At 68.8% G+C, this 57,054-nt stretch carries 48 protein-coding genes (1 of these 48 only partly in view); 30 read left to right on the plus strand and 18 right to left on the minus strand.

Features of this window, described 5'->3' with window-relative positions:
- The first annotated feature begins 351 nt into the window (after positions 1-351).
- Positions 352-1,419, plus strand: coding sequence for an NAD(P)-dependent alcohol dehydrogenase (locus tag SLW56_RS15645; RefSeq protein ID WP_320695117.1), 1,068 nt, complete (start codon positions 352-354; stop codon positions 1,417-1,419).
- Positions 1,420-1,736: 317 nt separating this feature from the next.
- Here SLW56_RS15645 and SLW56_RS15650 read toward each other — a convergent pair whose 3' ends face one another.
- Positions 1,737-3,479 (minus strand): M28 family metallopeptidase, encoded by a 1,743-nt coding sequence (locus SLW56_RS15650; RefSeq protein ID WP_320695118.1) that lies wholly within the window; start codon positions 3,477-3,479, stop codon positions 1,737-1,739.
- Positions 3,480-3,560: 81 nt separating this feature from the next.
- Entirely contained in the window at positions 3,561-4,223 is a 663-nt protein-coding gene (locus tag SLW56_RS15655) for a hypothetical protein (protein ID WP_017908044.1), read from the minus strand.
- A gap of 187 nt (positions 4,224-4,410) precedes the next feature.
- Between SLW56_RS15655 and SLW56_RS15660 the strand changes: the two genes are divergently transcribed.
- Both SLW56_RS15660 and SLW56_RS15665 read left to right on the plus strand, forming a co-directional pair.
- Positions 4,411-5,637, plus strand: coding sequence for a peptidoglycan DD-metalloendopeptidase family protein (locus SLW56_RS15660; protein WP_267082662.1), 1,227 nt, complete (start codon positions 4,411-4,413; stop codon positions 5,635-5,637).
- 104 nt (positions 5,638-5,741) lie between these two features.
- Entirely contained in the window at positions 5,742-7,256 is a 1,515-nt protein-coding gene (locus SLW56_RS15665) for a S41 family peptidase (RefSeq protein ID WP_152180585.1), read from the plus strand.
- 66 nt (positions 7,257-7,322) lie between these two features.
- On the opposite strand, the gene SLW56_RS15670 is transcribed toward SLW56_RS15665, so the two are convergent.
- The 3 genes from SLW56_RS15670 to SLW56_RS15680 are packed head-to-tail and all read right to left on the minus strand — an operon-like array spanning position 7,323 to position 9,362.
- Complete coding sequence (locus SLW56_RS15670; RefSeq protein WP_267105241.1) at positions 7,323-8,309, minus strand: D-2-hydroxyacid dehydrogenase family protein; 987 nt, start codon at positions 8,307-8,309, stop codon at positions 7,323-7,325.
- Positions 8,310-8,313: 4 nt separating this feature from the next.
- Positions 8,314-8,634, minus strand: coding sequence for a DUF1820 family protein (locus SLW56_RS15675; RefSeq protein WP_017908048.1), 321 nt, complete (start codon positions 8,632-8,634; stop codon positions 8,314-8,316).
- 35 nt (positions 8,635-8,669) lie between these two features.
- Positions 8,670-9,362, minus strand: a complete 693-nt coding sequence (locus tag SLW56_RS15680) for a rhomboid family intramembrane serine protease (protein ID WP_043094361.1) — start codon at positions 9,360-9,362, stop codon at positions 8,670-8,672.
- Between the two features lie 245 nt (positions 9,363-9,607).
- On the opposite strand from SLW56_RS15680, the gene SLW56_RS15685 reads away from it, so the two are divergent.
- Positions 9,608-10,948, plus strand: a complete 1,341-nt coding sequence (locus SLW56_RS15685) for an outer membrane protein transport protein (protein ID WP_043094362.1) — start codon at positions 9,608-9,610, stop codon at positions 10,946-10,948.
- Between the two features lie 140 nt (positions 10,949-11,088).
- Here the strand turns inward: SLW56_RS15685 and putA are convergent, their stop codons facing one another.
- Positions 11,089-14,283 carry a bifunctional proline dehydrogenase/L-glutamate gamma-semialdehyde dehydrogenase PutA gene (gene putA, locus SLW56_RS15690; protein ID WP_320695159.1) on the minus strand — a complete coding sequence of 1,065 codons (3,195 nt, stop codon included), beginning with the start codon at positions 14,281-14,283 and terminating at the stop codon, positions 11,089-11,091.
- A 263-nt stretch (positions 14,284-14,546) separates the two neighbouring features.
- On the opposite strand from putA, the gene SLW56_RS15695 reads away from it, so the two are divergent.
- From SLW56_RS15695 to SLW56_RS15720, 6 genes are read left to right on the plus strand one after another with little or no spacing between them, the layout of a single operon-like run.
- The gene (locus SLW56_RS15695) at positions 14,547-15,023 is read left to right on the plus strand and encodes a DUF2244 domain-containing protein (protein WP_019796200.1); all 477 of its coding nucleotides are present in this window, start codon (positions 14,547-14,549) and stop codon (positions 15,021-15,023) included.
- A 20-nt stretch (positions 15,024-15,043) separates the two neighbouring features.
- Positions 15,044-16,036 carry a cytochrome c oxidase subunit II gene (gene coxB / locus SLW56_RS15700; protein ID WP_152246956.1) on the plus strand — a complete coding sequence of 331 codons (993 nt, stop codon included), beginning with the start codon at positions 15,044-15,046 and terminating at the stop codon, positions 16,034-16,036.
- Between the two features lie 31 nt (positions 16,037-16,067).
- Entirely contained in the window at positions 16,068-17,678 is a 1,611-nt protein-coding gene (gene ctaD / locus SLW56_RS15705) for a cytochrome c oxidase subunit I (RefSeq protein ID WP_267105240.1), read from the plus strand.
- A complete protein-coding gene (locus SLW56_RS15710; protein WP_017914172.1) occupies positions 17,678-17,809 on the plus strand; it encodes a hypothetical protein in 132 nt (43 codons plus the stop codon). Before ctaD ends, SLW56_RS15710 begins: the two co-directional genes overlap by 1 nt.
- Positions 17,806-18,396: a cytochrome c oxidase assembly protein gene (locus SLW56_RS15715; RefSeq protein WP_017914171.1), complete on the plus strand. Its 591-nt coding sequence runs from the start codon at positions 17,806-17,808 to the stop codon at positions 18,394-18,396. The genes SLW56_RS15710 and SLW56_RS15715 overlap by 4 nt, the downstream gene beginning before the upstream one ends.
- A gap of 19 nt (positions 18,397-18,415) precedes the next feature.
- Positions 18,416-19,297, plus strand: a complete 882-nt coding sequence (locus SLW56_RS15720; protein WP_010341611.1) for a cytochrome c oxidase subunit 3 — start codon at positions 18,416-18,418, stop codon at positions 19,295-19,297.
- A 102-nt stretch (positions 19,298-19,399) separates the two neighbouring features.
- On the opposite strand, the gene SLW56_RS15725 is transcribed toward SLW56_RS15720, so the two are convergent.
- A complete protein-coding gene (locus SLW56_RS15725; RefSeq protein WP_010341612.1) occupies positions 19,400-19,618 on the minus strand; it encodes a twin transmembrane helix small protein in 219 nt (72 codons plus the stop codon).
- Positions 19,619-19,648: 30 nt separating this feature from the next.
- Here SLW56_RS15725 and SLW56_RS15730 point away from each other — a divergent pair, with 30 nt between their 5' ends.
- From SLW56_RS15730 to SLW56_RS15750, 5 genes are all read left to right on the plus strand, one after another.
- Positions 19,649-20,407, plus strand: a complete 759-nt coding sequence (locus tag SLW56_RS15730) for an SURF1 family protein (RefSeq protein ID WP_320695119.1) — start codon at positions 19,649-19,651, stop codon at positions 20,405-20,407.
- A 27-nt stretch (positions 20,408-20,434) separates the two neighbouring features.
- On the plus strand, positions 20,435-21,010 hold the full coding sequence (locus SLW56_RS15735; RefSeq protein WP_148829646.1) for a hypothetical protein: 576 nt from the start codon (positions 20,435-20,437) through the stop codon (positions 21,008-21,010).
- Between the two features lie 10 nt (positions 21,011-21,020).
- Entirely contained in the window at positions 21,021-22,184 is a 1,164-nt protein-coding gene (locus tag SLW56_RS15740) for a COX15/CtaA family protein (protein WP_267100244.1), read from the plus strand.
- Positions 22,181-23,074 (plus strand): heme o synthase, encoded by an 894-nt coding sequence (cyoE, locus tag SLW56_RS15745; RefSeq protein ID WP_017914706.1) that lies wholly within the window; start codon positions 22,181-22,183, stop codon positions 23,072-23,074. Before SLW56_RS15740 ends, cyoE begins: the two co-directional genes overlap by 4 nt.
- Before the next feature lie 88 nt (positions 23,075-23,162).
- Complete coding sequence (locus SLW56_RS15750) at positions 23,163-24,887, plus strand: PAS domain-containing methyl-accepting chemotaxis protein (RefSeq protein ID WP_152238252.1); 1,725 nt, start codon at positions 23,163-23,165, stop codon at positions 24,885-24,887.
- 168 nt (positions 24,888-25,055) lie between these two features.
- Here SLW56_RS15750 and SLW56_RS15755 read toward each other — a convergent pair whose 3' ends face one another.
- The gene (locus SLW56_RS15755) at positions 25,056-26,642 is read right to left on the minus strand and encodes a thioredoxin family protein (protein ID WP_043094369.1); all 1,587 of its coding nucleotides are present in this window, start codon (positions 26,640-26,642) and stop codon (positions 25,056-25,058) included.
- 202 nt (positions 26,643-26,844) lie between these two features.
- Positions 26,845-27,834: a bile acid:sodium symporter family protein gene (locus SLW56_RS15760; protein WP_267100241.1), complete on the minus strand. Its 990-nt coding sequence runs from the start codon at positions 27,832-27,834 to the stop codon at positions 26,845-26,847.
- 558 nt (positions 27,835-28,392) lie between these two features.
- Between SLW56_RS15760 and SLW56_RS15765 the strand changes: the two genes are divergently transcribed.
- On the plus strand, positions 28,393-29,271 hold the full coding sequence (locus tag SLW56_RS15765; protein ID WP_267124805.1) for a hypothetical protein: 879 nt from the start codon (positions 28,393-28,395) through the stop codon (positions 29,269-29,271).
- Positions 29,272-29,346: 75 nt separating this feature from the next.
- Here the strand turns inward: SLW56_RS15765 and dnaG are convergent, their stop codons facing one another.
- The 4 genes from dnaG to rpsU form a co-directional block, all read right to left on the minus strand.
- On the minus strand, positions 29,347-31,089 hold the full coding sequence (gene dnaG, locus SLW56_RS15770) for a DNA primase (protein WP_320695120.1): 1,743 nt from the start codon (positions 31,087-31,089) through the stop codon (positions 29,347-29,349).
- A 71-nt stretch (positions 31,090-31,160) separates the two neighbouring features.
- Complete coding sequence (locus SLW56_RS15775) at positions 31,161-32,075, minus strand: YihY/virulence factor BrkB family protein (protein ID WP_026143465.1); 915 nt, start codon at positions 32,073-32,075, stop codon at positions 31,161-31,163.
- A 141-nt stretch (positions 32,076-32,216) separates the two neighbouring features.
- Positions 32,217-32,663, minus strand: a complete 447-nt coding sequence (locus tag SLW56_RS15780) for a GatB/YqeY domain-containing protein (protein WP_017912044.1) — start codon at positions 32,661-32,663, stop codon at positions 32,217-32,219.
- Positions 32,664-32,907: 244 nt separating this feature from the next.
- Complete coding sequence (gene rpsU, locus SLW56_RS15785; RefSeq protein ID WP_003465342.1) at positions 32,908-33,123, minus strand: 30S ribosomal protein S21; 216 nt, start codon at positions 33,121-33,123, stop codon at positions 32,908-32,910.
- 122 nt (positions 33,124-33,245) lie between these two features.
- Between rpsU and tsaD the strand changes: the two genes are divergently transcribed.
- From tsaD to SLW56_RS15825, 8 genes are all read left to right on the plus strand, one after another.
- Positions 33,246-34,328 carry a tRNA (adenosine(37)-N6)-threonylcarbamoyltransferase complex transferase subunit TsaD gene (tsaD, locus tag SLW56_RS15790; RefSeq protein ID WP_267121829.1) on the plus strand — a complete coding sequence of 361 codons (1,083 nt, stop codon included), beginning with the start codon at positions 33,246-33,248 and terminating at the stop codon, positions 34,326-34,328.
- Between the two features lie 70 nt (positions 34,329-34,398).
- A complete protein-coding gene (gene folB / locus SLW56_RS15795) occupies positions 34,399-34,752 on the plus strand; it encodes a dihydroneopterin aldolase (RefSeq protein ID WP_017912042.1) in 354 nt (117 codons plus the stop codon).
- On the plus strand, positions 34,749-36,068 hold the full coding sequence (locus SLW56_RS15800) for a mechanosensitive ion channel domain-containing protein (protein ID WP_043094374.1): 1,320 nt from the start codon (positions 34,749-34,751) through the stop codon (positions 36,066-36,068). Before folB ends, SLW56_RS15800 begins: the two co-directional genes overlap by 4 nt.
- A 79-nt stretch (positions 36,069-36,147) precedes the next feature.
- Positions 36,148-37,596 carry a circularly permuted type 2 ATP-grasp protein gene (locus SLW56_RS15805; RefSeq protein WP_010341631.1) on the plus strand — a complete coding sequence of 483 codons (1,449 nt, stop codon included), beginning with the start codon at positions 36,148-36,150 and terminating at the stop codon, positions 37,594-37,596.
- The gene (locus SLW56_RS15810; RefSeq protein ID WP_320695121.1) at positions 37,596-38,537 is read left to right on the plus strand and encodes an alpha-E domain-containing protein; all 942 of its coding nucleotides are present in this window, start codon (positions 37,596-37,598) and stop codon (positions 38,535-38,537) included. The genes SLW56_RS15805 and SLW56_RS15810 overlap by 1 nt, the downstream gene beginning before the upstream one ends.
- 258 nt (positions 38,538-38,795) lie before the next feature.
- Positions 38,796-40,970, plus strand: coding sequence for a glycoside hydrolase family 3 N-terminal domain-containing protein (locus SLW56_RS15815; RefSeq protein ID WP_320695122.1), 2,175 nt, complete (start codon positions 38,796-38,798; stop codon positions 40,968-40,970).
- A 458-nt stretch (positions 40,971-41,428) separates the two neighbouring features.
- Positions 41,429-41,872 carry an inner membrane protein YiaA gene (gene yiaA, locus SLW56_RS15820; RefSeq protein WP_043094380.1) on the plus strand — a complete coding sequence of 148 codons (444 nt, stop codon included), beginning with the start codon at positions 41,429-41,431 and terminating at the stop codon, positions 41,870-41,872.
- A 135-nt stretch (positions 41,873-42,007) separates the two neighbouring features.
- Positions 42,008-43,150, plus strand: coding sequence for a PQQ-dependent sugar dehydrogenase (locus SLW56_RS15825; RefSeq protein WP_267124530.1), 1,143 nt, complete (start codon positions 42,008-42,010; stop codon positions 43,148-43,150).
- Positions 43,151-43,319: 169 nt separating this feature from the next.
- Here SLW56_RS15825 and SLW56_RS15830 read toward each other — a convergent pair whose 3' ends face one another.
- Positions 43,320-43,628 (minus strand): hypothetical protein, encoded by a 309-nt coding sequence (locus SLW56_RS15830; RefSeq protein ID WP_267124531.1) that lies wholly within the window; start codon positions 43,626-43,628, stop codon positions 43,320-43,322.
- 170 nt (positions 43,629-43,798) lie between these two features.
- Between SLW56_RS15830 and SLW56_RS15835 the strand changes: the two genes are divergently transcribed.
- The gene (locus SLW56_RS15835; protein WP_267124532.1) at positions 43,799-44,305 is read left to right on the plus strand and encodes a hypothetical protein; all 507 of its coding nucleotides are present in this window, start codon (positions 43,799-43,801) and stop codon (positions 44,303-44,305) included.
- A gap of 120 nt (positions 44,306-44,425) precedes the next feature.
- Here the strand turns inward: SLW56_RS15835 and SLW56_RS15840 are convergent, their stop codons facing one another.
- The 4 genes from SLW56_RS15840 to SLW56_RS15855 all read right to left on the minus strand — a co-directional run bounded on the left by SLW56_RS15840 (position 44,426) and on the right by SLW56_RS15855 (position 49,170).
- The gene (locus SLW56_RS15840; protein ID WP_267085033.1) at positions 44,426-44,923 is read right to left on the minus strand and encodes a hypothetical protein; all 498 of its coding nucleotides are present in this window, start codon (positions 44,921-44,923) and stop codon (positions 44,426-44,428) included.
- Positions 44,924-45,010: 87 nt separating this feature from the next.
- On the minus strand, positions 45,011-46,306 hold the full coding sequence (locus SLW56_RS15845) for an APC family permease (RefSeq protein ID WP_017908671.1): 1,296 nt from the start codon (positions 46,304-46,306) through the stop codon (positions 45,011-45,013).
- A complete protein-coding gene (locus tag SLW56_RS15850) occupies positions 46,303-47,013 on the minus strand; it encodes a L,D-transpeptidase family protein (RefSeq protein ID WP_320695160.1) in 711 nt (236 codons plus the stop codon). Before SLW56_RS15850 ends, SLW56_RS15845 begins: the two co-directional genes overlap by 4 nt.
- A 1,179-nt stretch (positions 47,014-48,192) precedes the next feature.
- On the minus strand, positions 48,193-49,170 hold the full coding sequence (locus tag SLW56_RS15855) for a LacI family DNA-binding transcriptional regulator (RefSeq protein ID WP_320695161.1): 978 nt from the start codon (positions 49,168-49,170) through the stop codon (positions 48,193-48,195).
- Between the two features lie 403 nt (positions 49,171-49,573).
- Between SLW56_RS15855 and SLW56_RS15860 the strand changes: the two genes are divergently transcribed.
- From SLW56_RS15860 to xylB, 5 genes are all read left to right on the plus strand, one after another.
- Positions 49,574-52,705 carry a TonB-dependent receptor gene (locus SLW56_RS15860; protein WP_320695123.1) on the plus strand — a complete coding sequence of 1,044 codons (3,132 nt, stop codon included), beginning with the start codon at positions 49,574-49,576 and terminating at the stop codon, positions 52,703-52,705.
- A gap of 95 nt (positions 52,706-52,800) precedes the next feature.
- The gene (locus SLW56_RS15865) at positions 52,801-53,559 is read left to right on the plus strand and encodes a SapC family protein (protein ID WP_320695124.1); all 759 of its coding nucleotides are present in this window, start codon (positions 52,801-52,803) and stop codon (positions 53,557-53,559) included.
- A 20-nt stretch (positions 53,560-53,579) separates the two neighbouring features.
- Positions 53,580-54,581 carry a cupin-like domain-containing protein gene (locus SLW56_RS15870; RefSeq protein ID WP_320695125.1) on the plus strand — a complete coding sequence of 334 codons (1,002 nt, stop codon included), beginning with the start codon at positions 53,580-53,582 and terminating at the stop codon, positions 54,579-54,581.
- Between the two features lie 13 nt (positions 54,582-54,594).
- Positions 54,595-56,124, plus strand: a complete 1,530-nt coding sequence (locus SLW56_RS15875) for a tryptophan halogenase family protein (protein WP_320695126.1) — start codon at positions 54,595-54,597, stop codon at positions 56,122-56,124.
- A 24-nt stretch (positions 56,125-56,148) separates the two neighbouring features.
- On the plus strand, positions 56,149-57,054 hold the 5' portion of the coding sequence (xylB, locus tag SLW56_RS15880) for a xylulokinase (RefSeq protein ID WP_320695127.1). Its footprint extends 627 nt past the window's final position; 906 of the gene's 1,533 nt are visible here — the first part of the coding sequence; the start codon lies at positions 56,149-56,151; its stop codon lies beyond the right edge, outside the window.

Below are 57,054 nucleotides of genomic sequence, written 5' to 3' on the forward strand. Positions count from 1 at the left end.
AGTGGACAGAGCATGTAGGCGATCCTGTGACTGGTCATTGGATGCATTACGCGCACTTCCTGGTGCGCGTTTCTCATCGATTGCAGATCCGCTCACGTGCAATCTGCCGATGAATGCCGATCAGCGCGTCCACATGTCACCGTCAAGTGCATTGGCGTTCAGCCGAACATGTGCGCCAGTCCGCACTCGGTGAGGCGTTTTGACGAGGCGCATCGCACCGTTCCATGTGGCGATGCGTCTCTTTCATGCCCCGCCGCTTAGACTTTTCCACCTCAGGCGACCGCGTAGGCATCGATTGCTCTACATGCGCACCGCCCTTCGGCCCCTTTCACCCACCACGAGGCCTTCCCCATGAGCCAAGCCAATGGATACGCCGCCAAGGCGTCCGATCAGCCGCTGACCCCGTTCACCTTCGAGCGCCGTGCGCTCGGTGCGCACGACGTCAGTATCGAGATCCTCTACTGTGGCGTTTGCCACTCGGATCTGCATACCGCCCGCAACGAGTGGCACAACACCCAGTACCCGTCGGTGCCGGGCCATGAAATCGTCGGTCGCATCACCGCGGTGGGCGACCAGGTCAGTGCCTTCAAGGTCGGCGATCTTGCCGGTGTCGGCTGCATGGTCGACAGCTGTCGGCATTGCGCTTCCTGTGCCGATGGCGAGGAGCAGTACTGCGAGAACGGCTTCGTCGGCACCTACAACGGTCCGATGTTCGGGGGCGAGAACACGTATGGCGGTTACTCCGATCACATCGTGGTCGACGAGAAGTACACGCTGCATATTCGCCATGATGCCGAGCAACTGGCGGCGGTGGCGCCGCTGCTGTGCGCCGGCATCACCACCTATTCGCCGCTGAATCACTGGAAGGTCGGCCCGGGCAAGAAGGTCGGCATCGTTGGGCTGGGCGGCCTCGGGCACATGGGCGTGAAGATTGCCCATGCGATGGGCGCGCACGTGGTGCTGTTCACCACCTCGGCCGGCAAGCGCGACGACGCGCTGCGCCTGGGCGCGAACGAGGTGGTGGTGTCGAAGAACGCCGAGGAGATGGCGGCGCACACCAACAGCTTCGATTTCATCCTCAACACGGTCGCGGCCCCGCACGATCTGGATGCGTTCCTGACCCTGCTCAAGCGCGACGGCACCATGACCCTGGTCGGCGCGCCGGCCGAGCCGCATCCGTCGCCGACGGTGTTCAACCTGATCATGAAGCGGCGCCAGTTGGCCGGTTCGCTGATCGGCGGCATCCGTGAGACCCAGGAGATGCTGGATTTCTGCGCCAAGCACGGCATCGTGTCCGACATCGAGACGATCGAGATGGCGCAGATCAACGAGGCCTACGAGCGCATGCTCAAGGGCGACGTGAAGTATCGCTTCGTCATCGACATGGCCAGCCTGGGGCAGGCCAAGCAAGCGGCCTGAGACGACGGCGACCGTGGCGGTCAGCCGCCGCGGTCACGTCATGCGTCATCGTCATGCCATGAAAGCCCGGGCAGCGCATGCCCGGGCGTTTCTGTAGCGGTAGCTCTCGTCGCGGCCGAAGTGCTCTACGCGTGGGCTTCCGATCGGCATTCGAGGCGCTCGGAAGACGTCCGGCAACCGCGCACCGCTGCATGCGGTAAGCGATCTGCACGAGGTGGTGGCAGCGACGATGCCCGGTGCGCCACGCGACCGATGGGGGCAGAGACGACAACGGCGCCGAAGCGCCGTTGCCATGAAGCTTGGGGAGAAGCCGCCGCCTACTTGCCGGCGGCAGGCTCGGCCGCGGGCAGCGACGTCGGCCTGCCCATCATCTTGTCGCGTGCGGCCTTGAACGGATTGTCCGCGTACCAGTTCGGCCAGCTGTCGCCGGCGGCCAGTTCCTTGCCAACGCCGTACACCGCCTGCAGGTCGTCCATCACTCCATCGAGCTTCCAGGTCGCCGGGTCGTACTCGTCGGCTGGCGTGTGGTAGCGCTTGGCGTACTCGGTTGCCGCACGGCGTCCTGCTTCGATGCCACCGTCGACAAGGTCTTCGCCGCCGTCGATGTACAGCGCGGGCACGCCGGCCTTGGCGAAGTTGAAGTGATCCGAACGGAAGTAGAACCCGCTCTGCGGCGCGTCTTCGGCGTGCAGCACGCGGCCTTGCGCGGCCGCGATCGGCTTGAGCAGGTCTTCCAGCTGTGAGCTGCCGAACCCGTTGACCACCAGGTCCTTGGCGCGCCCGGCCACCGGCATCGCATCCAGGTTGATGACGCCGGCGATCTTGTTCAGCGGGAAGGTCGGATGCGCCACGTAGTACTTGGAACCGAGCAGCCCCGATTCCTCCAGCGTCACCGCCAGGAACACCACCGAACGCTCGGGCTTGGGCTGCTGGTGCGCGAACGCCTCGGCGATTTCGAGGATGCCGGCCACGCCGGTGGCGTTGTCGACCGCACCGTTGTAGATGTTGTCGCCGGGCTCGCCCTCGTGCTTGCCCAGGTGATCCCAGTGCGCCATGTACAGCACCGCTTCGTCGGCGCGGCTGCTGCCGGGCAGCACGCCGACCACGTTGCGCGAGGTCTTCTCGGCGATGGTGCTCTTCAGGTCCACCGAGAGCTTGGCCTTCAGCGGGATCGGCTTGAAGCCGCGCTTGCTGGCGTCCTTGTAGGCCTGCGCCAGATCCAGGCCGGCATCGGCGAACAGCTGCTTGGCCGCCTCGGCGGTGAGCCAGCCCTGCACCGGAATGCGCGGCTCCGGATCGTCCTTTGCCGGCAGGTCGTACTGCGCGCCGGACCAGGAGTTCTTGACCACGTCCCAGCCGTAGCTGGCGCCGGGCGTGTCGTGCACGATCAACGCGGCGGCGGCGCCCTTGCGCGCGGCTTCCTCGAACTTGTAGGTCCAGCGCCCGTAGTAGGTCATGCGCTTGCCTTCGAACAGGCTGCCATCGCCGGTGTGGAAGCCGGGGTCGTTGACGAACATCACCACGGTCTTGCCCTTCCAGTCCTGGCCGGCATAGTCGTTCCACTTCTGCTCCGGCGCGTCCACGCCGTAGCCGACGAAGACCATGTCGCTGCCATCGAGCTTGACCTCGGGCTGGCCGGTGCGCGTGCCCACCACCGTGTCGCTGCCGAAGGCCAGCTGCCGTGCTGCGCCGTCGTGGGCGATGGTGAGCGTGGTGCCCGGCGCCGCGGTGGTCTCGGTCATCGCCACGTCCTGGAACCAGCTGTCGCCGTTGCCCGGTTGCAGGCCGATGCGCTGCATCTGGTCGCGGATGTAGCTGACCGTCTTGTCTTCGCCCGGCGTACCCGGACCGCGGCCTTCGAAGGCATCGGAGGACAGCATCTTGACCAGTTCCGCGAAGTCCGCCGGTGCGATCCCGGTGGAGAACGCGTGCGTGGGCGCCGCAGCGGGTGCGGGCGCCGCGGCCGGTGGCGCGGTGTCGGCGGCCGGGGCGGGCGCTTCGCGTTTGCACGCGGTCAGCGCCGCGGCTGCGGCCAGGCACAGCACGAGCTTGCGGGACATGGGGGCTCCTGATGGCGAGGGAACCCTGGATTCTATAGGCAAGCCGCGCGCGTCCGGGCGCGCACGGCACTACGGCACGGCTCAGTTGTTCGGCGCGGTGTCGCCGTCGAAGGGCAGCGCGGTGGCGCCGGTGATCGGCCCGGTCTTGGCGCTGCGGTGCACGTACAGGGTCACTTCGCGCTCGAAGCGCAGCGGGCCGTCCACCACCGCACGCGGGCCGACGATGACCCGCGGCTTGCGCGTCGGCTTGAACGACATGCTGAAACTGGGCTTGTTGATCGAAATGCCACCACCGACATGCGAATCGTGGCCGACGGTGATGTCGCCGTTGACCGTCTCGATGCCCTTGTCCAACTGCGTGGCGACCAGGCCGATGCTGCCGTTGACGCTCTCGATGCCGCCGCCGACGCGGCCGCCGCGGTCGACGAAGATGCCGCCGTTGACGGTTTCGATGGAACCGGCGACCTGCGCGCGCTCACCGAGGGTGATGCCGCCGTTGACTGTGGACAGCCCCTTGGTCTGCGCGCCGTCGGCGACCTTGACGCTGCCGTTGACCGTTTCCACGCTGCCCACCTGGGCGCCGGACTGGACGGTGATGCTGCCGTTGACCGTTTCCAGATCGCCGTACTGCTTGCCGGCGTCGGCAGTGATGCTGCCGTTGACCTTGCTGATGCCTTCGCCCGCGAACGCCGGGCCGGCCGTCAGGGCCAGCGCCAGCACAACCGCCAGATGCATGCGTTTCATCCTTCACCTCCCGGGCGCCGGCGATGCGGCCGCAATCAATCGTGGGGCGATCACAACACGCTTCGCTACAATCCACACCTGCCTGAAGTCACTGGACCCTCGCTTGCCCGCAGCCGCGCCTGTCCCATCGCATTCCGCCGCGCCCCGCGCGGCCGAGCGGCGTGCGCCCGTGCACTGGCGCGGCCTTGTGCGCCGCCTGCTGGCGCTGACGTGGCTGCTGGCCGCCGGCGTAGCCGCGGCGCAGAACCCGCGCGAGGCCGAGAAGCGCCTGGAAAAGGTGCGCAGCGAGCTGAAGAGCGTGGCCGAGGAGCGCCGGCAACTGGAAGGCAAGCGCGGCGACGCCGCACGCCAGTTGCGCGAGGCCGACGAGAAGGTCGCCGTCACCGGCCGCAGCCTGGCGCAGACGCAACAGGCGCTGCAGCGGCACCAGCAGACCCTGGCCGAGCTCGAGCGCAAGCGCGATGGCCTGCGCAGTGGCTTGACGCGCCAGCGCGCCGAACTAGCGCAGTTGCTGCGCGCCGCCTATGCCATCGGCGGCAATGCGCCGCTGAAGCTGTTGCTGGCGCAGGACCGCGTGGCCGATGCCAACCGCCTGCTGGCCTATCACCGTTATCTGCAGCGCGAGCGCGCGCAGCGCATCGCCACGCTCACCCACGAGCTGCAGGCGCTGGAACAGGTGCAGCGCGAGGTCGTCGAACAGAAGCAGCAACTGAGCGAGGCCCAGCGCCGCCAGCAGGAACAGGCCCAGGCGCTGCAGCGCGACCGCAAGCAGCGCGCCAGCGTGGTCTCGGAACTGGACCAGCGCTACCAGGACCGCAGCGAACGCGAGAAGGCGCTGGGCCAGGACGCCAAGGCGCTGGAAACCCTGCTCGCCAACCTGCGTGCCGCCGCCGCCCGCGCCGAGGCCGAGCGCCGCGCCGCGGCCAGACGCGAGGCGGCCGAACAGGCGGCGCAGGCCAAGGCCGCGGCGAAGGCCGGGCGTGGCGGCGGCAAGATACCGCCCAAGGTGGTCGCCTCGGCACCGCCGCTGAAGGTCGGTGGCCTGGGCTGGCCGCTGTCGGGCGACCTGATCGCGCGCTACGGCGGCAGGCTGCCCGATGGGCGCACCAGCAGCGGCGTGCTGATCGCCGCGCCCGCCGGCAGCACCGTCACCGCGGTCGCCGACGGCACGGTGGTGTTCTCCGACTGGATGACCGGCTACGGCATGATCCTGATCGTGGACCACGGCAATGGCTACATGAGCCTGTACGCGCACAACGACACCCTGCTGCGCGACGCGGGCGCCAAGGTCAAGCGCGGCGATGCGGTAGCCAAGGTCGGCAATTCCGGCGGGCAGGGCCGTCCGGCGCTGTACTTCGAACTGCGTCGCAATGGTCAGCCGGTGGATCCATCGTCGTGGCTGCAGCGCCGCTGAGCCACGCGGCTGCGGCGCGTTCAACGCGAATTTAGCTCGGCTTCGCGCATAATCCGGACAACCGCGCCGTGCACGGTGCGGGTCTTCCCCAATCGGAGTGCTTCATGCGCGTAGTCCTGTCCGCAGCCCTGTTGCTCGCTCTGGCGCCGCTGCCGTCGATGGCGCAACGCGCCGAGGCGCAGACGCCCACGGCCCCGGCGGCCAGCGCCGACGATCCGGATTCCACCGAATCGGCCAGTGCCAAGGTGCCGCTGGACGAGATCCGCCGCTACGTGGCGGTCTACAACGCAGTGAAGGAAGCCTACGTCGATCCGGTCGACGACAAGAAGCTGATGCAGTCCGCCATCCGCGGCCTGCTGCTGGACCTGGATCCGCACAGCACGTATTTCAGCAAGGAAGACGCCGAAGCCTTCGACGAGCAGACCAGCGGCGCCTACGACGGCATCGGCGTGGAGTTGCTGCAGCTGCCGGACAACACGCTCAAGGTGGTCTCGCCGATCGACGACACGCCTGCCGCGCGCGCCGGCCTGCGCTCGGGCGACATCATCATCGCCATCGACGGCAAGCCGATCAGCGCGGTCAAGGCGATGGAGCCGCTGCGCGGCGAGCCGGGCAGCAAGGTCGTACTGACCATCGCCCGCGACAAGGTCGCCAAGCCGTTCGACGTGACCCTGACCCGGCAGACCATCCGCGTGGCCAGCGTGCGCAGCCGCATGCTCGAACCGGGCTACGGCTATATCCGCATCAGCACCTTCCAGGCCGACACCGGCGCCGATTTCCACAAGCAGTTGCAGCAGCTGCAGGCGCAGGCCGGCGGCAAGCTGCGCGGCCTGGTGCTGGACCTGCGCAGCAATCCGGGCGGCCTGCTGACCGCGGCGGTGCAGGTGGCCGACGACGTGCTCGACAAGGGCACCATCGTCAGCACCCGCGGGCGCATCTCGGTCAGCGATTCCAAGTTCGACGCCACCCCCGGCGACCTGCTCAACGGCGCGCCGATGGTGGTGCTGGTGGATGCCGGTTCGGCCAGCGCCTCGGAAGTGCTGGCCGGCGCGCTGCGCGACAACAAGCGCGCGCGCATCGTCGGCAGCCGCACCTTCGGCAAGGGCTCGGTGCAGACCGTGCTGCCGCTGGACAACGGCGACTCGGTCAAGCTGACCACGGCGCGGTACTACACCCCCAGCGGCAAGTCGATCCAGGCCAGCGGCATCGTGCCCGACGTGGTGCTGCATCCGGAGGCCAGCGCGGACGATGCCGACAAGCCGGCGGCGATCGCCGACTACAGCGAAGCGACCCTGCCGGGCCACCTGCATGGCGACGACGAGGGCGCCGAGGGCTACACCGCCGGCGACGTGCTGCCGGGCGACGGCCCGATCGCGCAGGCGCTGGCCGAACTGAAGCAGCCCGGCGCGGTGGCGCGGGCGGCCGCGGCGGCACCGGCCGGCAAGGGCAAGGCCAAGCCGGCGCACAAGCCGGCGGGCGCGGCGCCGAAGGCAGCCCCGGCGAAGCAGCCGGCGGCGGAACCGACCAAGCCCGAGCCCACCAAGTCCGAACCTGCCAAGACCGAGTCCGACAAGACCGGCTCCGACAAGACCGGGCCTGCGCCGGCCTCCGGCACCTGAGCCGACGGCGGCCCGCCTCGCCATCGCGCGCGGCGTGGCCGCTGCGCGGTGGCGGTGGCCAGCCGCTCAGTCGGCGATGCTGAGGACCTCTGGATTGGCCAGCCGCTGCGGCGCATCGGCGGCGAAGGCGAGCACGTTGTCGAAGGCGGCGCCGAAATACAGGTCGTAGCTGCCCTGTTCGACGTAGCCCAGGTGCGGCGTCGCCAGCACTCGCGGATGCCGCAGCAGCGGATGCTGCGGATCCAGCACCGGTTCCTGCTCGAACACGTCCAGTGCCGCCTGTCCGGGACGGCCGGCGTCCAGCGCGGCCAGCAGTGCGCCGGGGACGAGCAGTTCGGCACGGCTGGTATTGACCAGCAGCGCATCGGGTTTCATCCGTAGCAGATCGTCCAGTCCGATCTGGTGGCGGGTGGCCGCGACCAGGCGGCGATGCAGCGTCAGCACGTCGCTCTCGGCGAACAACGCCTCGCGGCTGGCGGCGACCGCGAAGCCGTCGGCGCGCGCCTGCGCACAACTGTCCTCGCTCCCCCATACCTGCACGCGCATGCCGAAGGCGCGGCCGTAGGCGGCGACGCGGCGGCCGATCTTGCCGTAACTCCAGATGCCCAGGGTCAGCCCGTCCAGGCTGCGGCCCAGCTGCGCATCGCCGGTGGCCTGCCAGTGCCCGGCCCGCAGCGCATCGCGGTAAGCGGGCAGGTGCCGGCTAGCGGCCATCAGCAGCGCCCAGGTCAGTTCCGCCGGTGCCACGGGCGCGCCGACGCCTTCGGCCACGGCCACACCGCGCGCGGTGCAGGCGGCCAGGTCGATGTGCTCGCCGATCCGCCCGGTCTGGCTGATCAGGCGCAGCTTCGGCAGTCGCGCCAGCAGGGCGGCGTCGATGCGGGTGCGCTCGCGGATCAGCACCAGCGCCTCGGCCTCGGCGGCGTGGCGAACGAAGGTCTCGCGGTCGGGCGCCAGCGCGGTCAGCACCTGCACGTTGTGCGCCTGCAGCCGCGCGAAGCAGGGCAGGTGGCGCACCGCATCCTGATAGTCGTCGGCGATCAGGATGCGCATCGGCTCAGCGTGGCTTGCCGGGCATCGGGAACGGCGTGACCACCTTCTCGCCGGTGGCCGCGTCGCGGATCGTCGATTGGCCCTTCTTCTCCACTTCCTCGATGCGCACGATGCTCTGCATCGGCAGATGCAGCGTCTTGGTGTCGCCGAACTCCTCGCGCAGGCGTTCCTCGGTGGGGTCGATCACCAGCCCGTCGTGCACGTCGAACACCAGCGTGCCGATCTCGGTGAAGCCCCACAGGTGGCTGCTGCCGACGTGCTGGCAATACAGCTCGTAGACCTTGCCGTGGTTGAGGAAGGTCACTTTGTACAGATGCTTGAACATGCGCGCAGTATACGGGCGCCGTTGCCGCAGGCGGCTCAGAAGCCCTTGCGCTTGCGCAGCCGCCGCGCGATCGCCGCGCGCACGTACAGCCCGTAGATCATGCCGAAGGCGAAGCCGGCCAGGTGCGCCGACCACGCCACCATGCCGAACGCCGGGCCGATGTAGGCGAACACCACCTGCAGCGCCGCCCAGGTGCCGATCAGCAGCGAGGCCGGGGCGCGCACGAATTCCAGGAAAAGCCCCAGCGGCAGCACCACGCCGAGCTTGGCTCGCGGGAACAGCGCCAGGTAGGTGCCGATCAGCGCCGAGACCGCGCCGCTGGCGCCGATGATCACCCGGTCCGGGGTGCCGACCGCGAACACCGCGGCCAGGTTGGAAATCGCCCCGCCGCCCAGGAACAGCAGCAGGAACCGCCACGGCCCCAGCACGCGTTCGGCGGGCAGGCCGAAGATCAGCAGGAACACCAGGTTGCCGAGCAGGTGCGACCAGTCGGCGTGCAGGAACAGCGCGGTGAACAGGCGCAGCACGCTGCCGTCCTGCACCGTGGCCAGCCAGTCGCGCGGGCTGCCCACCCCGGCCGAGAGCGCGCCCCAGTCCAGCCACAGGGTCGCGCGGGCCTCGTCGGGGCGGCTGATCGACCACAGGAAGGCCAGCCACATCGCCGCGAACAACAACGGCGTGGCCCAGCGCAGCGTGGTGCGTTCGCGGGAGGGGATGGAAACGAACATGCGAGGGAACGGGGGAGCCGGAGACCGCCAGGGACGCCACGATAACGACTTCATCCGGCTGAACGCACGCCGACTCCACACGAAGCTGAACGCATCATGTCGTTATTGTTTAGTTAACGGTGCGGGGTATACTCGCATACGGCGTCGTATGTCGGGAGGGGACTCCGGCGCGCATTCCTGGACCATTCCGGCCCGGGAATGCGCAGGCGCGAACACAGACACTCGTCTTCCGGAGAAAGCTAGCCATGCAAAACGCAACCCAGTTCGTCCGTTTCACCGCTCTGGCCGTCGGCATCGTCGGCGCGCTGGCCATGGGCCAGGCGCACGGCGCCGCGTTCCAGCTCAAGGAGAACAGCGCCAAGGGTCTGGGCCGCGCCTTCGCCGGCTCCGGTAGCGCCCCCGGCGATGCCTCGATCATCGCCGTGAACCCGGCCGGCATGCGCCAGCTCGACGGCAAGGTGTTCCAGGCCGACGTCAGCGCCATCCAGTTCTCGGCCAAGTACCAGGGCAACGGCGGCACCTACGCCAATGGCCAGCCGATCTCCGGCGGCCGTGGCGGCGACGCCGGCATGATCGCGCCGGTTCCGGCCGCGTACTTCCACATGCCGTTCGGCGAAAACAACAACATGCACTTCGGCACCTCGCTGACCGTGCCGTTCGGCTTCAAGACCGAATACGACCGCGACTGGGTCGGCCGCTACAACGGCGTGAAGACCGAGCTGCAGGCGATCGACCTGAACTTCGCCTTCTCCTACGACGTCAACCCGTACGTGTCCTTCGGCGCGTCCGTGTTCGCCGAGCGCCTGGACATCGAACTGACCAACGCCATCGACTTCGGCACCGTCCTGGCCTCGCGCCGCGTGCCGGGCTTCGCGCCGGGCAGCGCCGACGGTTTCTCGCGCATCAAGGGCGACAACACCGCGGTCGGCTTCACCCTGGGCGGCCTGTTCAGCGTCGACGAGCACACCCACATCGGCTTCAGCTACCGCTCGCAGGTCGAGCACAAGATCACCGACGGCGACGCCGACTTCACCGTGCCGGGCAATGCCGCCACCGTGCTGGCCTTCGCCGCGCCGGGCACCTTCGTCGACACCAAGGGCCGCGCCACCGTCAAGCTGCCGGCCAGCGCCACCGCCAGCTTCACCCACGACATCAACGAGCAGTGGACGGTGATGGCCGACGTCACCCGCACCGCCTGGAGCAAGTTCGACAAGGTCACCGTCGACTTCGCCTCCAACCAGCCCGACAGCGTGCTGGACTTCTCGTACCGCGACACCACCTTCGTGTCGCTGGGCGCCGACTACCGCATGAGCGACACGCTGACCCTGCGTGGCGGCCTGGCCTACGACCAGACCCCGACCACCGACCAGCACCGCGACGTGCGCGTGCCGGACGCGAGCCGCAAGTGGGTCTCGCTGGGTCTGACCTGGAAGCCGTCCGAGCAGACCGAGTACAGCTTCGGCTACACCCACCTGTTCACCAACGATCCGAGCATCGCCACCACCAGCGCCACCGGCAACCGTCTGGTCGGCGACTACGACGTGAGCGGCAACGTGCTGGCGGCCTCGGTCAACTACAAGTTCTGATCGCAGGCGCTTCGCAGTTCCACGAAAAAGCCCCGCTTCGGCGGGGCTTTTTTTATGCCTGTCCGCAGCGTGCGCTGCGCGCTGCGGCAGGCTGCGCTCGGCGCAGGTTCCGGGCGGAACGCTGCGCCGAAGCGGGCCGGTCAGTCGCCCAGGGTCAGCAGCGAGGCGTTGCCGCCGGCGGCGGTGGTGTTGACCGTCACCACCTTCTCGGTGGCGAAGCGCAGCAGGTAGTGCGGGCCGCCGGCCTTGGGGCCGGTGCCGGACAGGCCCTGGCCGCCGAACGGCTGCACGCCGACCACCGCGCCGATCTGGTTGCGGTTGACGTAGACGTTGCCCACCGCCACGCGCGAGGCGATGCGCTCGATGGTCTCGTCGATGCGCGAATGCACGCCCAGGGTCAGGCCGTAGCCGGTGGCGTTGATCTGGTCGATCACCGCGTCGAGCTGGTCGGCCTTCCAGCGGATCACGTGCAGCACCGGGCCGAAGATCTCGCGCTGCAGCTGCGTCAGCGACTGCAGCTCGTAGGCGCGCGGGGCGAAGAAGCTACCGTGCGCGGTGGCGTCGTCGGTGGCGGCCACGGCGATCGCGCGCGCTTCGCGGTCCATGCGCGCGGCGTGGTCGGTGAGGATCTGCAGCGCATCGGCATCGATCACCGGGCCGACGTCGGTGGACAGCAGGCCGGGGTCGCCGACCTTCAGCTCGGCCATGGCGCCGGCCAGCATGGTCATCACCTTGTCGGCGATGTCGTCCTGCACGAACAGCACGCGTGCGGCCGAGCAGCGCTGGCCGGCGGAGATGAAGGCGCTGGAGATCGCGTCCTTGACCACCGCTTCCGGCAGCGACGAGGAGTCGGCGATGAAGGCGTTCTGGCCGCCGGTCTCGGCGATCAGCACGCCGATGGCGGCATCGCGCGCGGCCAGCGCACGGTTGATCGCGCGCGCGGTCTCGGTGGAGCCGGTGAAGGCGACGCCGGCCACGCGCGGATCGCGGGTCAGCGCGGCGCCGACGGTGGCGCCGTCGCCGGGCAGGAACTGCACCACCGCCTCCGGCACGCCGGCTTCGTGCAGCAGCTTCACCGCGGCATGGCCGACCAGGTTGGTCTGCTCGGCCGGCTTGGCGATGACGCTGTTGCCGGCGGCCAGCGCCGCGGCGACCTGGCCGAGGAAGATGGCCAGCGGGAAATTCCACGGGCTGATGCACACGAACACGCCGCGGCCGTGCAGCTGCAGTTCGTTGGATTCGCCGGTCGGCCCGGGCAGGCGCTCGGGCGCACCGAACTGCGCGCGCGCCTGGCCGGCGTAGTAGCGCAGGAAATCCACCGCCTCGCGCACTTCGGCGACGCCGTCGGGCAGGGTCTTGCCGGCTTCCTTGACGCACAGCGCCATGAACTCGGGCATGCGCGCTTCCAGCAGGTCGGCGGCATGTTCGAGAATGGTGGCGCGGCTGGCGGCCGGGGTGCGGTTCCAGGCCGGGTAGGCGGCCGCGGCGTTGCTCAGCGCCTTCTCCACGGTGGAGGCATCGGCCGGCTTCCAGTGGCCGACGATCTGGCGATGGTCGGCCGGGTTGGCGACCGCCAGGGCGTCGCCGGCGATCACCGCGCCGGGCACCAGCGGCGCGGCCTGCCAGGGCTTGAGCGCGGTGTTGAGCTGGTCGGCCAGCGCGCGCAGATCGTTGTCGTTGGCGAGATTGGCGCCCATGGAGTTCTTCCTGTTGTGGTTCTGGCTGCGCAGCAGATCGACCGGCAGCGGAATCTTCGGATGCGGGATGGAGGCGAATGCGGACACGGCCTCGACCGGGTCGCGGATCAGGTCTTCGATGGCCACGTCTTCGTCGGTGATGCGGTTGACGAAGCTGGAGTTGGCGCCGTTCTCCAGCAGGCGCCGCACCAGGTACGGCAGCAGGTCCTCGTGCGAGCCCACCGGCGCGTACACGCGGCAGGGCACACCGAGGCGGTCGGCGGGGATCACCTCGGCGTAGAGGTCGTCGCCCATGCCGTGCAGCTTCTGGTGCTCGTAGTCGCGGCCGCCGGCGATGGCGCGCACCGCGGCGATGGTCTGCGCGTTGTGGGTGGCGAACATCGGATACAGCGCATCGCTATGCGCGAACAGGCGCTTGGCGCAGGCCAGGTAGGACACGTCGGTGTTCTGCTTGCGGGTGAACACCGGATAGCCCGGGTGGCCCTCGACCTGCGCGCGCTTGATCTCCGCGTCCCAGTAGGCGCCCTTGACCAGGCGCACCGGGATGCGGCGGCCGACGCGGCGCGCCAGGTCGGCGAGGAAATCGATCGTGTACGGGGTGCGCTTCTGGTATGCCTGCACCGCCAGGCCGTAGCCCTCCCAACCGTCCAGCGAGGGATCGGAGAAGGTGGCCTCGATGATGTCCAGCGACAGTTCCAGGCGGTCGGCTTCTTCGGCGTCGACCGTGTAGCCGATGCCATAGGACTTGGCCAGTTGCGCCAGTTCCAGCACGCCGGGCACCAGTTCGGCCATCACCCGCGCACGCTTGGCGTGCTCGTAGCGCGGATACAGCGCCGAGAGCTTGATCGAGATGCTGGGCGCGGCGAACACCGCGTCCTTGCCGCCGCCCTGCTGGCGCTGGGCCGCGAAATGCTTGCCGATGGCGTGGATCGCCTGGCGGTAGGCATCGAGGTAGCGCTGCGCGTCCTTCATGGTCAGCGCGCCTTCGCCGAGCATGTCGAACGAATAGCGGTAGTGGGCGTTGTCGCCCTTCCTGGAGCGGGTCAGCGCCTCGCCGATGGTCCGGCCCATCACGAACTGGTGGCCCATGATCTTCATCGCCTGGCGCACCGCCAGACGGATCACCGGCTCGCCGACGCGGCCGATCAGGCGCTTGAACGCGCCGGACACGTCGGCACGGGTGAGATCGTTGATCTGCACCAGCTTGCCGGTGAGCATCAGGCCCCAGGTCGAGGCGTTGACCAGGATCGAGTCGCTCTCGCCCATGTGCTTCTTCCAGTCCGCATCGCCGAGCTTGTCGCGGATCAGCTTGTCGGCGGTGTCCTGGTCGGGGATGCGCAGCAGCGCTTCGGCCACGCACATCAGCAGCACGCCTTCCTCGCTGCCGAGGTCGTACTGGCGCATGAAGGCCTCGATCGCGCCCTGGTCCTGGGCGCGGGCGCGCACCCGGGTGACCAGGTCGGCGGCCAGCGCCTGCACCCTGGCCTGGTCGGCCGCGGGCAGGCGCGCCTGCTCGAGCAGTTCGCGTACGTGTTCGGCTTCGTCCTTGAGCCAGGCGGCGGTGATCGCCGCGCGCAGGGCATGGGGCGCGGGCGGGAGTTCGGGGGACAGCAAGGGCGAAGGAGACGCGGACGGCATCGCCGGGACAGAGCCGGCGCCAGGCAGAGCGTTCATGCGGGAAAGGCCAGGGACAGAGCCCGCTATTTTATGTCAGCGCCTGCACGCGCAGGGGGTTGCCGGCATCGCCACGGCGATGGCGGGCGCGTCCAGGCTGAACGCACATCTTGTTGCGCTACAGCATTTTTTGTGGTGAACGCGCGCTTGCCGCCGCGCAGGCCGGGGGCTACCATCCAGGCGTGCTCGCGGCTCGGGCACGAGCGGTTCGGAAGCGGCGGTTCGACATGATCGAAATGTTTCCGTTTTCTCCGGAGGGGTCGGGTACGCAGCTGCGGCTGCGACCGCCGCGGGCGTTGAATGCCCGGCAATTCGTTCTGTTGTTCGTCGCACTGGCCGGGGCGATGTGGGCCGTGGCTGGGCTGGGGTGGCTCGCCGGCAATGTGTTCGCGCCTGCGTTCGCCCTGTTGCACAGCATCGTGGTGGCGCTCGCGCTGCATTGGTCGTGGCGTGGCGGCGAGCGCGAAGAGGATATCCGGGTGGGTCCGGCCTGCGTGGAAGTGACCCGTCCGAATGCAGGAACGCCGGCGTTCCGCGCCCACCCGCATTGGGTGCGGTTGCGGATCGAAGGCGACGACAGGGTGGTGCTGGCATCCAGCGGCAAGCAGGTCCGGGTCGGCGAATTCCTCGGCCCCGACGAACGCCGGCAACTGGCGCAGACCCTGGAAGGCTTGCTCGCGGCCGTGACCGGCCGCAACCGATGACGCTCCAAGGGGTCTAGGCAATGAAGCAACGCGGCGGGTGGGTGCAACAGGCGGTCAGGGGCGGGATGGCGTTGGCGGCGGCGATGGCTGCACCGTTGGCGTGGGCGCAATCGGCCGATCCCAAGCCGTGGCAGCTCAACATGGGCAGGGGCGTCACCCAGAGCGCGCGCAACGCCTACGACGCGCACATGGTCGCGTTGTGGGTGTGCGTGGTCATCGGCGTGCTGGTGTTCGGCGCGATGGCCTATGCGATCTTCAAGTTCCGCAAGTCCAAGGGCGCGGTGCCGGCGCAGTTCAGCCACAACACCAAGGCCGAGATCGTGTGGACGGTGATCCCGGTGCTGATCCTGATCGTGATGGCATGGCCGGCCACCGCCAAGCTGATCGCGATGTACGACACCCGCGATGCCGAGATGACGGTGAAGGTCACCGGCTACCAGTGGATGTGGCGCTACGAATACCTGGGCGAGAACGTCTCGTTCACCAGCCGCCTGGCGCGCAGTTCCGACCGCCTGCGGCAGAGCGGCGCGGTGCCGACGGCCGAGCACGACCCGCACTACCTGCTCGACGTGGACAACCGGCTGGTGTTGCCGGTGAACACCAAGGTGCGCTTCGTCATCACCGCCGACGACGTCATCCACGCCTGGTGGGTGCCGGCGCTGGGCTGGAAGCAGGATGCCATCCCCGGGATCATCAACGAGGCATGGACCAGCATCGACACGCCCGGGGTGTACCGCGGCCAGTGCGCCGAACTGTGCGGCAAGGACCACGGCTTCATGCCGATCGTGGTCGAGGCGGTGAGCAAGCAGGACTTCCAGAAGTGGCTGGCATCGCGCAAGCCGGCGCCCGCCGCTGCGCCCGCGCCGGCCACGCCGGCGGCGGCCCCGGATGCTGCGCCGGCCTCCACCGAACCCGCTGCCGCGCCCGCCGACGCCCAGGCGCCGGCACCGCCGCCGCAGGCGCGGCTGTCGCGTCCTCGTTCCGACTCGCACCTGATCGTGCAAGCCGCCTGATCTCCAGCATTCCTTTTCTGAGGTAGCCGCCATGGCCCATTCGGCAGTCGATCACCACGACGAGCACGGGCATCAGCAGAGCTTCGTCGAGCGTTGGTTGTTCTCCACCAACCACAAGGACATCGGCACGCTGTACCTGCTCTTCAGCTTCACCATGTTCGTCATCGGTGCGGCGATGAGCGTGGTGATCCGCGCCGAACTGGCGCAGCCGGGCCTGCAGTTCGTCAAGCCCGAGTTCTTCAACCAGATGACCACCGTGCACGCGCTGGTGATGATCTTCGGCGGGGTGATGCCGGCCTTCGTCGGCCTGGCCAACTGGATGATCCCGCTGCAGATCGGCGCGCCGGACATGGCGCTGCCGCGCATGAACAACTGGTCGTTCTGGCTGCTGCCGGTGGCCTTCACCCTGCTCCTGCTGACCCTGTTCCTACCCGGCGGCGCGCCGGCCGGCGGCTGGACCATGTATCCGCCGCTGATGCTGCAGGGCGGCTACAACGTCGCCTTCTCGGTGTTCGCCATCCACGTCGCCGGCATCAGCTCGATCATGGGCGCGATCAACATCATCGCCACCGTGCTCAACATGCGCGCGCCGGGCATCGACCTGCTGAAGATGCCGATCTTCTGCTGGGCCTGGCTGATCACCGCGTTCCTGCTGATCGCGGTGATGCCGGTGCTGGCCGGCGCGGTGACCATGCTGCTCACCGACAAGTTCTTCGGCACCTCGTTCTTCAACGCCGCCGGCGGCGGCGACCCGGTGATGTACCAGCACATCTTCTGGTTCTTCGGGCATCCCGAGGTCTACATCATGATCCTGCCGGCGTTCGGCGTGATCAGCGAAATCATCCCGACCTTCAGCCGCAAGCCGCTGTTCGGCTACCAGGCGATGGTCTACGCGATCGCGGCGATCGCGTTCCTGAGCTTCATCGTCTGGGCGCACCACATGTTCACCGTGGGCATGCCGTTGGGCGGCGAGATCTACTTCATGTTCGCCACCATGCTGATCTCCATCCCCACCGGGGTGAAGGTGTTCAACTGGGTCAGCACCATGTGGCAGGGCTCGATGACCTTCGAGTCGCCGATGCTGTGGGCCATCGCCTTCGTCATCCTGTTCACCATCGGCGGCTTCTCCGGGCTGATGCTGGCGATCGTGCCGGCCGACTTCCAGTACCACGACACCTACTTCGTGGTCGCGCACTTCCACTACGTGCTGGTCACCGGCGCGGTGTTCGCGCTGATCGCGGCGGTGTACTACTGGTGGCCGAAGTGGACCGGGCGCATGTACAACGAGACCTGGGCCAAGTTCCACTTCTGGTGGACGATGCTGTTCGTCAACCTGCTGTTCTTCCCGCAGCACTTCCTCGGCCTGGCCGGCATGCCGCGGCGCATCCCCGACTACAACGTGGTGTTCGCCGACTGGAACCTGGTCAGCTCGATCGGCGCGTTCGGCATGTTCGTCACTCCGTTCCTGATGGCCGGCATCCTGCTGGCGTCGCTGCGCAATGGCGCGCGCGCCGAAGCGCGTTCGTGGGAAGGCGCGCGCGGCCTGGAGTGGACGGTGCCGTCGCCGGCGCCGGCGCACACCTTCACCCTGCCGCCGGTGCTCAAGCCCGGCGACCTGGCCCACGACGACATCAGCCACTGATGACCGCGCAACCGCCGCTCGACGACCTGGTCCTGCGCCGCAAACGTGCGGTGCGCACCGCGCTGGTGGTCGGCGCGGTGGCGCTGGCGATCTACGTCGCCTTCGTCCTTTCGGGGGTGCTGGGCCGATGAACGCGCCGGCGCCGCGGGTGCACAGCAGCGCCGGGCTGTTCAAGCTGGTCGGCGTGGCGCTGGCGGTGTTCGTGCTGACCTTCTCGCTGGTGCCGCTGTACCGCATCGCCTGCGAGAAGGTGTTCGGCGTGCGTCTGGAACGCGGCCCCGGCGAAGGGCCGCAGGCCGGCAAGCCGCTGGCGGGCAAGCGCACGGTCACCGTGCAGTTCGATGGCGGGGTGAACTCCAAGCTGCCCTGGTCGTTCCATCCGGAGCAGCTGACCATGCAGGTGGTGCCGGGCGAACTCAACGAGGCGCTGTACTACGCGCACAACGATGGCGCGCACGCCATCGTCGGCAGTGCGGTGCCGTCGGTGGCGCCGGCACGCGCGTCCGGCTACTTCACCAAGACCGAGTGCTTCTGCTTCACCGCGCAGACCCTGCAGGCCGGCGAGAAGCGCGACATGCCGGTGCGCTTCATCGTCGATCCCAACCTGCCCAGCGACATCAGCACCATCACCCTGTCCTACACCTTCTACAAGAACGATGCGCTGAGCGCGGAATTGGGATCGCCGAAACTGGCCGGTTCCGCGCGCGCGGCTCCCTGACCCGACCGGAATGCCTGCCATGGCCCAGCCCAGCACCGACGCCACCGCCAACGCCTACTACGTGCCCAGCCAGAGCCGCTGGCCGTTCATCGGCTCGATCGCGATGTTCGTGACCATGATCGGCGTGGCCAGTTGGCTCAACGACGCGTCCTGGGGCAAGTGGACCTTCTTCACCGGCATCGCGATGCTGGTGGCGACGCTGTTCATGTGGTTCGGCGATGTGATCCGCGAATCGATCGCCGGGCACTACAACCGCCAAGTCGACGTGTCGTTCCGCATGGGCATGGTGTGGTTCATCTTCTCCGAGGTGATGTTCTTCGGCGCCTTCTTCGGTGCGCTGTTCTACACCCGCACCTTCATCCTGCCGTGGCTGGGCGGTGAGGGCGACGGGGTGATGACCAACGCGCTGCTGTGGGACGGCTACTCCGCCGCCTGGCCGACCAACGGCCCGGGCGGCATCGGCGGCCAGTTCCAGACCATCCCGGCCTGGGGCCTGCCGCTGATCAACACGCTGATCCTGCTCAGCTCCGGCGTCACCCTGACCATCGCCCACCACGCGCTCAAGGCCGGCCAACGCACCCGGCTGATGGTGTTCCAGGCGCTGACCGTGGCGCTGGGCTGCACCTTCCTGTACTTCCAGGCCGAGGAGTACATGCACGCCTACAAGGAGCTCAATCTGACCCTGGGCTCGGGCATCTACGGCTCGACCTTCTTCATGCTCACCGGCTTCCACGGCGCGCACGTGCTGCTGGGCACGATCATGCTGCTGGTGATGCTGCTGCGGATCAGCCGTGGCCACTTCAGCCGCGACAACCACTTCGCCTTCGAAGCGGCGGCGTGGTACTGGCACTTCGTCGACGTGGTGTGGCTGGCGCTGTTCCTGTTCGTCTATGTGCTTTGAGGGCTGGGAATAGGGAATCGGGAATGGGGAATCGCAAGCGCGGCTTTCGCTTGCGCTCCCGCTTTGCCGATTCTCTTTTCCCGATTCCCCATTCCCGGCTTCTCAGCGGCCAAGTCCGTGGGGCTTGATCACTCCCGTATAGATGCCCAGGATCACCAGCAGGATCAGGCACACCGATAGGCCGATGCGCCAGGTCAACGCGTTCACCGTGCGCTTGCTCTGGCCGCGGTCCACCAACAGGTAGTACAGGCCGGCGCCCAGGTTCCACAGGATGAGCAGCAGGAACGCGACGATCAGCAAAGTCTTCAGCGAGTCGTTCATGGGCGTCTCGGCGCATGGTGTGTCCGCATTATGACCCTCGCCGCTGCCTCGCGCGTGGGTGCGCGCCGGCGCATGCCGCTGTGGCTGGGTTGGAGCGTCGCGTTGGCGGTGGCGGTGTGCTTTTGCATGCTCGGCCGCTGGCAGTTGCAGCGCATGCACGAGAAGCAGGCCTTGCTGGCGCAGGCGGCGCATGTGCGCGATCGTCCGCAGACGCTGGCCGACGCGCTGCGTGCGACGCCGCCAGGCCAGTTGCGCTGGGTGCATGGTGCCGGCCGCTTCCTGCCCGGGCAGATCCTGCTCGACAACCAGCTGCGGCAGGGCCGCAGCGGGGTCAAGGTGTACCAGCCGTTCCTGGCCGACGGCGCGGCGGCGCCGCTGCTGGTGGAACTGGGCTGGCTCCCGCTGCCGGCCGATCGTGCGCTGCCCGAACCGGCGCCGTTGCAGGGCCGCTACACGCTGGTCGGCCTGCTCGGGCCGCCACCGTCGCATGGATTGACCCTGGGTCCGGCGCTGGTCGCGGCGCCGTCGCCGCAGCGCTGGCTGGCGATGCGCATCGAGCCGGCGGCGATCGGCGAGGCGCTCGGCCGCCGCGACATTTTGTCGCAGGTGCTGCGCCTGGATCCGGCCTTGCCGCTGGGTTATCCGCGCGACCTGGACCTGCTGCCGAACACGCTGCCGCCCGAGCGCCACTTGGGTTACGCGGTGCAATGGTTCGGCCTGGCGCTGGCGGTGCTGGTCACCGCGGCGCTGCTCAGCTGGCGCGCGCGCAGGGGACGGGGCGGGCGCTGAGCGCGCGCGCATGAGAAAATCCCCGGCATGAATGCTCCCACCCCGGCCCCGCGCCCGGCGGCCGCACGCGGCCGCTGGCCGCTGATCGTGTTGTTCGTCCTGTTCTTCGGCTCGATGCTGGTCGCCGGCGCGTTGCGCTTTTCCGGCTGGCAGCCGGCCGCCAGCCGCAACCACGGCGAACTGCTGCAGCCGCCGGCCGACCTGCGCGCGCTGCAGCCGCGGCTGGCCGACGGCCGCGTCTACGCCTGGGAGCCGCAGCGGCGGCTGTGGCGCATCGCGCTGGCGCCGCCGGCGGACTGCGGCAGCGCCTGCGAGGCGCTGGCGCGCGACCTGGACAAGGTCTGGCAGCTGTTCGGCCACGACGCCGACCACGTGCAGATCCTGTGGATCGGCACGCCGCCGGCCGCCGCCCAGGCCCTGCCGCAGGTGCAGGCGCTGCGCGCGGATCCGGCGCTGCTGGCGGCGCTGCCGCGGGTGCGCGATGCGGCCGGGGTGCCGGTCTACGTCATCGATCCGAACGGTTTCGTGGTGCTGCGCTATGCCCCCGGGTTCGACCCGGCCGGGTTGCGCGCGGACCTGGCGAAACTGCTGAAACTCCTGTGAGCCGCTTCCTATGACCTTGTTCGCGCGCCCGGCGCTGTTCCGGCATTTCCATCGCATGGCCTGGCTGGCGGCGCTGTTCACCGCCAGCACCATCATGTTCGGCTCGTTCGTGCGCCTGTCCGATGCGGGCATGAGCTGCCCGGATTGGCCGACCTGCTACGGCCGCATCACCTGGCCGCAGACCAGTGCCGAAGCCGATACCCACGCCGCCAGCAAGATCCGGCCGCTGGAGACGCACAAGGCGTGGCGCGAGCAGATCCACCGCTTCCTGGCCGGTGCGCTGGGCGTGGAAGTGTTGGTGCTGTCGCTGCTGGCGGCGCGGCGGCGCCGGCTCGGCATCACCCAGATCGTGACGGCGGCGGCGCTGGTGGCGCTGTCGATCCCCCTGTACATGTCCGGCTGGCCGGGGCTGGCGATGCTGGTGGCAGTCGGCGGCGAGGCGATCCTGCTGCTGGCGGCGCTGCGCTGGTCCAACGACGACCTGGCCCGTGCCGCGGTGCTGACCCTGTCGGTGGTGATCTTCCAGGCCCTGCTGGGCATGTGGACGGTGACCCTGCTGCTCAAGCCGATCGTGGTGATGGGGCATCTGCTGGGCGGCCTGCTGATGTTCTCGCTGCTGGTGTGGATGGCCTGGCGCGCCACCCATCTGCCGATCACCCTGGCCGATGCGCCGCGCCTGAAGTGGCTGCTGCGCCTGGGCGTGGCGGTGCTGGTGCTGCAGATCGCCCTGGGCGGCTGGGTCAGCGCCAACTACGCGGCGTTGGCCTGCGGCGGCGGCAGCTGGTCGGCCGACAACTTCCCGCGCTGCGTCAGCCAGTGGTGGCCGCCGCACGATTTCCGCGAGGGCTTCACCCTGTGGCGCGGCATCGGCGTGGACTACGAAGGCGGCGTGCTCGACGGCGCGGCGCGCATCGCCATCCAGATGGCGCACCGGATGATGGCGATGGTGGTGGCGGCCTACCTGCTGTGGCTGAGCTGGCGCCTGAGCCGCACGCCGGGCATGCGCGGCTGGGCCGCGGCGCTGGCGCTGCTGCTGGTCGCGCAGGTGTGCCTGGGCATCCTCAACGTCAAGCTGGCGCTGCCCTTGCCGGTGGCGGTGCTGCACAACGCCGGCGCGGTGGCGCTGCTGTTCGTGCTGGTGTCGTTGCTGGCGCGCTTGCGGGCGCCGCAATGAGCGCGCATCGCGTCCACTGGCGCGACTACTGGGACCTGACCAAGCCCAAGGTGGTGGCGCTGATCGTGTTCACCGCCCTGGTCGGCATGTGCCTGGCGATCCCGGGGCTGCCGACCTGGGCGCAGGTGCGCACCGGCCTGCTCGGCTTCTTCGGCATCTGGCTGGCGGCCTCGGCGGCGGCGGCGATCAACCAGCTGCTGGACGCACGCATCGATGCGCAGATGGCGCGCACCTCCTGGCGTCCGCTGGTGGTGGGCAAGGTGCTGCCGTGGCAGGTGCTGCTGTTCGCCACCCTGCTGACGGCGCTGTCGATGACCGTGCTGGTGGTGTGGGTCAACGGGATCACCGCGGTGCTGACCTTCGCCTCGCTGATCGGCTATGCGGTGATCTACACGGTGTTCCTCAAGCGCACCACGCCGCAGAACATCGTCATCGGCGGCCTGGCCGGCGCGGCGCCGCCGCTGCTGGGCTGGGCCGCGATCACCGGCATGCAGGGCCAGTGGGACTGGGCCTATGCCTCGCTGTTGGTGCTGATCATCTTCGTGTGGACGCCGCCGCACTTCTGGGCATTGGCGATCTTCCGCCGCGCCGACTACGCCAAGGCCTCGATCCCGATGCTGCCGGTCACCCATGGCGTGGCGCATACCCGCCGGCAGATCCTGGTGTACACGGTGCTGCTGGTGGTGGTGACGCTGCTGCCGGTGGCGGTGGGCATGAGCGGGGTGTTCTACCTCGGCGGCACCCTGGTGCTGGACGCGGTGTTCCTCTGGTACGCCTGGCGCATGCTCGATCCGCCGGACGAGATGTTCTCGATGCGCATGTTCGGCTACTCCATCGTGTACCTGATGGCGCTGTTCGCGTTCCTGCTGGTCGATCACTGGATCGCCTGAACGGGTCGTTCAGTTTTCCGCTCAAGTGTTGCCGGTCGCGGTCGTTACCGGGCGAACGACCAAGATCGGCAAAGCCGCGGAGACATCCATGTGGGGCAAGAGCAAGCAAGACGCGGCGAAGCTGCAGGCACTGACCGAGCGCCTGCGCGAGGCCGAGGCCGAGCGTGACCGCGCCCGTGCGCAGGCCGACAGCGCCCTCGCCAATGTGGACGACATGCGCGTCCGTTTCGACCTGGTCACCAAGGCGACCACCGACGGCCTGTGGGAAATGCGGGTGATCGCCGGCGATCCGATCAACCCCGCCAACGAATTCTGGTGGTCCTCGCAGTTCCGCGCGATGCTGGGCTTCTCCTCCGAGCTCGACTTCCCCAACGTGCTCGACAGTTGGGCCTCGCGCCTGCATCCGGACGACAAGCAGGCCACGCTGGACGCGTTCGCCAAGCACCTGGGCGACCGCAGCGGCCAGACCCCGTACGACGTGGACTACCGCCTGCAGCTGAAGAACGGCCAGTACCGCTGGTTCCGCGCGATCGGTACCACCCAGCGCGACGCCCAGGGCTTACCGCTGCGGGTGGCCGGCGCGCTGACCGACATCACCGAGCGGCGCGAGCGCGAGGCGTTCCTGGACATCGTGCTGACGCGCTTCGAGCTGGGCCAGCAGATGCTCAACGACGGCCTGTGGGACATGAGCGTGACCGCCGGCGATCCGATCAATCCGGCCAACGAGTTCTGGTGGTCGCCGCAGTTCCGCGCGTTGCTGGGCTTCGCCTCCGAGGCCGAGTTCCCCAACGTGCTCGACAGTTGGTCCTCGCGCCTGCATCCGGAGGACGCGGAATTCGCGCTCAATGCCTTCGCGTCGCATATCAACGACCGCACCGGCCGGACCGGCTTCGACATTCAGTATCGGATCAAGCTGAAGAGCGGTGAGTACCGCTGGGTCCACGCGCGCGGCCTGACCAAGCGCGCCGCCGACGGCACCCCGCTGCGTGCGGTCGGCGCGTTGCTGGACATCCATGCCACGCGTCAGCTCGGCGAGGCGGCGCACACGCTGCAGACCGCGGCCGCGGAGATGGTCGAGGACAACAACGATCTGGCCCGGCGTACCGAGCAGCAGGCCGCGGCGCTGGAAGAGGCGGCCAGCTCGATGGAGGAGATCACCGGCACCGTGCAGCGCAACGTCGAGCACGTCGGTCACGCCAACCGCCTGGTGGATGGTGCCAGCGACGTCGCCCAGCGCGGTGGCGAGGTGGTGCGCGACGTGGTGCAGACCATGGCCGGCATCGAGAGCGCCTCACGCAAGATCGCCGACATCATCAGCGTGATCGACGGCATCGCCTTCCAGACCAACATCCTGGCGCTGAACGCGGCGGTGGAAGCGGCGCGTGCGGGCGAGCAGGGCCGTGGTTTCGCCGTGGTCGCCACCGAAGTGCGCAGCCTGGCGCAGCGCTGCGCCGATGCGGCCAAGGAAGTGCGCGGCCTGATCGCCAGCTCCAGCGAGCAGGTCGATCGCGGTTCGGCGCTGGTCGCACGCGCCGGTGCCACCATGGAAGAACTGCTCGGCTCGGTGCGCGAGGTGCAGCGCATTATGACCGACATCGCCGGCGCCAGCCGCGAGCAGAGTGCCGGCATCGGCCAGGTCAACCAGATCGTGGTGCAGATGGACACCGCCACGCAGCAGAACGCGGCGCTGGTCGAAAAGATGGCCGAAGCGGCGCGCGCGCTGGAAAACCAGGCCAGCGGCCTGAACGCGCATACCGCCAAGGAGCAGCAGCGCGCGGCCAACCAGGCGGCGCCGGTGCGCGTGGCGGCCTGATCGGGAGCGGCCCAGCCCACGGCGCGTCTGCCGCGTCGTGGGCGTGTGGGGGGCTGTCGCGTCCTGCGACGCGGCAGATCCGCCGGGTCGGGAGCAGGTAGCTGTGCAGGCACCGGCGGTCGCCGCCGGCGCAGTGCCCTGCCGTGGTGCGTGACGCGCCTCTCGCGCTCACCCCAGCCAATGCTGGCAGCCGTCGCCCTCCTGGCTGCCGCAGCTTTGCTGCATCTTGTGCTGCAGCCGCGCGAGCACCGCGCTGCCGTCGTGGCCCTTGCTCCAGGCCTGCAGGGTCTTGGCCAGGGTGTCGAAACGCTGCCGGGTCCGCTGGTGATAGCCGTCGGGCTGGCCGGCCAATTCTCCGATCACCTGGCCGGCGGCCGCCTCGATCGCGGCCGGATTGTCCGGCTGCAGCCGGACCAGCCCATCGACATAGAGCACGCCCCACTGCACGCGGGTGGCCGGGCCCTGCGCGCTCTCGTAGGCCTTCTTCAGCCAGAACAGCGCCGTCTGCTTGTCGCCGCGCGCCTCGGCCAGACTGGCCAGTTCCGGCATGTAGTAATACGGCGTCTTGCTGCGCTGGAGTTCGGCGAGCAGCAGTTGCTCGGCGCCGGCGCTGTCGCCGGCGGCGTCCAGCAGGCCGGCGGCGCTGCTGATCGTGGACTGGCGTTCGTAGTCGGTCCTGGCGGCCTGCTCGGCCCAGTGCACGCGCTGTTGCACCTTGGCGACCACCGCCGGCGGCAGTGGCGGATGCGGACCGTCGCCGGCCTCGGCCGGCTGGCCTTGCGCCAAGCGTGCCAGGGCGATGTCCGCGGCGGCGGTGTCCAGGCGATCGCTGATCGGCAGGCTGCTGTCGGCGTAGACCTGGTCCAGCGCATGGGTCAGCGCGTTCGACAGCGCAGTGCGCTCGGCGGCGTCGCTGGCCGCGGCCTGCACCAGCTCGCGCGCCGCATAGGTCAGCGTGCTGCGGTTGGCGCGCACCTCGGCCGGGTCGGCCAGCACCGCCTGCAGCAGTTCGCGGTCGGCGGCGCGGTGCTTGGCATCCACCTTGGCAGCCTTGGCCGGATCCTGTGCGGCCAGCGCCAGCAACGCGAAACGGCGTTGCAAGGCCGGCTGCGGCGCGGCCGCGGCCAGGCGCGTGAGCACGTCGGCCGCCTGACCCGGCTTGACCAGTTGGGCCGCATCCACCGCCCAGCCGTACTCGCCGAGCAGGATCCAGTCGTCGGCGCTGAGCGTGGCCGGCGCCTTCAGCGCTTGCTGCAGCAACTGCGCCGAGGTAGTGGTGCGGGTCGCGGCCACGCGCAGGGCCTCGGCCAGGCGCACGGTATCGCTGTCCCCGGCCAGGCGGGTGATCTCGCTGCGGTCCGGGCGCAGCACGATGATGGTCGGATAGCCCTTGACGCCGAAGCGCTCGCCCCAGGCCTGCGCGCCTTCCGAATCGCCGTCCAGGTGCACCGCGACGAAGGCGCGGGTGCGGGCGATGAACGCCGGGTCCTTGAACAGCGTGGCCTTGAGCCGGTTGCAGGGCGGGCACCAGGCCGCGCCCCAGTACAGCAGCACCGGCTTGTCGTGTTCGCGCGCTTCGGCGAAGGCGTCGTCGACGTCGCCCTCGCGCCAGGCGATGCCGGCGCTGTCGGCGGCAGGCGCCGCTGGGGCGGCCTTGGGCGCGGCCGGCGCGGGCGGTTGCTGGCAGGCACTCAGCGCCAGCAGCGCGGCCAGGCTGGCGGAGATCGTCGCGGAACGGCGGAACATGCGGCTCATGGGGGCACCGGGAGGGGAGGGAGACACGGCGCCGGCCGTGCCGGCCGTCTACTGTACGCAGCCGTTGCCGTCATCGCTCATGCCGGCTGCGCATCTGCATATGCCGCCCGTGCAGGTGCTGCGCGGCGCATGACACGCACTTGCGGCCCGCGTCGGCGCGGCGTGCCGGCCGGCGCCCGCGACCGCCCCTTGCCGTTCGCCGCTAGCCGGTCGCTTCTGCCTTCGCCGCGCGCGCGTAGCGTTGCGCGATCACCGCGCAGACGATCAGCTGGATCTGGTGGTAGATCATCACCGGCAACACGATCGCGCCGAGGCTGCCGCTGGCGAACAGTACCTTGGCCATCGGCACGCCGGTGGCCAGGCTCTTCTTCGAGCCGCAGAACACGATCGGAATCTCGTCCTCGCGGGAAAAGCCCAGGCGCCGTGCGCCGAAGGTGATCAACGCCATCGCCAGCGCCAGCAGCACCGCGCCGACCACGGCGACGCCGAGCAGCGCCGGCAGCGGCGTCTTGCGCCACAGGCCTTCGACCACCGCGGCGCTGAACGCGGTGTACACCACCAGCAGGATGGTGCTCTGGTCGGTGTAGCGCAGCACTGCGCGGCGGCGTTCGACCCAGCCGCCGATCCAGCGCTGCAGCAGATGGCCGGCGACGAACGGCACCAACAGCTGCAGCATGATCTTGCCCATCGCCTCCAGCGGATTGGACATGGCGTTCTGCGCGTCGGTCAGCACGCCCATCAGCAGCGGCGTCAGGAACACCCCGAGCAGGCTCGACAGCGAGGCGCTGCACACCGCCGCCGGCACGTTGCCGCCGGACATCGAGGTGAAGGCGATCGACGACTGCACCGTGGACGGCAGCGTGCACAGGAACAGCACACCGATGTACAGGTCCGGGGTCAGCAGCCAGTGCGACAGCGGCTTGAACAGCAGGCCCAGCAGCGGGAACAGGATGAAGGTGGCGGCGAAGATGGTCAGGTGCAGCCGCCAGTGCAGCGCGCCGGCGACGATGGCCGCGCGCGACAGCCGCGCGCCATGCAGGAAGAACAGCGCGGCGATCGCCAGATCGGTGACCACGTCCATCACCGACGCCGCGCGCCCCTGCACCGGCAGCAGCGAGGCCAGCAGCACCGTGCACAGCAGCGCCAGGGTGAAGGGTTCGATGCGCAGGCGCGCAAGCCAGGACTTGATCATCGGGGAAGGTCGAGCGGTGGGGGGAGTCGTGCATTTTAGAAAGCATGGCGCCCGCACGCGAATCCGGACGCACGGCGTAGACAACTCGCAGACATGTTGCGGCGACGGCCGTTTCGGTCAAATGCGCGTACCGGCAGCTTGCTAGATTGCCTTTGCCCGTCCGAGTGGGGGAGCGCGTCGGGCACGATGGCGCGCCACGCGTGCGCCATCGCCCCCCGCTTCTCCAGGGATCAGGAGCACGCACATGCAATACGATCAGTACCAGACCGTGTTTGCGCTTTCGAGCTTGGCCAATTGGGTGGGGACGCGGACCGGAATCGCCCCAGCACTGCAGTCCGATTATCAGCGCATGTTGCTGGACACCCTGAAGTCGGCGCCAGCGCAGCAGAAGATCGGGACCTGGGAGCTGGTCTGGGGGCCGCAGGTGTGGCAGGGGCAACACTCCGATCTTTCTGACAATGCAATGTTCGTCGCCAAGTGCGCGGACATGCCTGGCTTTTCGACCGCCGTCTATGTGGTGGCGATCTGCGCCACCAACCGAAGTCTCCCTACGACTGGTTGGTCGAGGATTTCGATGTCGCTTCGGTGGTCGACTTCGCCACCTACGATCCTTTGGCAAGCGCTGCGCCGACAAGGGCATCCAAGCCGATCCCGCAGGATGCCGCGGTCATCTCGATGGGCACGGCACTGGGCGTATGGCATCTGCTCACTATGGTGAGTCCAGACACTGCCATGGCGCCAAAGACGACCTTGTGCAGCTTCCTGCAGAGCAACGCGAGCAACGGTGCCACGGTGATCTTCGTCGGGCACAGCCTCGGTGGCGCGTTGTCGCCGACCACCGCGGCCTGGCTCAAGCAGGCGGGCAAGCTCGAATACAACGCGGTGTACTGCTATCCCACCGCAGGAGCTACGCCGGGTAACGCTGCGTTCGCCAGTCTCTACGCGCAGCTGTTACCGCCCACGCCGGCCAACGGTTACCAGGCATGGAACCGCGATATGTGGAATACCCTGGACGCGGTGCCGCACGCGTGGGTCATTGCCATGCTTCGGCAGATCAAGACGCTCTACGACAACAAGCCCATCTCGGATGTCGATCTGGCGGTGAATGCAGCCATCGTGCAAGCATGGGCGTCGGGTGTGGCCTACACGCAGATTGCCAATCAGCCGCTGGCCGGAACGCCGAGCGGTAGTCCTCCGACCGACCTGAAGACGTTCCTGCAGCAGGTGGCGTTCCAGCACACCAAGGCTTACGAGGCGCTGATCGCGAACTGGCTGCAGCCGGTATTTCCGCCCGGTGCCACGCCGCAGACGCTGCCGCTGGATGCAGATGCGCTGCTGGATGCGCTGGTCGCGCGTATCGAAGCCAAGGGGGCGGAGTGGGAGACGCTGGAGGCGGACGCGATAGCGGCGTTGGCGCGCGCAGAAACGTCGGCATAGTTCTGACGGGGTGGGGTCAGAGGTGGCGGTCCGGCATACGGATCGCCGCCATTTCGGACGTCCATGCGCATTGCGTCAATGCAGCCCCGCACGCGCCTTCAGCAGTTCCCGCAGCTCGTACTTGTCGGTCTCGTCCAACCCTTGCGCGCGCTGCTTGGCCTGCAGTTCGTCCAGGCGCTGCTGCAGCGTCTGCTTTTCCAACTGCACGACCACGTCGTGCAGTTCCTGGCGCCAGCTGGCGGTCTCGCCGGCGATCTCCTGCACCGCCAGCTTCTGCAGTGCGGCCAGTTCCTCGCGTTCGTGGAAGTGTTCGAGCAGGGCGCCGGTGGTGATCTCCGGGCGCGCATGCACGATCTGCAGCAGTTCGATCATCAGCTCGATGCCGGGCAGGCGCAGGCCGGCGAACGGGTAGGGCGGCGGCAGGTCCAGCGCCAGCGACGGCGCCTGCAGCAGGCGCACGATCCCCTCGCGGACCAGGCTGCGCTTGTGCGCCGGGCGCGGCGCGCGCGGCGGCGGCCGGCTCGCCGCGGCCGTGGCGACTGCCGGTGTGGCGGCGCCGATGCCGGTGAGTTCGGCCAGGCGCTGGCGCATCAGGTCGCCGAAGGCGCCGTCGGGAATCTGCGCCAGCATCGGCCGCGCGCGTTCGGCCAGGCGCGCCTTGCCGTCGAGCGTGCCGAGGTTGATCTCGCGCGAGAGTTCGTCGAAGAAGAACTGCGACAGCGGCGTGGCCTGGACCAGGCGCGCGTCGAAGGCCGCGGCGCCTTCCTTGCGCACGATGGTGTCCGGATCCTCGCCATCGGGCAGGAACAGGAAGAACGCCTGGCGTCCGTCCTTCATCCGCGGCAGCACCGATTCCAGCGCCTTCCAGCCGGCGCGGCGGCCGGCGGCGTCGCCGTCGAAGCAGAAGAACACGTCCGGCGCGTTGCGGAACAGCAGTTCGGCATGGTCCGGCGTGGTCGCGGTGCCCAGCGTCGCCACCGCCTGGGTGACGCCGAACTGGAACAGCGAGACCACGTCCATGTAGCCCTCGACCACGATCAGCCGCTCGATCTTCTGGTTGGCCTGGCGCACCTGCCACAGGCCGTACAGTTCGCGGCCCTTGTGGAACAGCGCTGTCTCCGGCGAGTTCAGGTACTTGGGGCCGTCGTCCTTGTCGAGCACGCGGCCGCCGAAGGCGATGACCCGGCCGCGGCGGTCGAAGATCGGGAACATCACCCGGTCGCGGAACTTGTCGTAGACGTGGCCGCGGTCGTTCTTGGAGAACAGCCCGGCGCGGTCGAGCAGCTTGAGCCGGCGCTCGTCGGTGCCCAGCGCGTCCTTGAGCGCGCTGTAGCCGTCCGGGGCGTAGCCGATCTGGAAGCGCGCGCGGTTTTCCGCGTCCACGCCGCGGCCGTCCAGGTAGACGCGCGCCTTCTCGCTGCCGTCGAACTGGCGCTGGAAGAACTTGGCCGCCGCTTCCAGCGCAGAGTACAGGTCGCGGTGGTCGTCGCCGGCGGCCTGCGCCGCGCCACGCTGCTGGGCGTCGCGCGGGATTTCCATGCCGGCGCGCTTGGCCAGCTCGTCGACCGCGTCGAGGAATTCGAGGCGGTCGTAGTTCATCAGGAAGCTGATCGCGGTGCCGTGCGCGCCGCAGCCGAAGCAGTGGTAGAACTGCTTGGTTGGCGACACCGTGAACGAGGCCGACCGTTCGTCGTGGAACGGGCAGCGCGCCGCGTACTCCTTGCCCTGGCGCTTCAGCGGCACGCGCGTGCCGATCACCTCGACGATGTCGGTGCGTGCGAGCAGGTCGTCGATGAATGCGTCGGGGATGCGGGCCATCCGCATAGGATGCCACGCGCGTGCGCCGTCACGCTGGCCGCGCGGCCTGCGTGTGGTTCAGCACCGTGCGGTCAGGGCGCCGGCGGTGCCTGCGCAGCGCTGCGCGGGTCGATCCCGGCCGCGACGAGCTTGCTGTGCGAGCGCAGCCGCTCGTCGATCACCGCGGTGATCAGCGCGCCGACGAAGAACACCACGGTGGCGTAGTAGATCCACACCAGCAGGATCACCAGCGCGCCCATCGAGCCGTAGGCGCTGCCGGGCGCGGCGGTGGCGATGTACAGGCCGATCGCGTAGCGCCCGGCCACGAACAGGCAGGCGGTGATCGCGCCGCCGATGATGGCCTGGCGCCATTCCACGCGGCGGTCGGGCAGATAGTGGTAGAGCACGGCGAAGGCCAGCACGTAGATCGCCAGGGTCGAGACGTAGCCGACCGCCGGCAGCACCGACGGCATCCGCGCGAACACCACCTGCAGCACGGTGGTCAGGATCATCGAGATCAGCAGCAGGAAGCCCAGCGCGAATACCACGCCGAAGGAGAACACGCGCTTCTTCAGCCAGGCCATGAGGCCGTCCAGGCGCTGCTTGTCGGTGCGGAAGATCAGGTTCAGCGCGTTCTGCAACTGCGCGAACACCGCGGTGGCGCCGACGAACAGCAACAGGGTGCTCCACAGCCCCGCCAGCGAGCCCACGCTGGGCTGGTTCTTGGCGTTGTCGATCACCGTCTGCGCGACCTCGCGCGCGCCGTGCCCGGCCAGTTGCCCGATCTGCGCGATCAACGCCTCCTGCGCCTGCGGATACAGCGAGGCGGTGAGCCACAGCAGCAGCACCAGCAGCGGCGCCAGCGACAGCAGCGCGTAGAACGACAGCGACGCCGCCTGGGTCATCACGTCGATCTCGACGAAGCGCCGCACCAGCGCGGCCGGCAGGCTCTGCTGCAGGCGGTCGAGATGTTTGTGCAGGCGATCGGACGACAGGGGCATGGACATGGGCGCGGGACCTTCGGCGCGCGGCGTCGCAACGCCGGTCCCGCACTGCGCGCAGAAGGGGGCGCGGGCTTGCCGGCGTTGTAGCAGCCCGTCGCCGAAAGGCGGGTGAAGCCCGCCGCGCGCGCTAACGCATCGGTGCGGTCAGCCGGCCAACTGCTGCTTGACCAGCACCGAGACCTGGCCCATGTCGGCCTTGCCCGCGAGCATCGGCTTGAGCACGGCCATCAGCTTGCCCATGTCGGCCGGGCTGGCGGCGCCGGTCTGCGCCTTCGCCGCCTGGATCGCGGCGACGATCTCGGCCTCGCCCATCTTGCTCGGCAGGTAGCGCTCGATCACCACGATCTCCTCGCGCTCCACCTGGGCCAGGTCGTCGCGGCCGGCGGCCTCGTACTGGCTCACCGAGTCCTTGCGCTGCTTGACCATCTTGTCCATCACCGCGATCACCGCGGCGTCGTCCATCTCCACGCGCTCGTCCACTTCCTTCTGCTTGATCGCGGCGTTGATCAGCCGGATCACGCCCAGGCTGTGCTTGTCGCCGGACTTCATCGCGGCCTTCATGTCGTCGGTGAGCTGCTGCTTGAGGGTCATGAGGGGCTCCACAGGAGAGAAAAAAGGGAAAGGGCATTCTAGGCAAGCGCGCTGGCGCAGGCTGTGGCCGAGGCGGCACGCGGGTGCCGAGGGACAGGGATGGGACCGATGCCCGCGTGGGGCGGAGCGCCTGGCCAAGGCGGAAGACGCACAAAAAGCCGGCGACGCTTGCGCGTGCCGGCTTTGTGGGCTTACCGTAGCGGATGCCGAAACCGGCACATCCCGCTACAGTAGGCCGCGATCCTCAGTACAGACGCTGGCGCTTGGTGACGTCGCGCGAGGTGCGACGCAGCTGGCGCTTCACCGCGGCAGCGGCCTTGCGCTTGCGTTCCTGGGTCGGCTTTTCGTAGAACTCGCGCTTGCGGGTTTCGGCCAGCACGCCGGCCTTTTCGCAGGTGCGCTTGAAGCGACGGAGCGCAAACTCGAAGGGCTCGTTCTCGCGGACTTTAACGCTGGGCATGGAATCTCCGGGACACAATGGTGACCGGGTCAGGCCCGGCGAGCCGCACATTATAGCGACAGATTTCGCGGCTGCAAGCACCCCGTTTGGCCTGCCGCCGATTCGGCCGCACAATGCACCCCATGAACGTGCTCGGCATCGAATCCAGTTGCGACGAAACCGGCGTCGCCGTCTACGACACCACCCGCTCCGGGGCGGCCGCGCTGCGTGCGCATGCGCTGTACAGCCAGATCGCCCTGCACGCCGAGTACGGCGGGGTGGTGCCGGAGTTGGCCAGCCGCGACCACGTGCGCAAGCTGCTGCCGCTGATCCGCCAGACCCTGGCCGAGGCCGGCCTGCAGGTGCGCGATCTGGACGGGGTGGCCTACACCGCCGGCCCGGGCCTGGTCGGCGCGCTGCTGGTCGGTGCCGGCGTGGCCCGGGCCCTGGCCTGGGCGCTGGAGGTGCCGGCGATCGGCGTGCACCACATGGAAGGCCACCTGCTGGCGCCGTTGATGGAGGATCCGGACCCGGTGCACGGCGCGCCGGCGCCGCCATTCGTGGCGCTGCTGGTCTCCGGCGGCCACACCCAGTTGATCGCGGTGGAGGCCATCGGCCGCTACCGCCTGCTCGGCGAGACCCTGGACGACGCCGCCGGCGAGGCCTTCGACAAGACCGCCAAGCTGATGGGGCTGCCGTATCCGGGCGGCCCGCAACTGGCGGCGCTGGCCACGCAGGGCAGCTCGGGCCGGTTCCGCTTCGCCCGGCCGATGACCGACCGGCCCGGCCTGGACTTCAGTTTTTCCGGGCTCAAGACCCAGGTGCTGCTGGCCTGGCGCGACAGCGACCAGTCCGACGCGGTGCGCGCCGACATCGCCCGCGGCTTCGAGGACGCGGTGGTGGACACGCTGGCGATCAAGTGCGAGCGCGCGTTGGAGGCCGCCGGCAGCGACACCATCGTGGTGGCGGGCGGCGTCGGCGCCAACCTGCGCCTGCGCGCCAAGCTGCAGGCGATGGCGCAGGCCCGCGGCGGCCGTGCCTGCTTCCCGCGCCCGGCGCTGTGCACCGACAACGGCGCGATGATCGCCTTCGCCGGCGCCCTGCGCCTGCAGGCCGGCCTGCACGACGCCGCGTCTGCGGTTCAGGTGACGCCGCGCTGGGACATGGCGGACTTGCCGCCATTGGCGGCAAGTCGGGAATCGGGAATGGAGAATCGGGAATCGTGAGCGGCTCACGCGCCGCTTTTGCCGCTGCTCTTACCATTCCCCACTCCCTATACCCCATTCCCCGCTCCCCATGGATAAAGTCTTCATCGAAGGTCTGGAAATCGACGCGCTGATCGGCATCTACGATTGGGAGCGGCGGATCCGGCAGACGCTGCGTTTCGATCTGGAAATGGGCTTCGACAACCGCAAGCCCGCGGCCAGCGACGACATCGCCGACACGCTCAACTACAAGGCGGTGAGCAAGCGCCTGGTGGAACTGGTCGAGCAGTCCGGCTACGGGCTGGTCGAGACGCTGGCCGAGCGCTGCGCGGAAGCGGTGCTGCAAGAATTCGACGTGCAGTGGCTGCGGCTGAAGCTGAGCAAGCCGGGCGCGGTGCGCGGAGCGCAGGCAGTGGGGGTCATCATCGAGCGCAGCCGCGCATGAGCACGCAGGCATCGCTGCCATTCGCCAGCGCCGCGCCGGCGGCGCTGCCCGGCGCGCGTTTCTTCGCCGACCTGCAGCACACCCTGGCGCCGTATCCCTGGGCCTACGACGCGATGGTGATCGTGGCGCTGCTGCTGGCGGCGTGGCTGGCCAACTGGGTGACCAAGCGGATCCTGCTGCGCGGGCTGCGGCGGGCGCTGCGCGCCACCGTGCTCAGCGACAAGGAAGTGAAGCTGAGCGTGATCCCGCGCCTGGCCAACGTCATCCCGGCGCTGGTGCTGTCGCTGGGCATCGGCGCGGTGCCGCACCTGCCGGCGGCGATGGTCAGCGTGGTGCGCAACGTCTGCGCCGCCTTCATCGTGCTGACCGTGGCGCTGGCCCTGTCGCGCGTGCTGGACCTGCTCAACCACGTCTACGAACGGCGCCCGGACGCGCACAACAAGCCGATCAAGGGCTACATGCAGTTGCTCAAGATCGTGCTCGGCGTGGTCGCGGCGGTGCTGATGGTGTCGGTGCTGGTCGACAAGTCGCCGGTGATCCTGCTGTCGGGCGTGGGCGCGATGATGGCGGTGCTGATCCTGGTGTTCCAGGACACCCTGCTGTCGCTGGTGGCCAGCGTCACCATCAGTTCCAACGACATGGTCCGCGTCGGCGACTGGATCGAGATGCCGCAGCAGAACGCCGACGGCGACGTGATCGACATCGCGCTGCATACGGTCAAGGTCCAGAACTGGGACAAGACCATCACCACCATCCCGACCAAGAAGCTGATCAGCGACTCGTTCAAGAACTGGCGCGGGATGAGCGAGGCCGGCGGGCGCCGGATCAAGCGCGCGCTGTACCTGGACCAGCACAGCGTGCGCTTCCTCGACGCTGCCGAGATCGAGCAGATGCGGCAGTTGACCGTGCTGCGCGAGTACATCGACCGCAAGCGCGACGAACTCGGCGCCTGGAACGGGGCGCTCGCCGAACGCGGGGTGGCGCCGATCAACGGCCGCCGGATCACCAACCTCGGCACCTTCCGCGCCTACGTCGAACATTACCTGCGCGCCAGCCCGCACGTGCGCCAGGACATGACCCTGCTGGTGCGGCAGCTGGAACCCGGCGCCAACGGCCTGCCGCTGGAGCTGTACTGCTTCGCCAACGACACCCGCTGGGCGATGTACGAGCAGATCCAGGCGGACCTGTTCGATCACCTGCTGGCGATCCTGCCCAATTTCGACCTGCGCGTGTTCCAGGCTTCCAGCGACGCGATGTTCATGGACAGCGCGCGGATCCGCCGCGCCCCGGACGCCGTGCCGCCGCCGGCGGCTTGACGGCTGTCACGTCTGCGGGCATGTTGCGGGACAACATGCCGGCGCCTCTCGCCGCCGGCCCGCAGCAACAAGGGGCGCGATGGACTGGAGCAAGTACCGCACGGCCACCTTCGACGAGCTGATCCAGTCCGATGGGCAGCCACGTCCGGCCGCGCGCCGGGTCATCGAGTACCTGTCCAGCCTCAGTGGACGCGAATTGTCCGAACGCCAGCTCGCCGCCGATGTCGCCGCGCGGGTCATGGGCATCACCTTCACCGTCTACTCCGACGGCCGTAACGTCGATCGCACGCTGCCGTTCGACCTGATCCCGCGGGTGATCCCGCTGCACGAATGGCAGCGCACCGAGGCCGGGCTGAAGCAGCGCATGCGCGCGCTCAACCTGTTCATCGGCGACATCTACGGCGCCCAGCGCATCGTCAAGGACAAGGTGTTCCCGGCGATGCTGCTGGAGCACTCGGTGAACTTCCGCCCGCAGTGCGTGGGCATCACCCCGGCGCTGGGGGTGTGGGCGCACGTGTGCGGCTCGGACCTGGTGCGCGACGCCGACGGCACGCTGTACGCGCTGGAGGACAACCTGCGCATCCCCAGCGGCGTGTCGTACATGCTCGAGAACCGCATGGTCGCCAAGCGGGTGTTCCCGGAGCTGTTCGAGACCAGTGCGATCCTGCCGGTGGACGACTACCCGGCGCAGCTCTACGACACCCTGGCGGCGCTGTCGCCGCGCCCGGGCGACCAGCCGGTGATCGCGTTGCTGACCCCGGGCATCTTCAACAGCGCCTACTTCGAGCATGCCTACCTGGCGCAGGCGATGGGCATCGAGCTGGTCGAGGGCGACGATCTGTTCGTGGCCGACGACGACTGCACCTACATGCGCACCGTGTACGGACCGCGCCGGGTCGACGTGATCTACCGCCGGGTCGACGACCTGTTCCTGGATCCGGAGGCGTTCCGCGCCGATTCGGTGCTGGGTGTGGCCGGGCTGATCCGCAGCTGGCGCGCCGGCAAGGTGGCGCTGGCCAACGCGCCGGGCGCCGGCGTGGCCGACGACAAGGTGGTGTTCGCCTACGTGCCGAAGATGATCCGCTACTACTTGGACGAGGAGCCGATCCTGCCCAACGTGCCCAGCTACCTGTGCCACGACGACAAGGACCGCCAGTACGTGCTCGAACACCTGGACGAACTGGTGGTGAAGCCGGCCAACGAGTCCGGCGGCTACGGCATGCTGATCGGCCCGCGCTCGACCACGCGTCAGCGCGAGCAGTTCCGCAAGCTGATCCTGGCCGACCCGCGCAACTACATGGCGCAGCCGACCCTGGGCCTGTCCACCGCGCCGATCGTGACCGAGGCCGGGCCGGCACCGCGGCACCTGGACCTGCGCCCGTTCATCCTGTCCCGCGAGGACGTCTACGTGACCACCGGCGGGTTGACCCGGGTGGCGATGGAGGAGGGCTCGCTGGTGGTCAATTCCTCGCAGGGCGGCGGCGCCAAGGACACCTGGGTGGTGGACCTGGACGAGGAGCTCGACTGATGCTCTCGCGCGTCGCCGACAACCTCTACTGGTTCAGCCGCTACGTGCGCCGCGCCGAGACCACCGCGCGGCTGGTGGGAGTGGGCAGCCTGCTGCAGTTGGACCTGCCGCGCTCGGTGCGCTTCGCCTGGCGGCCGATGATCGACACGGTCGGCGCCGGCGAGATCTTCGCGCTGTGGTTCCCCAACGCCGGCGACGACGTCGGCGACGCCGACGTGGTGCGCTTCCTGCTGCTGGACGAGCGCAATCCGTCCTCGCTGCGCAGTTCGGTGCAGTACGCGCGCGAACTGCTGCGCAGCATCCGCGACACCCTGCCGCAGGAGATCTGGGAAGCGGTCAACGACCTGCACCTGTACATCGACGCCAACGGCGAGCGCAGCGTCGGCCGCCGTTACCGCATGGAGTTCCTGGGCCACGTGACCGACGCCTGCCTGAAGGTGTCCGGGCTGCTGACCGCCAACGTCAGCCGCGACATCGGCTTCCAGTTTCTGCGCCTGGGCACTGCGATCGAACAGGCCGACATGACCACGCGCATCATCGATGCCGGTGCCTCGGGCCTGATCACCCCGCGCAAGGCCGACGACCGCGAGGCCTACCAGGCCATGCAGTGGATGAGCGTGCTGCGCGCGCAGGCCGCCTACCAGATGTACCGCCGCCACGTGCGCCAGCGCGTCACCGGCGAGCAGGCGCTGCGCTTCCTGCTGCAGAACAACGACTTCCCGCGCAGCGTGCATTTCTGCCTGGTCCGCGCCCAGCACATCCTGCCGACCATGCCGCCGCGGCCGCCGGTGGAGCGCGCGCTGATGCGCATTAGCGGGCTGGTGCGCAATGCCGACCCGGCGTACCTGGCGCAGCACAACCCGGCCGGGTTCATGGACGAGATCCAGACCCACCTCGGCCACCTGCACAGCGCCATCGCCGAGGCCTACTTCAGCTCCTGAGCTGAGGCGGGCGGCCTGTGCGCTGCGCCAGCGGCCGGCCGCGGCGATCCGGGATCAGCGCCGGGCTGAGCCGGGCCCGGCTCTCCCTCCAGTCCCCCTAGGCGGCGCCCCTTCGCCGGCGTATGGTGCGCAGCGGCCGGGCCGGCCCCGGTCGGTAGACAGTTTTATGAATAGGCGATTCCGGCGCCGGAACTTGCCCCATCGACTGGCCGCAGAGCTAGAATTGGCGGCTATGTAAACGTTTTCTCAAAGGACCCCATGGCTTCGGATCGTATCGAATCGCTCATCGCCCGCATGACCGTCGAGGAGAAGGTCGGCCAGCTCGGCGTCTTCGCCGACATGGTGCGCCCGTTCGCCCCCGACGTGAATCCGGAAGCCAACGTCCGCAATGCCGACGAGGTGCTGCAGCAGGTGCGCGCCGGCCGGGTCGGCTCGCTGTTCAACGGCGTCGGCGCGGAACTGGGGCGGCGCATCCAGCAGGTCGCGCTGGAGGAGAGCCGGCTGGGGATCCCGGTGATCCTGGCTGCGGACGTGATCCATGGCATGCGCACGGTGTTCCCGATCCCGCTGGGCGAGGCCGCCAGCTTCGAGCCGGAACTGGCCGAGCGCACCGCGCGCGCCACCGCGGTCGAGGCCACCGCCGCCGGCATCCACTGGACCTACGCGCCGGCGGTGGACATCGCCCGCGATCAGCGCTGGGGCCGCGGCGCCGAGGGCGCCGGCGAGGATGTGGTGCTGGGCTGCGCCTTCGCCGCCGCGCGCGTGCGCGGCTTCCACGGGCCGGACCTGCGCGCCGACGACGCCTTGCTGGCCACGCCCAAGCACTTCGCCGCCTATGGCGCGGTCGCCGCCGGCATGGAGTACGCCAGCGTCGACATCGCCCCGCAGACCCTGCGCGACGTGCATCTGCCGCCGTTCCAGGCCGCCTTCGAGGCCGGCGCGCTGAGCGTGATGACCTCCTTCAACGACATCAACGGCGTGCCGGCCAGCGCCAACCACGAACTGCTGACCGAAATCCTGCGCGGCGAATGGAAGTTCCCCGGCGTGGTGATCTCCGACTACACCGCCGACATGGAGCTGATCGCGCACGGCTATGCCGCCGACGAGCGCGACGCGACCAAGAAGGCGTTCCTGGCCGGCATGGACATGAGCATGCAGAGCGGCTTCTACGCCGCGCACCTGCCTTCGCTGGTGGAGGACGGCGAGGTGCCGATGGCGCTGCTGGATGCCTCGGTGCGCCGCGTGCTGGAACTGAAGGAAGCGATCGGCCTGCTCGACGATCCGTACCGCTCGCTGGACCCGGCGCGCGAGGCGGACCCGTCGCACATCGCCGCGCACGATGCGCTGGCGCGCGACGCGGCGCGGCGCTCGATCGTGCTGCTGAAGAACGACGGCCCGGTGCTGCCGCTGCGCAAGCAGGGCCAGAAGATCGCGTTGATCGGCCCGTTCGCGCAGGACCGCGACAACATCGAGGGCTGCTGGACCCTGTTCGGCGACAAGACCCGCTATGTGACCCTGGAAGCCGGCGTGCGCGCCGCGCTGGCCGACGCGCAGGCGCTGACCGTGGTGCCCGGCTGCGGCCTGGAAGCGCCGCTGGACGGCGGCATCGAGGCGGCGGTGGCCGCCGCGCGCGGCGCCGACGTGGTGGTGCTGGCCCTTGGCGAGCCGCAGCGCTACAGCGGCGAGGCGCAGTCGCGCACCCAGATCGTGCTGCCGCCGGCGCAGCAGGCGCTGGCCGAGGCGGTCGCCGCCACCGGCACGCCGCTGGTGGTGCTGCTGCGCAACGGCCGCGCGCTGGCGCTGCAGGGCGCGGTGCGCGACGCCGCGGCGATCGCGGTGACCTGGTACCTGGGCACGCAGACCGGCCCGGCGGTGGCCGACGTGCTGTTCGGCGACTACAACCCGTCCGCGCGCCTGCCGGTGAGCTTCCCGCTCGATGCCGGGCAGCAGCCGTACTTCTACAACCACCCGCGCACCGGCCGGCCGGAACTGCCAACGATGAGCGAGTTCAAGTCGCGCTGGCGCGAGGTGCCGAACGCGCCGCTGTATCCGTTCGGCCACGGCATCGGCTACACGCAGTTCGCCTACGGCACGCCGCAGCTCGACCGCACCCAGGTCGGCTGGGACGACACCCTGACTGTGACCACGCGCATCGACAATGTCGGCGAGCGCGAAGGCGAGGAAGTGGTGCAGCTGTACATCCACGACCGCGTCGCCAGCCGGGTGCGCCCGGTGCGCGAGTTGAAGGCGTTCCGCAAGGTGCGGCTGGCCGCGGGCGAGGGCATGGAGGTCCGCTTCACCCTCGACCGCCACGCGCTGGCCTTCACCGGCCGCGACGGACAGTGCGCGGCCGAGCCGGGCCTGTTCGACCTGTGGGTGTGCGCGTCCTCGACCAGCGGCGAGCCGGTGGCCTTCGAGCTGCTGCCCGGCTGAGCCTGGCGCAGCGACAGCCGTCGCCGACGTGGGCGTGACGCCAATGGTGATTCGGCCGCGCGGATCGCCCCGATCCGGAGACGGCGCCATGCCGCCCGGAGGAGGCGCGCTGGCTGCTCTTGCAGCAGCCACTTTCATGGTCTGGCGTGCCTCTGTGGGGCCGCAACGGACGCCTGTTGTGGGTGTGGGCGCGTGTACTCGTCGCGTCGGCTCCTGCCTGCGGCCTGCGTTCCCGGCCTTCCATGCAGGACGCGGCGTGACGCCGCCTGCATCTGCGGAAGCGTTCCGATGCGGCCTGCTGCAGGCATCTACGGCGGGGGCGGCGCGGCATCCACTGTGATCGGGTGCGTAACTCGCCGCTTTCCTCTACCTTATGCATTCAGGTTGCGTTGTCGGGATGCGCGCTGCGCCTCGCCCATGCGCCGATCCTGGTCTTCCCTCATCACAAGGAATTTCTCATGCAAGCTGCGCCCAAGACCTCCGCCGCCTTTATCGCTGCCTCCTGGGGGGCGTTGCTGCTGGGCACGGGCGGGTTCCTGATCGGCTTGTGGAATGCCGAAATGATGTTGAACGAGAAGGGGTATTACTTCACGGTCCTGCTGTTCGGCCTGTTTTCCGCGGTCTCGCTGCAAAAGAGCGTGCGCGACCGCGTCGAGGACATTCCGGTGAGCGCGTTGTATTACTCGATCTGCTGGTTCTCGGTGATCGCGGCGCTGGTGCTGTTGGCAGTCGGTCTGTTCAATGCAACCTTGTTGCTGAGCGAGAAAGGCTTCTATGCCATGGCCTTCGCGCTTAGCCTGTTCGGTGCAGTGGCGGTGCAGAAGAACACCCGCGATGCGGTGGGGGCCGGTCAAGGCGGCAAGCGCCACGTCGGGCAGACGCTGCCGCCTCCGCTGGAGTGATCCGGTCTGGCGCGCTGCCCCGGGCGGGCAGACCGCTGCCGTCGTGACCGCGACCACGGCTTGGCCGCGGCATGCTTGCCGTGCACGCGGGCTCTGCTAGGTTCGGGATTCGACCCCAACCGATAGGTGCACGTCATGCGAACTCCCCTGGGTTTGGCTTGCGCGCTGGCCATGGGCCTGGCGATCTCTGCGGCGCACGCCGCCCCCGCCGACACGGCCGCCGAGCGGCGTGGCGACTGGCCGTTCTCGGCGACCCCGGTCGCCACCTTCAACGAACCGTGGGCGATGAGCTTCCTGCCCGATGGCACTGCGCTGGTCAGCGAGAAGGGTGGCACGTTGAAGCGCATCGACCCGGTCAGCGGCCATACCGGCACGGTCAGCGGCGTCCCCACCGTGGCGTACGGCGGCCAGGGCGGTCTCGGCGACGTGCTGCCGCATCCGGGCTTCGCCAAGAACGGCTGGGTCTACCTGAGCTACGCCGAACCCGGCAGCGGCGACACCCGCGGCGCGGCGGTGATGCGCGCCAAGCTGACGCTCGACAACAACGGCGGCGGCACCCTGTCCCAACAGCAGGTGATCTGGCGGCAGCAGCCCAAGGTGTCCGGCAACGGCCACTTCGGCCATCGGCTGGCGTTCGGGCCGGACGGCAAGCTGTGGATCAGTTCCAGCGAGCGGCAGAAGTTCGATCCGGCGCAGGACATGAGCGGCAACCTGGGCAAGATCGTGCGCCTCAACGACGACGGTAGCGTGCCGGCCGACAATCCGTTCGCCAACCGCGGTGGCGTCGCCGCGCAGGTGTGGTCGCTGGGTCACCGCAACGTGCTCGGTCTGGCCTTCGACGCCAACGGCCGGTTGTGGGAACACGAAATGGGCCCGGCCGGCGGCGACGAGCTGAACCTGATCCAGCGCGGCGCCAATTACGGCTACCCGATCGTGTCCAACGGCGACCATTACGACGGCCGCCCGATTCCCGATCACAGCACGCGCCCGGAATTCGCCGCGCCCAAGGTGAGCTGGACGCCGGTGATCTCGCCGGCCGGCTTCGTCATCTACAACGGCAGCCGCTTCCCGCAGTGGCGCGGCAATGGCTTCATCGGCGGCCTGTCCTCGCAGTCGCTGGTGCGGATCGAGTTCAATGGCGAGACCGCACGCGAGGCCGCCCGCTACGACATGGGCAAGCGCATCCGCGAGGTGGAGCAGGGGCCGGATGGCGCGCTGTGGCTGCTGGAGGATGGCGCCGGTGGGCGGTTGCTGAAGTTGCAGCCGCTGGAGAGTTGAGGAGTACACCCGGCAGCGGCGGTTGCGCCGCTGCCGGGTGAGCGGCGTGGGGCGCGTGCGCCTGCCGATGCGTCGGTGATGGCGCCGTGGGTGCGATCAGGACATCGCCGTGCTGCCATCGTAGGCGCGGCTGAAGCCGCTTCTACAGGTGGGAACGTGGCGCGTCGCCTTATTCGCCGTTGCCGGCACGCTCCCAGGCGCGGCGCACCGCGTGGCGGGCCTTGCTCCAGCTCAGCGTCTGCGAGCCCTTGTTGTTGTCCCAGTCGCGGTGCAGTTCCGTTTCCACCTGCTCGTAGGCGCGGTTGAAGTCGCGGATGCGCGCCTCGTGGCCGGCGTGGTAGGCGGGTTCGTAGTCTTCGAACCGCTCGCCCTCGCTGTAATAGGGCTCGTCGGCGAAACGATCGCGCCAGTACTGCGAGACGCTGTTGCGGTCCTCGTCGTTGGGCGCACGGCCGGGAATCTGATACGGAACGCTCATGATGGTTCTCCGTGGGCGATGAATGCGCTTAAAGCTAGCCACGCCGGCGTTAAACCCGCCCCTGCGCGGTGTGATCGCGATATGAAACATTCATGCCTTCTGGCAGGCTGCGCCGGCGCTCGGGGTGGCTTACGATCCGCCGCTAAGCCCCCTCTCTACCGACAAATCCCATGGCCGCCAACGGCATCGCCTTGTTGACCCCGTACCTGGCCACGGCCGGCGTCGGCTGGCTGTATTACCGACGCATCCGCCGCTATTTCGGCCGCCAGCCCTGGCAGCCGCGGCGTACCGGCGTGCGGCTGGGGTTCCTGCTGCTGGTCGCGGGCCTGCTGACCTGGCTGGCCGTGCAGTTGCCGGTCGTGCGCCTGGGCATGGCGCTGGGCGCCGTGGGCGGCGCCGCGCTGGGCGCCTTCGCCCTGCACCACACCCGCATCGAACTGCAGGACGGCGCGCGCTGGTATACGCCAAATCCCTGGATCGGCGCCGCGCTGAGCGTGCTGTTGCTCGGGCGCCTGGCCTGGCGCTGGGCCAGTGGGGCGTTCGCCGGCGGCAGTGCCGAGACCCTGCAGAACGCCAGTCCGCTGACCATGAGCATCGCCGCGGCGCTGATCGCCTACGGGCTGGTGTACGCCGCGGGTCTGTTGGTACGCATGCGGTCGCTGACGCCAGCCGCCTGACGAAACGCGCCTGCCGATGACGACGCCATGGCGGCGGGCCTTCGGGCCGTGCAACCGCGTCAGTACGGAACTGCGCAACGGAGAGCGTCTCGCGCCAGGCCTGGCCTAGCTGGCGTGATGTCAGTGCGCGGCAGCCGCCGCTTCGTAAGGCAAGGCCGTGGTGCCGACCGCGCGCAGCGGCGCATCGGCGGCGTCCAGTAGCTCCGGCTCGCCTTCGATCACCACCAGGATGCGCCCGGCCTCGATTTCCTCTTCGAAGTTGCGCCGCACCGGATCCGGCACGGTGGAACCGACCAGTGCCGAGGACCAACTGCCGACCAGGGCGCCGGCGATGGCCATGACCCCGGCGCCGGCGAGGGTGATGCCCAGCGGCGGCACCGCGATCGCCGCCAGCCCGGCCAGCAGTCCGGCGGCACCGCCGCCCAGGGCGCCGCGCGCCGCGGCCGGCACGGTGTCGGTCTTGCCTTCCTTGCGGTCGTCGGGGATGGCGTCCAGCTCGATGTCGCCGCGCGCGACCAGCGACAGGTCGTCGTTGTCGAGGCCGGCGCTGCGCGCGGCCTGCAGTGCGCGCGTGGCGGTGGACAGATCCGGAGCGCTGTAGACACGGCGTCGTTTCATGGCGGGCGGCTTTCGCTGGTGGGCATCCAGCGTCCGGGCGCCGCGGTTATCCGCGCGTGACCTGCGCGCAAGGCGGCGTGAAGGCGTTCATGCCGCGTCCTTGCGCGGGAACCGATAGAACAGCGCGCCCACCAGCAGCGCTACGCCCGCGGCGGCCAGGTTCTGCCAGCTGGCGCTGAGCAGCAGCGCCAGCGCCAGCAACAGCGCCGCGAGCGGGATCAACGGCCCGCCCGGCAGCCGCAGCGCGCCGGGCCGATCGCGATAGCGCCGTGCCAGCACCAGCACCGCCGCGGCGGTGCCGATGTAGGCGAACAGGCGGGTGACCATCGACAGCAGCGCCAGTTGCACGAACGAGCCGGACAGGGCCAACGCCAGCGACAGCACGCCTTGCAGCAGGATCGCCGCGGCCGGCGTGCGGAAGCGCGGATGCACCCGCGCCAGGAACGCCGGGCCGTAGCCGTCCTTGGCCAGCGCGAACAGGAAGCGCGGCCCCAGCATCACCGTGTTGCTGGTGGTGCCGAGGATGGAGATGGTGGCGCCGACGGTGAGGATCAGCGCCAGCGCTTCGCCACCGAAGCCGCTGGCGGCATCGGCCAGCGGCGTCGCCGATTGCGCCACGTTGGGCAGCGTGCCCTGCGCCACCACCTGCACCGCGGCGTAGATCAGGGTGACGGTGACGATCATGGTGATCAGCGCGAACGGCACGTCGCGGCGCGGATTGCGGTACTCGCCCGCGGCGGCCGGGATGTTCTCGAAGCCGGCGTACGCGAACAGCAGCAGCAACGCCGCCTCGCCGAGGTTGCCGACATCGTGCGGGTCGGGGGTCTTGCCCGAGAACGCCCACGACCAGTCCACGTAGAACACGCCGATCGCCACGAACAGCAGCAGCGGTACCAGCTTGCCGATCACCAGCGCCACGCCGGTGCGCGCGGCCGACTTCACCCCGATCACGTTGATCGCGGTGAGCAGGCCGAGCGAGCCGATCACGATGGCCAGGCGCGCGCCGCCCCCGGCCGCGGCCGGCCAGAAGCGCACCACCGCATCGGCCAGCCCGTTGCTCAGCGCCGCTGCCGAACTGATCCGGGTCAGCCAGATCATCCAGCCGATCTCGAAGCCGGCGAAACGGCCGAACGCCTCGCGCGCATACAGATAGCTGCCGCCGGGTTCGTCGAAGTAACTGGCCGCCTGCGCGTAACACAGCACCAGCAGCGCCACCGCCACACCGGCCAGCAACACCGCCCACAGGCTCAACGGCCCGAGCAGGGCGGCGGTGGCCGCGGGCAGCAGGTAGATGCCGCTGCCGATCACGTCGTTGATCGACAACCCGACGATCTGCCAGCGGCTGACCGCGCGGACCAGCCCGGGTGCGGGCGCCTGGCTCACGACGCCGGCTCCACGGCCGGCAGCGCCCACTCGGCCTGCAGGCGCCGGTAGGCATGGCGCGGCAGCAGCACGAACAGCGGCGCGGCGGACGGCCGCAACCACGCCAGCAGCCGCTGCATGTCGGCCGGCTGCATCGCGGTGCAGCCGGCGGTGGGCGCGCCGGGCGCGCGCCACAGGTGCGCAAAGATGCAGCTGCCGGCGCCCGGCGTGGCCTGCGCGTTGTGCTGGATCACGAAGCCTTCGCGGTAGCGCTGATCGCCGGCGTGTTGCAGGTCCAGGCGCATTGGTTCGGTGGACCCGGCCACCGCGGCGCTGCCGACCTTGTCGGCATCGACGATCTGGTTGTACAGCGGCGATCCGGGCACATCGATGCAGTAGTTGCTCTGCTGCATCGCCTGGTAGGGCATGGCGCTGTCGATGCGCGACGCATAGCCGAAGGCTTCGCCGATGGTGAACACGCCGGCCGGGCTGCGGCCATCGCCTTCGCGTTTCTGCGGGCCATCCGTCTGTGCCGGATGCAGGCCCAGGCCCCAGGCGCTGCCGTGGCGGCCGAGGCTCACGTCGACGGCCCTGCCCTGCGCGCGCCAGCCTTTCGCGTCGCGCTCGAACGCCTGCAACGTGCCCTGCGGGCTGTCCCAGTCCGGCGCCAGCACCAGAATCAGTTGCTGCGCGCGCTGCACGGCCGGCACGGTGGTGTCGGCGGCCATGCCGGGCGCGCCGATCAGGGCGCACAGCAGGGCCAAGCCGATGCGCCAGGCGCGATGGTGGCCTGCATGCGGTGGCGCGGCGGGGGACCGATGGAGCAGGGGCATGGGGATCTCCGGGGCGGCATGGGCGCGAGGGCGCTTTGGGTGCAAGGTAGCGCAGTTGCGAGGCTGATGGTGCGCGCTGGTGCGGCGATCTTGTCGACGACTTGGCCGATGCGGTGGGTGGCGAGTGGTGTATGTGTTGGTGACGTGTGGGCGGCGGTATGGGTGTTGTGTCGTGAGTGTCCGCGCTGCGCCAGAGCAAGCTGATCCACGCCGTTGCCGTTGCCGTTGCCGTTGCTGTCGCTGTTGCTCCTGCTCTTGCTCCTGCTCTTGCTTCTGTTGTTGCTGTTGTTCTGGATTTTGACTTACCGGGTTCCCTTCCGAAGCGGCGAACCAGGTGGGAAAAACCCGAAGGGCGGCGCACAGGGATGTGCGCCGTCCGCGGCAGGGGCAGGATGCCCCTTCCGCGGATCCCGTCTGGTTCGCGGACCCGGAGCGCGCAGCGCGGAGGGCGCGTAGGCAGGGCGCGCTTTCTTTTGGTTACCTTTTCTTTGCGCGAGCAAAGAAAAGTAACTCGCCCGAAAGGGCGAAAGCCTTTAAAGCCTTTAAAGCCTTTGCTGTTGACGTTGCTGTTGCCGTTGCTTGAAGTTTGTCTGTCGGACGAGAATATCTGTAGGAGCGGCTTCAGCCGCGACAGCGATAATCCATTGTGTCTGTCGCGGCTGAAGCCGCTCCTACAATTCAGCGGTCGCCGCCGTAGCAGTAAGTACAAGAGCAAAGCTTTCGCCTGGCGGCGAGTCACTTTTCTTTGCTTGTGCAAAGAAAAGTAACCAAAAGAAAGCACACCCTACCTCGCGCCCTCCGCGCTAACGCGCTCCGGGTCCGCGTCCATCACGGGGATCCGCGGAAGGGGCATCCTGCCCCTGCCGCGGACGGCGCACGTCCATGTGCGCCGCCCCTTCGGGGTTTTTCCCCGCGATGGCCGCCGCTTCGGAAGGGGACCCGGCAAGTCAAAAGCCAAAGCCACTGCAAGAGCAACGGCAACAACAGTACTCGCTGACGGTGCCGTTGTGCGACGCGCATGAGGCACGGACGTTCCTCGACGTTCTCCCCCAGTCCGCGCCCGACGATAGGAAGCTAGCGACCCAGCAGCGGCCGCGAGACGGAATCGCGCGTGACCAGCCGGTGCGGCACAACATGATTGACGCAGGTACGCCCCGAACCGGCCCCCTGCCGGATCTCCCGCAGCAGCAGATCGATGGCCGCATCGGTCATGTCCGCCACCGGTTGATGGATGGTCGTCAGCTCCGGCCACACCATCGTCGACGCCGACGTGTCGTCGAATCCGACCACCGACAGATCCTGCGGCACCTTCAGGCGGCGACGATGCGCCACCGACACCACCGCCGAGGCCATGTCGTCGTTGCTCGCGAAAATCGCACTGGGGCGTGCCCGCAACGCCAACAGTCGCTCGGCGGCCTCTAGCCCGGCGCGATAGGTGAAGTCGCCCGGTTGCACGAGCGCGGCGTCGTAGTCGATGCCCGCATCCGCCAGGGCATCGCGGTAACCCTGCCAGCGGTGCGCACTGGCGGTCTGGTTCGGGTCGCCGGTGATGTAGCCGATGCGCGTATGCCCGTGCGCGATCAGGTGCGAGACCATGTCATGGCTGGCGCGGCGGTCGTCGATGTGCACGCAGGACAGCCTGTCGCTGAACCGGCTCGACGCAATGGAGACGACGGGAATCCCGGCGTCGACGAACACAGCGACGATGGCTTTCGATTCGCACAAGGGCGCGGGGAGAATCACGCCGGCCACGCTGCTGCAGAGCGTGCGTGCGGCCTCGCGGCGTGCCCGCGGACCCAGTCCGTCCCACGTGGCGATCACCAGTTGCGCCGCCACGCGGGTCGAACCACGCAGCGCGCCGACCAGCAGTTCGCGCAGATAGCTGGAGCTGGGGTTGGTGTAGATCAACGCGATGCAGGTGTGCTGCGCGGCGGCGAGCGCGCTGGCGGCCGGGTTGGGCCGGTAGTCCAGTGCGCGCACGCTGCGCATCACCCGCTCGCGCGTGCTCTCGCGCACGCCGGCGTGACCGTGGGTGACGCGCGAGACGGTCATCGGCGAGACGCCCGCATGCGCCGCGACGTCGTCGATGGTGATGGCGTTCCCTCTTCGACGCGTCGTTTTGGGGGTGTTCTTCAAGGAATGCGGTCCTTTGTTGCGACGCATGATGACAAGCGATGTCCCGGGTGCGTAGTCTGCGCCGTGACGCGATGATAGCGCTATCAATCAGCGGCAGTCGGGCTCGGGGGGAGCCTTTATCGCGCGTCGTCTGGCAATCCTGAAACGGAGTTTTGAGTCGCAGCGAACGCAGAGCGCGCTGCGATGTTCGGCGTGGAAGACGGGCATCGCCCGTGCGTGCCTCTTAGGGGAGGGGCGGTACATCCATCGATCGCATGTCAGAGGGGAGAGTCATGAGCGCTTCTATGTTTCGTCGTAGCCCAGACCTGGGGGCTCGTCCATGAGCCGCACGCTGGCGAAGTTCAAATCCAGGGCCATGTTCACCTTCGTCGGTGGCGTCCTGGTCATCAATCCCGCATTCGCACAGGACGCGTCGACGCCCGCGCCGGCGGCAGAGCAACAGGCTCAGAGCAGCCCGACGCAGCTGGACACGGTCCAGGTCACCGGCCTGCGCAACAGCCTCAGCCAGGCGATGGACATCAAGCGCGACGCCGCGGGCGTGGTGGATGCCATCAGTGCCGAAGACATCGGCAAGTTCCCCGATACCAACCTGGCCGAGTCGCTGCAGCGCATCACCGGCATCTCCATCGAACGGCGCGATGGCGAAGGCGCGCAGGTCACCGCGCGCGGCTTCGGCCCGCAGTTCAACATGGTGACGCTCAACGGGCGGCAGATGCCGGGCGCCGATGCGTTCGGCGCTGCCGGCCAGGTCGCCATCGGCGGCGTCGACGGCGGCACCCGTGCCTTCAACTTCGCCCAGCTGGCTGCCGAAGCGATCAATGGCATCGAGGTCTACAAGACCAGCCAGGCCAACATGCCCAGCGGCGGCATCGGCGCCACCATCAACATCCTGACCGCGCGCCCGTTCGACCACCAGGGCATCGTCGCCAGTGCCGGCGCCAAGGCCGTCTCCGACCGCAGCCAGCCGTTCGACAACGACATCACCCCGGAACTGTCGGGCATCTTCAGCTACAGCAATCCGGACAAGACCTTCGGCGTCGGCGTGAGCGCGAGCTACCAGAAGCGCAAGGGCGGCTCGGTGCAGGCCACCGAGAACTATTGGAACGTGCAGCCGTGGACGGGCTCGATGCCCGGCAATCCGACCGTGGTCAATGCGCCGCAGATCGGCGCGCTGTATGCCCGGCCGAACGACCTGCGCTATGCGTTCTCCGAGTTCGAACGCGAGCGCGTCAACGGCCAGGCGGTGCTGCAGTTCGCACCCACCGACAGCCTGACACTGACCCTGGACTACACCTATTCGACCAACGAGATCACCGAGAATCGTGGCGAGCAGGGCATGTGGCTGCAGAACAGCAACTACACCGATGTGACGTTCGATACCAGCGGCGCGGTGGCGGTGCCGACCTACATCCGCGAGATCGCCGGCACCAAGGATTTCGGCCTTGAGCAGCAGCGCAGCATGCAGAAGTACAAGCTGGGCTCGCTCGGTCTGAATGCGGTGTGGAACGTGACCGACCGGCTCAAGCTCAGCTTCGACGCGCACGACTCGAAGAACGAAAGCCGTCCCAACGATCCGTTGACCGGTGGCGGCTCCCTCTTCATGAGCATCGCCGGCACCAACAACTGCACCACCGGGCCGCACTGCGGCGGCTCCTGGGTGCAGGAGCTGAACTTCAACAATGGCCTGCCGATCGGCACCCAGGTCTGGTATCCGAGCGACGCCGCTGCCGCGGCCAAGGCCAATGGCGTGGTCAATCCGGGCTTCGTGCCCGGCGAGATCGGTTCGCAGGTGCTGCGGGTCAACTCGCAGAGCCAGATCAGCCAGATCAAGCAGGCGCGCGTCGACGGCGAATGGAGCTTCGACCAGGGCCGCTTCCAGTTCGGCGTGGACACCAACAAGTCGACCACCCACCGCATCCAAGCCGCCGAGGCGTACTCCACGCTGGGCGACTGGGGCGTGGCCAACGTCGACCGCGATACCGCCGGCGGCCTGATGAACCTGATGCAGCCGGTCAACATCATCGGCCTGTTCCATGACTACAGCGGGACGAGTTGGCCGGCATGGCGCGGCGATGCGGGCCGGCTGGCGGAATGGGCGGCCAGCCAGTACGGCGTCGGCCTGGGCGTGAGCCCGCAGCGCGCCGCCGACAACTTCGTGGAGGAAAAGACCCGCTCGGCGTATTTCCAGGTGGAACTGGATGGCGAGCTGGCCGGTCGGCGCACCAATACCCGGCTCGGCGTGCGCTACGAAACCACCGACGTGGTGTCGACCTCGATCATCGCCACGCCCGAAGCGATCCAGTGGCAGTCCAACAACGACTTCCGCGTGGTGCTGTCCAACGAGCAGCAGCCGTTCAGCGAGAAGACCACGTACAGCTACATCCTGCCCAACCTCGATTTCAGCATCGACCTCACCGACACGCTGAAGGGTCGCGTCTCCTTCGGCAAGAGCATCGCGCGCGCGCCGATCGGCAATCTCTATGCCGGCCCCGGGGCACAGCAGCCGTTCGGCTCGGTGCTGATCGATCCGTCCTCGCGGGCCAGCGGCACGGCGCAGAATCCGTCGCTGAAGCCGCTGGAGTCCGACAACCTCGACCTGGCGCTGGAGTGGTACTTCGCCGATGCGAGCTACCTGTCGGTGACGTACTGGAACAAGTCGGTCAACAACTTCATCGGCAACACCGTCGTGCAGGAGAATCTGTACGGCCTGCGCGATCCCACCTCGGGTCCGGACGCGAAGTCGGCGCTGGCGTTCCTCACCAGCGGTGCCTGCCTCGCCCAGGTCGGCCCGGCCAATGCGGCGGCCTGCTCGGCCAACGACACCTCGCTGTTCACCGCGCTGGCCCTGCTGCGCAACAACCCGGCCGGCCTGGCCGCCTACAACGGCACCGGCGCGCAGGTGCTGGCGACCGAAGCGGCCTACGATCTCTACGGCGAGGCCGACGACCCGTTGTACGAGTTCAACGTCAACCGTCCGATCAACCAGAACCAGGCCAAGCTGCACGGCTGGGAGCTCGGCGGGCAGTACTTCCTCGGCGACACCGGGTTCGGCATCCTCGCCAACTACACCATCGTCAAGGGCGACGTCGGTTACGACAATGGTGGCGACCCGGGCATCGACCAGTTCGCGCTCACCGGCCTGAGCGACACCGCCAACGCGGTGCTGATGTACGAAAAGTACGGCTGGTCGGTGCGCCTGGCCTGGAACTGGCGCGACCAGTACCTGATCCTGGCCAACCAGGGTACCAGCCGCAACCCGTACTATGTGGAGCCCTACGAACAGTGGGATCTCAGCGTGAACTACACGTTGAACGACCACTGGTCGTTCGGCCTGGAGGCGATCAACCTGACCGGCGAGGACGTACGCTGGCGCTCGCGCACCTCGAAGATGATTGTGAAGCTGGCCGACCAGAGCCCGCGTTATATGCTGGGCGTTCGCTATAAGTTCTGAACAAGGCGGAGAGGTTCTCTTCGCATGTCGCCACGGGCGCCGCTGCGATTGCGGCGGCGCCCCGTGCCGGACTCCAGAGGGGAGTGCGCACCACCATGCCGCGTTACGAGATGCTCAACAACATCGCCCATCGCGACCTGCGCGTGGCCACCGACTTCGGTCCGGAGTTCGGCGACGCGGTGGGGATGGTGCCGGCCTACCCTAGCGAGTACGCCGAGCTGCAGCGGGAATATCCGATCTTCCTGCGCAAGGATCCAGCGACGGGGGAGTGGCAGTCCGTTGCGTTGCTGGGGTTCGAGCAGCACGAGAACCTGTTCCTGCAGGACCGGCGCTGGATGGCCTCCTATCTCCCGGGAGCGGCGGCCAAGGGGCCGTTCCTGATCGGCTTCCAGGAGCAGCGCATCGATGGCGTGCTGACCCAGGACGCGGTGCTGCACGTGGACATGGAGCATCCGCGGGTGACGGCGATGCAGGGCGAGCCGGTATTCCTGCCGCAGGGCGGCAACACGCCCTATCTCGACCACATCGCCGGCGTGCTGCGCGGCATCCACGAAGGCCATGCATTCGGCGCGGAGATGTTTGCCGCGCTCGATGCACACGGCTTGATCCAGCCGGTGGCGCTCGACGTGCAGCTCGATGCGCAGCACCGCGTCGGCGTGAACGGCCTGCACGCGATCGACCGTGAGCGCCTGGCCCAACTGGACGGCGCCGCGCTGGCCGCGCTCAACCGCGCCGGCTATCTGGAAGGCGCGTATCTGATGCTGGCCTCGCTGCACAACATGCGCCGCCTGATCGCCGAGAAGCAGCGACGCCTGCGCTTGCAGGATACCGCTGGCGCGGCAGGCAGGAATTGAGCGTGCCGGACGGCGCAGCCATGCGGACACTGGAAGACGTGCAGCCCACCGCGCTGCCACTGCAGGACCTGGTGGCGGCGGGGGAGCCGGTGGTGTTGCGCGGCATCGTGCGCGATTGGGGGCTGATGCAGGCCGGGCTGCGCTCCACGCAGGACGCAATGGCCTACCTGCGCAGCTTCGATACGGGGGTGCCCGTTCCGTATTCCTTCGGCGAACCCGGGATCGAGGGACGCCCGTTCTACAACGCCGACTTCACCGAATTGAATTTCGAGGTCCGGCGCGGAACGCTCACGCAGGTGCTGGACGCGATTGCCACGACCTTCGAGGATCCGCGGCCGCCCACGTACTATGTCGCGTCGCTGCCGATCGAGCGGGCGCTGCCGGGGTTCGCGCAGGCCAACGATGCCGGCCTGGCCGGGCAGGGCGTCGATGCGCCGCCGAGCATCTGGATCGGCAACCGGGTCACGGCGTCCTGCCATTTCGACACGCCGGACAACCTGGCCTGCTGTGCGGTGGGCCGGCGCCACTTCACCCTGTTTCCGCCGGAGCAGATCGACAACCTGTATCCGGGGCCGCTGGAGCCGACGCCGGGCGGCCAGGTGGTCAGCGTGGTGGATGTCGACCGCCCCGACTTCGCGCGCTATCCGCGTTTCCGCGATGCGCTGGCCAGCGCGCGGCACGTCGAGCTGGAGCCGGGCGATGCGCTGTTCATCCCCAGCATGTGGTGGCACCACGTACGCAGCCTCGCGCCGTTCAACGTGCTGGTGAACTACTGGTGGCGCAGTGCGCCGGCCTTCCTGCCCTCGCCGCTGACGGCGCTGCAGCACGCGATGTGGGCGCTGCGCGATCTGCCGGCGCGCGAGAAGCAGGACTGGGCCAAGCTCTTCGATTACTACGTGTTCGGCCCCGGCGAACGCGCAGGGCAGCACCTGCCCGAAGCCGCGCGGGGCGAACTGGCCCCGTTCGACGAGGCACGGGCGCGCCGCACGCGCGCGCAGTTGCTGGCGCGGCTGAATCGCTGATGGGAGCATCACCTTGAACCTTGCCACCACAACGGACGGACGCATCCGCAAGGTCGTCATCGCCGGCGGCGGCACCGCGGGCTGGCTGGCCGGCTGCGCGCTGGCGCACCAGTTCCGCGATCGCCTGGACATCACCCTGGTGGAGTCCGAGCAGATCGGCACCGTGGGCGTCGGCGAGTCGACCGTGCCGCCGATCCGCACCTTCCACCGCTTTCTGCAGATCGACGAGCAGGAGTTCCTGCGCGCCGTGGCCGGCACGTTCAAGCTCTCGATCTCGTTCGAACATTGGCGCCGTCCGGGCGATCGCTTCATCCATCCGTTCGGCACGATCGGGCAGGGCACCTTGGCCACGCCGTTCCATCATTTCTGGCTGGACAGCCTGCGCCGCGGCATGCCGTCGGACCTGGGCGATTTCTGCCTGGAGAGCGTGGCCTCGCGTGCGGACCGGTTCTCGCTGGAGACCCAGCCGCAGGTCAACTACGCCTATCACTTCGATGCCGCGCTCTACGCGAAGTTCCTGCGCAAGAAGGCCGAAGGCTACGGCCTGCGCCGGGTGGAAGGGCAGATCCGCGAGGTACGGCAGCATGCGCACGACGGCTCGGTCGCGGCGCTGCTGCTGGAAGATGGGCAGCTCATCGAGGGCGATCTGTTCATCGACTGCACCGGCTTCCGTGGCCTGCTGACCGAGCAGACCCTGCACACCGGCTACGAGGACTGGCGCGAGTGGTTGCCCAGCGATCGCGCCGTCGCGGTGCAGACCGAGGCGGTCGCGCCGCCGGTGCCGTATACCCGTGCCATCGCGCACGAGGCCGGGTGGCGCTGGCATATCGCGCTGCAGCACCGGGTCGGCTGCGGACTGGTGTTCTCCAGCCGGCACCTGTCCGACGACGAGGCGCACGCCAAGCTGCTGCGCGACGTCGACGGCCCGCCGCTGCGCGACCCGTGGCTGGTGCCGTTCCGCAGCGGGCGCAGGTTGCAGGCGTGGAACAGGAACGTGGTGGCGCTGGGCCTGGCCAGCGGCTTCATCGAGCCGCTGGAATCGACCAGCATCCACCTGACCATCAGCGCGGTGGTGCGCTTGATCCAGTTGTTTCCTCACGACGGCATCAGCCCGGCGCTGGTGGAGCTGTACAACACGGTCAGCCGCCAGGAGATGGAGCACGTGCGCGATTTCATCATCCTGCACTACCACGCCACCCAGCGCGACGAGCCGATGTGGAAAGCCTGCCGCGAGATGGCGCTGCCCGAGTCGCTGGCGATTCGGCTGCGCGCCTGGCGCGAGCGGGCGCACGCCTGGCAGGACCCGGGCGAACTGTTCCGCGTGGACTCCTGGACCAGCGTGTTGCTGGGGCAGGGCATCCAGCCGGGACCGCCGCATCCGCTGGCCGCCGCCATCGGCGATGCGGATCTGCGCACGCTGCTGACGCGGATCCGGCAGCCGCTGCAGCAGGCCAGCGCGGCGATGCCGTCGCAGGCGGAGTTCATCGAACGCTACTGCAAGGCGACCCCGGACGTCTGGCAGCGGAGCGTATCCCTGGCGTAACGGCACACACGCTGTCGTCCAAAAATGATAGCGCTAACGAAAAGGTGGTACGACGTGGAAGAAAGGGAACTGGTAGCCGGAATCGATGCGGGAACGCAGAGCCTGAAGGTCGTGGTCTACGACCCGGTCGGGCGCAGCGTCGTGGCCAGCAGCAGCGCGCCGCTGGAGTTGCATTCCGCCGCCGATGGCAGCCGTGAACAACATCCGGCCGACTGGGTCGCGGCCCTGCAGGCCTGCTTCCAGGCCATCGATCCTGCGCTGCGCTCGCGCCTCGGCGCGCTGGCAGTCTCGGGCCAGCAGCATGGCTTCGTGCCGGTCGATGCGGCAGGCGAGGTGCTGGCACCGGCCAAGCTGTGGTGCGACACCAGCACCTCGGCCGAGTGCGTGCAGATCATGGACGCGCTCGGCGGCGCGGCACGCACCATCGCACTGGCGGGTAATCCGATCCTCACCGGTTACACCGCCTCCAAGCTGCCGTGGACCAAGACGCACCGGCCCGACGCCTACGCGCGCCTCGCCACCATTCTGCTGCCGCACGACTACCTCAACTTCGTGCTGACCGGCCAGCGCTTCTGCGAATACGGCGATGCGTCGGGCACGGGCTGGCTGGACGTGCGCACGCGCACCTGGTCGACCGAGCTGCTGCGCGCCACCGATCCGCAGCGCGACCTGGCGGACTGCCTGCCGCGTTTGGCCGCACCCGATGCCCTGTTCGACATCGACCCGGCCGCGGCCAACTTGCTCGGTGTGCCGGCGACGCTGAAGGTCGCCGTCGGTGGCGGCGACAACATGATGGCGGCCATCGGTACCGGCTGCGTCGTGCCCGGTCGCCTGGCGATGAGCCTGGGCACCTCCGGCACCCTGTTCGCCTACTCCGACACACCGGTGGTCGACCCGGACGGTGCGTGGGCCGCGTTCTGCTCCTCCACC

Origin of the sequence: Xanthomonas sp. LF07-6, assembly GCF_034105445.1 — a bacterium.
Classification (GTDB): Bacteria; Pseudomonadota; Gammaproteobacteria; order Xanthomonadales; family Xanthomonadaceae; genus Xanthomonas_A; species Xanthomonas_A sontii.

What these genes read in the sequence shown, in the direction of transcription:
- SLW56_RS15645 (WP_320695117.1), top strand. Translation starts at nt 352, where the DNA reads ATGAGCCAAGCCAATGGATACGCCGCCAAGGCGTCCGATCAGCCGCTG.
- SLW56_RS15650 (WP_320695118.1), bottom strand. Translation starts at nt 3,479, where the DNA reads ATGTCCCGCAAGCTCGTGCTGTGCCTGGCCGCAGCCGCGGCGCTGACC.
- SLW56_RS15655 (WP_017908044.1), bottom strand. Translation starts at nt 4,223, where the DNA reads ATGAAACGCATGCATCTGGCGGTTGTGCTGGCGCTGGCCCTGACGGCC.
- SLW56_RS15665 (WP_152180585.1), top strand. Translation starts at nt 5,742, where the DNA reads ATGCGCGTAGTCCTGTCCGCAGCCCTGTTGCTCGCTCTGGCGCCGCTG.
- SLW56_RS15670 (WP_267105241.1), bottom strand. Translation starts at nt 8,309, where the DNA reads ATGCGCATCCTGATCGCCGACGACTATCAGGATGCGGTGCGCCACCTG.
- SLW56_RS15675 (WP_017908048.1), bottom strand. Translation starts at nt 8,634, where the DNA reads ATGTTCAAGCATCTGTACAAAGTGACCTTCCTCAACCACGGCAAGGTC.
- SLW56_RS15680 (WP_043094361.1), bottom strand. Translation starts at nt 9,362, where the DNA reads ATGTTCGTTTCCATCCCCTCCCGCGAACGCACCACGCTGCGCTGGGCC.
- SLW56_RS15685 (WP_043094362.1), top strand. Translation starts at nt 9,608, where the DNA reads ATGCAAAACGCAACCCAGTTCGTCCGTTTCACCGCTCTGGCCGTCGGC.
- putA (WP_320695159.1), bottom strand. Translation starts at nt 14,283, where the DNA reads ATGCCGTCCGCGTCTCCTTCGCCCTTGCTGTCCCCCGAACTCCCGCCC.
- SLW56_RS15695 (WP_019796200.1), top strand. Translation starts at nt 14,547, where the DNA reads ATGATCGAAATGTTTCCGTTTTCTCCGGAGGGGTCGGGTACGCAGCTG.
- coxB (WP_152246956.1), top strand. Translation starts at nt 15,044, where the DNA reads ATGAAGCAACGCGGCGGGTGGGTGCAACAGGCGGTCAGGGGCGGGATG.
- ctaD (WP_267105240.1), top strand. Translation starts at nt 16,068, where the DNA reads ATGGCCCATTCGGCAGTCGATCACCACGACGAGCACGGGCATCAGCAG.
- SLW56_RS15710 (WP_017914172.1), top strand. Translation starts at nt 17,678, where the DNA reads ATGACCGCGCAACCGCCGCTCGACGACCTGGTCCTGCGCCGCAAACGT.
- SLW56_RS15715 (WP_017914171.1), top strand. Translation starts at nt 17,806, where the DNA reads ATGAACGCGCCGGCGCCGCGGGTGCACAGCAGCGCCGGGCTGTTCAAG.
- SLW56_RS15720 (WP_010341611.1), top strand. Translation starts at nt 18,416, where the DNA reads ATGGCCCAGCCCAGCACCGACGCCACCGCCAACGCCTACTACGTGCCC.
- SLW56_RS15725 (WP_010341612.1), bottom strand. Translation starts at nt 19,618, where the DNA reads ATGAACGACTCGCTGAAGACTTTGCTGATCGTCGCGTTCCTGCTGCTC.
- SLW56_RS15730 (WP_320695119.1), top strand. Translation starts at nt 19,649, where the DNA reads ATGACCCTCGCCGCTGCCTCGCGCGTGGGTGCGCGCCGGCGCATGCCG.
- SLW56_RS15735 (WP_148829646.1), top strand. Translation starts at nt 20,435, where the DNA reads ATGAATGCTCCCACCCCGGCCCCGCGCCCGGCGGCCGCACGCGGCCGC.
- SLW56_RS15740 (WP_267100244.1), top strand. Translation starts at nt 21,021, where the DNA reads ATGACCTTGTTCGCGCGCCCGGCGCTGTTCCGGCATTTCCATCGCATG.
- cyoE (WP_017914706.1), top strand. Translation starts at nt 22,181, where the DNA reads ATGAGCGCGCATCGCGTCCACTGGCGCGACTACTGGGACCTGACCAAG.
- SLW56_RS15750 (WP_152238252.1), top strand. Translation starts at nt 23,163, where the DNA reads ATGTGGGGCAAGAGCAAGCAAGACGCGGCGAAGCTGCAGGCACTGACC.
- SLW56_RS15755 (WP_043094369.1), bottom strand. Translation starts at nt 26,642, where the DNA reads ATGAGCCGCATGTTCCGCCGTTCCGCGACGATCTCCGCCAGCCTGGCC.
- SLW56_RS15760 (WP_267100241.1), bottom strand. Translation starts at nt 27,834, where the DNA reads ATGATCAAGTCCTGGCTTGCGCGCCTGCGCATCGAACCCTTCACCCTG.
- dnaG (WP_320695120.1), bottom strand. Translation starts at nt 31,089, where the DNA reads ATGGCCCGCATCCCCGACGCATTCATCGACGACCTGCTCGCACGCACC.
- SLW56_RS15775 (WP_026143465.1), bottom strand. Translation starts at nt 32,075, where the DNA reads ATGTCCATGCCCCTGTCGTCCGATCGCCTGCACAAACATCTCGACCGC.
- SLW56_RS15780 (WP_017912044.1), bottom strand. Translation starts at nt 32,663, where the DNA reads ATGACCCTCAAGCAGCAGCTCACCGACGACATGAAGGCCGCGATGAAG.
- rpsU (WP_003465342.1), bottom strand. Translation starts at nt 33,123, where the DNA reads ATGCCCAGCGTTAAAGTCCGCGAGAACGAGCCCTTCGAGTTTGCGCTC.
- tsaD (WP_267121829.1), top strand. Translation starts at nt 33,246, where the DNA reads ATGAACGTGCTCGGCATCGAATCCAGTTGCGACGAAACCGGCGTCGCC.
- folB (WP_017912042.1), top strand. Translation starts at nt 34,399, where the DNA reads ATGGATAAAGTCTTCATCGAAGGTCTGGAAATCGACGCGCTGATCGGC.
- SLW56_RS15800 (WP_043094374.1), top strand. Translation starts at nt 34,749, where the DNA reads ATGAGCACGCAGGCATCGCTGCCATTCGCCAGCGCCGCGCCGGCGGCG.
- SLW56_RS15805 (WP_010341631.1), top strand. Translation starts at nt 36,148, where the DNA reads ATGGACTGGAGCAAGTACCGCACGGCCACCTTCGACGAGCTGATCCAG.
- SLW56_RS15810 (WP_320695121.1), top strand. Translation starts at nt 37,596, where the DNA reads ATGCTCTCGCGCGTCGCCGACAACCTCTACTGGTTCAGCCGCTACGTG.
- SLW56_RS15815 (WP_320695122.1), top strand. Translation starts at nt 38,796, where the DNA reads ATGGCTTCGGATCGTATCGAATCGCTCATCGCCCGCATGACCGTCGAG.
- yiaA (WP_043094380.1), top strand. Translation starts at nt 41,429, where the DNA reads ATGCAAGCTGCGCCCAAGACCTCCGCCGCCTTTATCGCTGCCTCCTGG.
- SLW56_RS15825 (WP_267124530.1), top strand. Translation starts at nt 42,008, where the DNA reads ATGCGAACTCCCCTGGGTTTGGCTTGCGCGCTGGCCATGGGCCTGGCG.
- SLW56_RS15830 (WP_267124531.1), bottom strand. Translation starts at nt 43,628, where the DNA reads ATGAGCGTTCCGTATCAGATTCCCGGCCGTGCGCCCAACGACGAGGAC.
- SLW56_RS15835 (WP_267124532.1), top strand. Translation starts at nt 43,799, where the DNA reads ATGGCCGCCAACGGCATCGCCTTGTTGACCCCGTACCTGGCCACGGCC.
- SLW56_RS15840 (WP_267085033.1), bottom strand. Translation starts at nt 44,923, where the DNA reads ATGAAACGACGCCGTGTCTACAGCGCTCCGGATCTGTCCACCGCCACG.
- SLW56_RS15850 (WP_320695160.1), bottom strand. Translation starts at nt 47,013, where the DNA reads ATGGCCGCCGACACCACCGTGCCGGCCGTGCAGCGCGCGCAGCAACTG.
- SLW56_RS15855 (WP_320695161.1), bottom strand. Translation starts at nt 49,170, where the DNA reads ATGACCGTCTCGCGCGTCACCCACGGTCACGCCGGCGTGCGCGAGAGC.
- SLW56_RS15860 (WP_320695123.1), top strand. Translation starts at nt 49,574, where the DNA reads ATGAGCCGCACGCTGGCGAAGTTCAAATCCAGGGCCATGTTCACCTTC.
- SLW56_RS15865 (WP_320695124.1), top strand. Translation starts at nt 52,801, where the DNA reads ATGCCGCGTTACGAGATGCTCAACAACATCGCCCATCGCGACCTGCGC.
- SLW56_RS15870 (WP_320695125.1), top strand. Translation starts at nt 53,580, where the DNA reads ATGCGGACACTGGAAGACGTGCAGCCCACCGCGCTGCCACTGCAGGAC.